Genomic DNA, 56,053 nt, shown 5'->3' with positions numbered 1-56,053 from the left:
AACCCTTGCTCGGGTTTCAGCACGCCAAGCTAGCGTTCGAGACGGCACTGATCGAGTCCGGTCTGATGTTCTCGATCGTCCGGCCGACCGCCTTCTTCAAGTCGCTGTCCGGGCAGGTCGAGCGGGTCAAACGTGGTAAATCGTTTCTCGTCTTCGGGGACGGTGCGCTGACGGCCTGCAAGCCGATTAGCGATGACGATCTGGCCGATTACCTTGCCGACTGCCTGGAGGACGATCGCCGCTGGAATCGTGTGCTGCCGATCGGCGGCCCCGGCGAGGCGATCACGCCGCGCCAGCAGGGCGAGGCCCTATTTGCCTTGCTGGGCCGCAAGCCCCGCTTCCGCCGTGTGCCGTTGGCGTTCCTCGACAGCGTCATCGGCACGCTGAGCGCCGCCGCCCGCTTCGCGCCGGCTCTCTCGGAGAAGGCCGAACTGGCACGCATCGGCCGCTACTACGCCACGGAATCGATGCTGGTGCTGAACCGCGAGACGGGACGCTACGACGCTGCCGCCACGCCCTCGGCCGGGACAGAGACCCTGTTCGAATTCTACAAGAAGCTCGTGGATGGCGACGCAACTGCGGAGCGGGGGGACCATGCCGTGTTCTGACCAGGGCAGCGCCGCACGCCACGCCACACTGTTATCGAGAACGACCCGCAATAATTGATCGTGACTGGCACTTCCTGTGGGTGAAGATGTCCGATCCCGTGTGAGCGGCGAACGCGCCGGCGGCAACAGGGATACGCTCACCACAAAGGCGGCGCTCGCAGGAAAACCGTCACTGTCGAGAATGGCCGCGAGCGGACTGGCTGTTTCCGGGCGCCACGGTCAAACAGCGGACATTGCGCCTAGGTCGTTGAAGGAGGGGTCGCCGCACAATTTGTCCAAAATTGCACGCCAAGCGGAAATGTTAGTCATATCAGTGGTCTGCCTCACGTTCGATTGCGGAACAAATCGTCGAAAACGGCAAAATCAGGCGACTTTCCCTTCAAATCGCTGTTTCAAAATGCATCCAAAAGACAGCGGAATTTCGACTAAGCCATTAACGTGTGATTGTGGACAAATTGTCCGCCGACCCCGACGTCGCCAGAATGCAGCGCGCCCTGCGAGGGGCCAGCCCCTCGCGCTCCTCGGGATATTTGTTCCAAGATGATGATGGTTGGGGTACATTCAGGACACGGTGCAGCCAGGGATGGCGATGACCGTCCAAGGTGATGGGCCTACCGCAGCGATGCGGATGGCCTTTCTTTGACGTAGGCAGGGATGGATGAAGCTTAAAAGTTATCGCGTGCGCGAATTTCGCAGCATATGGGACTCCGGTCCCATCTCTACTGACGACGTTACCTGCCTTGTCGGCAAGAATGAAGCTGGAAAGACTGGCCTTCTAAAGGCGCTCTATCGGCTCAATCCTCTCATTGAAGAAGATTCAAAGTTTGACGTAATAGATGATTATCCACGGAAGGAAGTGGGTGACTACCGTTACGATATCGAAAACAGAAAGCGCCAACCTGCGACCGTGATTGAGGCAACCTTCGAATTGAGCGACAGCGACGTGCAGGCGGTCGAAGTCGTGTTCGGCAAAAAGGCTTTAACCAGCCGGCGACTCCAGTTGACCAAGGATTATGAAAACAAGCGGTGCTACACACTAGATTTTGACGAAGCTGCCGCGCGACTTTTCTTAGCCGAAAACTACAACCTCCTTGATAGCCTCCGAGATGAGCTTCGCGTTCAGGATAGTTGGCCGAAGTTTAATTCCGTCCTTTCAAAGGCTGAGGCATCTAGCGAAGTCAATAAGCTACGAGAGCTTTTAGCGAAATTTGGCGACCATGATGCGTCTTGGCATTCCTATAATGTGATCCTCACAAAATCGCTTCCAAAATTTCTATATTTTGACGAATACTATCAACTTGCCGGACATGAAAACATACCTGCACTGATTCAGCGTAGGGATAGCAACACCCTTCAACCAAGCGATCATCCTTTGCTGGGTTTAATAAATCTGGCTCGATTGAAACTTCCCGATCTATTGAATACTCAACGTACTGTTGAGCTAACAAACACTCTCGAGGGTGCGGGAAATCACCTCTCGCGCCAAATTTTGCGTTATTGGTCGCAGAATAAGCATCTTCAAATGAAGTTTGATGTGCGAGAGGCAAAACCTGAAGACCCCGTTCATATGCGATCCGGTGTGAACATATGGGGCAAGGTATATGACTCAGTGCATTGGGCGACAACAGAACTAGCGTCTCGATCGCGCGGCTTTGTCTGGTTTTTCTCGTTTTTGGCCTGGTATGAAGACGTAAAGCGGCAGGGAAATAATGTCGTTCTGCTTCTCGATGAACCAGCTCTTTCGTTGCACGGAAAAGCACAGGCAGACCTTCTGCGGTATATTGAAGAAGAACTCAAACCACACCATCAGGTGATATACACGACCCATTCGCCATTTATGGTCGATCATAACCATTTCGAACGGGTCCGTATTGTCCAAGATAAAAGCATCGATGCCACCGAGCCGTTATCCAAAGACGATGATGGCACCAAAGTTCTAACCGATGTGTTCGACGCATCGGAAGATAGCCTGTTCCCGCTTCAGGGTGCGTTGGGTTATGAAATCCATCAGACACTCTTTGTTGGCCCGAACTGCCTTGTGGTCGAAGGCCCGGAAGACATGCTTTTTATCCGGACCATGAGCAGCGTCCTAGAACGGGAAGGGGGCGTCGGACTCAGTCCCAAGTGGACGATCACGCCGGTAGGAGGCAGCGGGAAAGTGCCTACCTTCGTCGCTCTGCTAGCACCACAAAAGGGATTGAAGATCGCCACTCTCCTGGATGTTCAGACGAGTGATAAGCAATCGATCGAAGGACTATATAAGAAGAGGCTTTTAAAGAAGGCCAACGTCCTTACTTATGCGGATTTCACCGGCACCGCTGAGGCAGACGTCGCAGACATGTTCGATCGAGATTTCTATCTTGGTCTTGTTAACTCCGAATATGCTGATGTGCTTGAGAAGCCTTTGCAGGTCAGCGATCTCAATGCACACCTCCCCCGGATTTTAAGAGCCATAGAGGCTGTCCTGAAAGAGCATCCACTCAAGCGCGGAAGCTTTGGACATTTCCGACCAGCCCGGTATTTCACGGAGAACATAGACGCGCTTACGCCAGCTCTTTCTCAAAATACGAAGCAGCGTTTCGGGCAGGCTTTCGCACAGCTCAATGCGCTGCTTACCTAAATCACTCTCTACAGACGTGAAATCGTCTACCCACTGACGGCGTAGCTGCGCCCGATCTCAGCGAGCGTTTCCTCGCCGCGATCGCGCCGAGCAAGCGCTTCCTTCTGCTGGTGGGGTGTGAGCTTTGGCTTGCGGCCCAGCTCTACGCCACGCGCCACAGCACGCGCCCTGCCTTCACCCGTGCGCGTGCGGATCAGCTCGCGCTCGAACTCTGCCAAGCCGCCGAGGACAGTGAGCATCAGGCGGCCGCCGCGCGCGGTCGTTGTATCGGCCCATGTGTCATGCAGCGACCTGAAGCCGGCTTTCCTGCCAGCGATCGAAGCGAGAGTGTTGAGCAAGTCGCGGGTCGAGCGCGCTAGCCGATCGAGCCTGGTCACCATCAGCACGTCGCCGGCTTCGAGCTGCTCGAGCACGCAACGCAACTGCGCGCGGTCGGTCTTTGCACCCTAGGCCACTTCGCGGAACACCTTGCCCGCTCCGACGGCCGTCAACTCGGCAACCTGCGCCGTCACGCTCTGACCGTCCGTTGAAACCCGTGCAAGGCCATAAATCATGCAGATATTCTGCAAATACATTATGCGCAAGAAAAGCGTAATCCGAACAGCACACTAGGTTCTGTGCATATATCTTCCATTTCGCACCATGCTCAATGTCCGATTTCGGGCTCGGCCCGGCGGCCCTAGAATGACCATCTTGGGCGCTAAGCAGACATGGATGCGATTGCCCTCAAGGACCGCCCTCCACCCATATCGAAAACTCAAACTGAGGCACACCTGGACGTGCTGTTTGGCTCTTCCCGGCATCCGCGCATGCGCTTGCGGATCACCCCGTTCAGGTGCCGGGAGGAGGAGATGCCCGCTTGCGCGGGCATGACGAATGCGGCGGGCGGGACGTGCGATGCCCGGACGGGTCGATCCCCGGGATAAACCCGGGGATGATGGTGACAGGGTGTCGACGGGCATGATGCGTTGACTGGGAAACTCAGCTTTTCCAGCCGCCGCCGAGCGCCTTGTAGAGGGTCACGAGATTCTGCTGCTCGGACAGCTGTAGGCTGATCAACGTCAGCTTGGCGCTGAACAGGTTCTGCTCCGCCACCAGCACGCTGAGATAGGTATCCACCCCCGCCTTGAACCGCATGCTGGAGAGATCAAAATATTTCTGATCCGCGGCGACAAGCTGCGTCTCCGCGGCGATCTGATCGGTATAGGTTGCCCGCGCAGCCAAAGCGTCCGCCACGTCATGGAACGCCTGCTGGATAGTTTTCTGGTAGTTCGCGATTTCGATCCTTTTCTCGACCTTCGCGCTATCAAGGCTTGCGAAATTCGATCCGGCATCGAAGATCGGCACGCTGATCTGTGGCTCGAACAGCCAGCTCGCCTGGCCCGCACCGAACAGGTGGTTCAAGCTGGCACTGGCCGTGCCGCCATTGGCGGTCAGGCTGATGGAGGGGAAGAAGGCGGCCCGCGCCGCGCCGACGCTGGCATTGGCCGAGAGCAGCGTGTGTTCGGCCGCCCGGATATCGGGACGGCGCGTGATGAGGTCAGACGGCAGTCCGGCCGAGAGGGGCGGGAAGGCGGGCTCCGCCGTGAGGAAGTTCACTGCCTCCATGCGCTGCACGATATCGCCTGGGATCGGCGCGCCGACCAGCAGAACAAGCTCGTCCATGTCCTGGGCGACGGCCCGCTGATACTGGGCCACACTCGCCTGCGCCTGGCGCAGGGTTGTTTCGGCCTCCGCCACCGACAGCGCCGTTGTGGTGCCATTGGTGAGTTCCAGCTGTGTGAGCCGAACCGAATCGGCCTCGCTCCGTGCCGTGTCCTGTGCCACCGCCAGGCTTTGGCGGTCGGCCAGCCAGGTGAGATATTCGGAGACGACTTCGGCCACCAGCGTCAGCTGCGTGCTGGTGCGCGTTTCCGTATCGCTGAAGAAGGTTTCCCGCTGGGCCCGCGCCTTGCTGCGGATCTGCCCGAACAGGTCAAGCTCCCACGACACAGCGCTGGCGCCGAGACTGTATTCGCGCAGAGTCTGCGGTGAGCCCGGCGTGCCATAGACATCACCCGGCGTCACAGACTGCTCGTAACCCGCCGTTGCGTCGATCGTCGGGAACAGGCTTGCGCGATCAATGCCGTATTGCGCCTGGGCACTTTGCACGTTGAGCGCCGCGACCCGAAGATCGAGATTGTTGTCCAGCGCCAGGCGCACAAGGTCCTGGGCCACCGGGTCCTGCAGGAACTGCGACCAGCCGAGGTCGGCGGCCTTGGCCCCCGGCGTGCCCTTGGCCGAGGCGGCGGCGGGGCCGGCCGGCCAGTCCCCCGCCACGGAGGAGGACGGCCGGTGGTAATCCGGGATCAGGCTGCAGGCCGAGACGGACAGGAGCAGAAGGCTGCTCAAGGCTAAGCGACGCATGATCAAACCTCCTTCTGCGCGGGGCTAGGGTCCAGCGATGGCCGTGGCTTGACGCCGCAGATTTTGAGCACGACGACGAAGAAGACGGGCACGAAGAAGACGGCGAGGATCGTTGCCGTCAGCATGCCGCCGACGACCGCCGTGCCGATGGCCTGGCGGCTGGACGCGCCCGCACCCGCGGCGATGGCCAGGGGCACGCTGCCGCAGATGAAGGCGATCGACGTCATCAGGATGGGCCGCAGCCGCTCCCGCGCCGCTTCCAGGGCGGCTTCGCGCAAGGACTTGCCCTCGTCGTAGAAGGCCTTGGCGAATTCCACGATCAGAATGGCGTTCTTCACGGCAAGACCGACCGTGGTGAGCATGCCGACCTGGAAATAGACGTCATTGTCCATGTTGCGCAGGAAGGCCGCGAGGATGGTGCCGATCAGGCCGAGCGGCACGACCAGCATGACCGCGAAGGGCACCGGCCAGCTTTCGTAAAGGGCGGCAAGGCAGAGCAGCACGACCAGGGCCGAGATGGCGTACAGTTCGCCGGTATTCGAGCCTGACGCGGTTTCCTCATAGGACAGGCCGGTCCATTCGTAGCCCACGCCCGGCGGCAGCTTGCCGATGAGCTTGACCATCTCAGCCATCGCCTCACCCGAGCTGACGCCCGGTGCCGGCTGACCTTGAATCTCGAAGGAGGTCAGGCCGTTATAAAGCTCGACCTTCTGCGGGCCGGTGACCCAATGCCCGGTCATGAAGGCGCTGAAGGGCACCATGTCACCGGAACTGGTCCGCACATACCAGCGGCCGAGATCGGAGGGCTGCATGCGGGCGCCAGCCTCACCCTGTACGTAGACGTCCTTCACGCGGCCGTTGCGCATGAACTGGTCGACATAGTCGGACGCGAGCGCGCCCTGGATGGCGGTGTTGATATCGCTGATCGACAGGCCATAGGCGGAGGCCTTCTCCTGATCGATATCCAGCTTGAACTGCGGCGCATCGTTGAGGCCGTTGGGATAGACCGCCATCAGCTTGGGATCGCTCGCGGCCATGCCGAGCAGCATGTTGCGCGCCTGGAGCAATGCGTCATGACCGATATTGGCGGTGTCTTCCAGCTCCAGATCGAAGCCCGTTACATTGCCCAGTTCCATGACGGCGGGCGGCTGCAGAATGAAGACCTGTCCGTTCGGATTGCCCCAGAAATGGCCCATGATGCGGCCGGCAATGGCGGCGGGCGTTTGATCGGGCCGCGTGCGGTCAGACCAGTCCTTGAGAGAGACGGCGATGAAGCCCGCATTCTGCGCCTGGCCGGCGAAGTTGAAGCCGGCGACCGTGAAGACGCCCTTCACATTGGCCGCCTCATTCTTGAGCGTCCAGTCCACGACCTGCCGGTTGAGGTCTTCGGTCTGCTCCGCGGTGGCGCCCGCCGGCAGGGACACCTGGCCCATCAGCAGTGCCTGATCTTCCTGCGGCAGAAACCCGATCGGGAGGTGCAAGTACAGCCAGCCGGCGGCGACCACGATGCCGGCGAAGCCGAGCATGGTGATGAAGGAGCCGCTGATGAGCCCGCCCACGCCACGGCCATAGCCGCGCCGCATTTTCTCGAAGCCACGGTTGAAGATCGCACTCGGGCCGCGGCCCTTCATGGGATCATGTTTGCGCGGCTTGAGCAGCGTGGCGCAGAGCGCCGGCGTCAGGATCAAAGCCACCAGCACGGACAGAGCCATGGCCGAGATGATAGTGACGGAGAATTGCCGGTAGATGACGCCCGTTGACCCGCCGAAAAAGGCCATGGGCAGGAAGACGGCAGACAGAACGGTCGCGATGCCGACCAGCGCGCCGGAAATCTCCTGCATCGAGCGGATGGCCGCCTCTCGCGGCGACAGGCCATAATCCTGCATCAGCCGCTCGACATTCTCGACGACGACGATCGCGTCATCGACGAGCAGGCCGACCGCCAGAACCATGGCCAGCATGGTCAGCGTGTTGATCGAATAGCCGAGCGATCCCAGGATCGCGAAGGTGCCGAGCAGCACGATGGGCACGGCGATTGCCGGGATCAGCGTGGCGCGGATATTCTGCAGGAAGATGAGCATGACGACGACGACAAGGGCGATCGCCTCCGCCAGCGTCTTCACGACTTCTTCGATCGAAAGCGCGATGAAGGGCGCGCCGTCGATCGGATAGACCATTTCAAGACCGGGCGGATATTGCTGGCTCAACCGGCCGAGTTCGGCCTTCACAGCTTTTTCGACGCTGAGCTGATTGGCGCCCGGTGCGAGTTTCAGCGCAATACCGCTGGCCGGCATATTATTGTAGAGCGCGGCCGAGCTGTAGTCCTGCGCACCCAGTTCGACGGTCGCGACATCGCTGAGCAGAATATGGGACCCGTCCTGCTCGACCTTCAGCAGGATATTCTCGAATTGCTTGGGCGTCGTCATGCGGCTGGGGCCGACGATCAGGGCATCCAGACGCTGGCCTTTGACGGCTGGCAGGCCGCCGAGTTCGCCGGAAGAGACCTGCACGTTCTGCGCTTCGATGGCGCTGGTCACGTCGCCGATGGTGAGAGCGTATTTATAGAGCTTTTCGGGATTGACCCAGATACGCATCGCGTATTCGGAGCCGAAGAGCTGATAGTCGCCCACGCCCGGAATGCGGGTCAGCGGGTTCTCGATATTGGAGGCGATATAGTCGGAGACATCCTGTGCCGTCATGCTGCCATTGGTGGACACCAGGCCGACGATCAGCATGTAGTTCTTGGTCGATTTCTGGATCGTGATGCCCTGCTGGGTGACCTCGGACGGCAGGGTCGATTCCGCGAGCGAAACCTTGTTTTGGACCTGAACCTGGGCGATGTCCGGGTTGGTGCCCTGGCTGAAGGTGAGGTCGATTTCCATCGACCCATTGGCCTGGGCCGTCGCGGAAATATATTCGAGACCGTCAAGCCCGCTCATTTCCTGCAGGATCGGCCGCACCACGGTGTCGGCGACGGTCTCGGCCGACGCACCGGGATAGGTCACCGTGACCGAGATCTGGGGTGGGGCGATGGTCGGGAACTGCGAGATCGGCAGCTGCATCACCTCGAGCGCGCCGAGCAGCATGATGACGATGCCGATAACCCACGCGAAGATGGGCCGGTTGATAAAGAAACGGGACACTGTATGGACTCCCGGTCTGTCTTAAGACTTGTTGGCGGCAGGGATGGGCGTGACCGGGCCACCATCCTTGATGTTCAAGAAGCCGTTCGTGGCGATGCGCTCGCCTTGCTTCAGACCGCCGGTCACGACCCAGTTGCTGCCGATCGAGTCGCCCGTCTGGATAACGCGCAGATGCGCCTTGTTGTCGGACCCGATGACATAGACGGTCGGATCGCCATGCGTGTTGTGAGAGACCGCTGCCTGGGGAACCAGAATGCCGTTTTTGTTCACGCCCTCGACGAGTTCGGCGCGCACGAACATGCCGGGCAGCAGAAGGTGATCGGGGTTGGGGAAGATCGCGCGCACCAGCACGGTGCCGGTGGTTTCGCTGACCGTCACTTCCGAAAACTGCAGGCTGCCGGGCAGGGCATAGTCGCTGCCGTCGTCAAGCTTCAGCGTGACGCGCGCGGCGCTGTCGCTGGCGGTCTGCAACTGCCCCGCGGCCATTTCGCGCTTCAGGCGGAGGATGGTCGTCGCCGGCTCGTTGAGCACGACATAGATCGGGTCGAGCTGCGTCACGGTCGCCAGCGCGGTGGTCTGGTCGGCCGTGACCAGCGCGCCGGGCGTGACCGAGGACTGGCCGATATGACCGGAGATCGGAGAGGCGACCTTGGTGTAGTTCAGGTTGATCTGCGCGGATTCCAGATTGGCCTTGGCGATGAGAATATTGGCCTCGGCTTCCTTGGTTGAGGCCACGGCATCGTCGTAATCTTGGCTGCTCACCGCATTGGCGGCGGCCAGGGGCCGGTAGCGTGAGGATTTGGCGCGGGCGCTGACCAGGGCCGCCTGATCATAGGCGAGCGTCGCGCGATCGGAATCGTAGGTCGCCTGATAGGTGGAAGGGTCGATCTGGTAGAGCTGCTGGCCCTCCGTCACTTCGCTGCCTTCCGTAAACAGACGCTTGAGGATAACGCCGCTCACCTGCGGACGGACATCGGCGGTGAGCACCGCTGAGGTGCGCCCGGGCAATTCCGTGGTCGTGGTGACCGGCTGGGGTTCAACCGTGAGGACATTGACCGCCGGCGGCGGTCCGGCCGGCGGCGCACCCGCCGCGCCATGCTTGTCGCAGCTCGCGAGAGCCAGAGCGATCACCGCCAGACTGGCGGCAGACCCGAACCTCCGCGCGCGTGGCGAAGGGGAAGTAACGTAATTTAACATTCATCACCCTTAAGGCAAAATTTTTACCGAACCGTGCGCGCCAGCAGACGCAATTGACGATCGAGCCGATCTTCGATCGCCCCGCGGGTCATGCTGAGAAGCATAATTGGCTCGATCGAGCAGGAGAGACAGTCAAGAAATGTCTCAGCCAGGATATCCGCGTTATCGACTTTAAGCTCGCCCGCTTCGGCGCCTTCGCGGAGCAATAGAGCCAGCTCGTGGCGGAGCGTGCGATGGAGAAATTCACCGACGAATTTGTCCTGGCGCTTAAGGATCTCGAATTCGAGAATGTTTTGAAAGAATTGCGCGCCATGCAGATTGAAATTGGACTCGATGATATCCGTAAAATGACGATTGACCGCGCGGACCACATCTTCGAGCCGGTCCCAGGCGGGTTTGGGCGTTTTGGTCAAAGGTATGAGTTGCCGATGCAGCTCGCCCATGAATCGCTGGCCGACCGCTTCGATAATCGCATTCTTATTAGGAAAGAACTTATAGACATTGGCCGATGACATGCCGAGCCCACGGGCGATGTCGGCCACGGTGGTACGCATCGGGCCGAAGCGCGTGAACAGCTCCTTGGCCTTGTCCAGAATCAGCTCATAGGTTTCAGCGCGAGGAGCCATGGTCATCCTTTAGGTGACGAGTGATGTAATTCATCACCCCTCGGCGGTCAATTGTCCTCTGCGGTGATGACTGTGATGCAGTTTTGGGAAAATCGTCTTGTATAGTAGACGAACGTCTCTTAAAATCATCTGGAGACGATGATTCAGGAGATCCCATGCGCATCCGCACGGCCACCGAGGCCGATCTGCCCGGCATTCTCGCCATCTATAATGAGGTCGTCCGTACCTCGACCGCCGTCTATACGGAAGAGGAGGCGAGCCTCGATCAGCGCCGCGCATGGTTCCGTGACCGCCGCGCGCTCGGCTATCCCGTCCTGGTCGCGGAAGACGAGGCAGGGGACGTGGCCGGCTTTTCGAGCTTTGGCGATTTCCGTCCCTGGCCCGGCTTTCGCCTGACGGTGGAACATTCCGTCTATATCCGCACGGATTGCCGGGGGCGGGGTCTCGGTGCCGCGCTTATCACGCCGCTCTTCAGCGAGGCTACGGCGCTGGGCAAGCATGTCATGATCGGTGGGATCGATGCCGCCAATCCGGCCTCGCTGCGTCTGCATGACAAGCTCGGCTTCACTCGCGTCGGCCGCATGAATGAAGTCGGCACCAAATTCGGCCGCTGGCTCGATCTGGTCTTCATGCAGCGCATCCTGTCCGAGGGCGCGCCCTGATGAGCAGCGCGGAGACCGAGGCGGAAGCGCGGATCGCGCACCGCATCCGCTTCGAGCGTGACGCGCGGGGCTGGTCGCTCGCCGACCTTGCCGAAGCCTCTGGCGTTGCCAAGGCAACAATAAGCAAGATCGAACGTGCCGAGATGAGCCCGACGGCGGTCACGCTGCTGAAGCTTGCCACCGCCTTTGATCTCACCTTGGCCGGGCTACTGCTGCGCGCCGAAGGGGCGGGCGAGCGTGTTTCCCGTGCGGCCGATCAGCCGCTGTGGCAGGACCCTGAAAGCGGCTATCTGCGCCGGCAGATTTTCAGTCAGCCGGATTTTCCGCTGGAACTCGTGCGTGTCGAGATGCCGCCGCACGCGCGCGTCACCCTGCCGGCCGCATCGCACGTTCGGCTGCGGCAATTATTGATGGTGGAAACGGGTGCCCTGGTGCTGACGGAAGTGGGTGTGCAGCGGCACGAACTGGGGCCGGGCGATTGCCTCGCCTTCGGGCCGCCCACGGATGTCACCTTCGCCAATGAGCGCGATGAGGTTTGCGTCTATGTCGTCTTTCTGATGCGGAGCTAAAGCGATGGAGATAGTGACAATCCGGCCGCTTGCAGCATCAACTGATATCGTCGAAAGCCTGGCCGCTTTGCTGGTGGAAACCGTCGCCCATGGCGGGTCCGTCAGTTTCATGCACCCGCTCAGCCTTGAAAAGGCGGCCGCCTTCTGGGATGCCTCCCTCATGTCCGCCGCGCGGGGCGAACGAATCATTTTCGGCGCCTTCGCGCATGAAAGCCTGGTCGGCACCATTACGCTTGTCACGTCCTTGCCCGAAAACCAGCCGCACCGGGCGGAAATCGCCAAAATGATGGTGCGCGTGAGCCATCGCGGCCAGGGCATCGCCTCGGCCCTGCTGCGCGCGGCCGAGGCGGAGGCCCACGCCCTGGGCCGCACGCATCTCATGCTCGACACCGCAAGCGACGGAGGCGCGGCGCGGCTGTATGAGCGCCACGGCTTTGTCTTTGCCGGTGAGATCCCGGATTTCGCCCTGAAACCGCAGGGCGGCCTCACCGGCACGCGCCTGTATTGGAAACGGATCGGCTAGATCCTGTTTCAAACACAGTGCGTTTGTCAGAGAGCCACTTTGCCTATGTCCAGGCGGACGTCTGACCGACCGGACGCTGCGCTTCAGTCTTACGACGGAAACGGCACCATGCGGTGCAGATTTTCGTCCCAAAGTGCGAATGTCGGCGCTTTCAAGGCTTCGGCGATCGTCAAGGTCGTGACGGTCGCCATGCTGGGCTGGCACGCTTCATTGCAGTCGTGCAATCGATAGTTTGGGATGGATGGGCGCAAATGATGGACATGATGCACGCCGATATCCGCACTGAACCAACGCAGTACCCGCGGCAATTTCAGGTAAGAGGTGCCGTGCAACGCGGCGTTGGCCTGGGTCCAATCCTTTTTGGAAAACCATTGCGATTCCTCGAAGCGATGCTGCACCGAGAACAGCCAGATGCCGATGATTGACGCAATCAGCAATGGCGGCAGATGGACCAGAAGCACGGCTTTGACACCGAAAAAATACACCAGGGTGGCAAATATGAGCACCAGGCTAAGATTCAGTGCGTAAACACTGCGGCGCTCAGCCACAAAGGGCGCTGGCGTATCGAACGGCACGCGTTGCAGAAGCATAAAGACCAATGGCGGCTGCAGCAGATGAATCAGAGCTGGATGATGGCTAAACCGGTATAGCCGACGCTTAAACCGGCTCAACTCCTGATATTCGGCCAAGGTCAGGCAATCGGTATAGAAATCTGCCGGACATCCACGGCGATCCAAATTATTGTAAGTCACATGGTGTCGCGCATGTACCCGCCGCCACCAGGCAAAAGGCGTGAGCGTGACCAGGCTGCAGGCGCGACCGAGAATCCGATTGTGCAGGGCGCTGGCAAAAAAAGAGTTATGCCCGCAATCATGCTGAAAAATGAAAATACGCACCATCAGCCCGCTACAGGGAATTGCCAGTAACAGCGTTAGCCATATCGAAATCCTCAGCGACCCATACATGGCCGCAGTCAGCGCCAGATAGAGCCCAAAGGTCGAAAACACCTGCCACGCCGCGCGCGCCTGAAGCGACGACTGAAATGAGCGCAAGCGATCTTGCACAGCGGGATCAATCGGCGGGGCCATTGTCGTGGGACTATGAGACATCGGAAAATCCTTTTCATAGCCACGGATCGGAAGATCCTGCCATCCGCAAAGCGAGCTAATGAAACTCGATTTTGTCAGAGCATTGCGGCTGTCGCTGACCCGTCTGTATTAACAGCCCGCAGCATGTATCAGGCGCCGATAGTCTAGTTCTTTTCTGCGAGGGGGAGAACACACAATTGTCCGATCCTGCCGGTAGCTGCGTTTACTCAGCCTATGCGAGGGTGGTCAGTCCTGACGCTCCCATAAGGCATTCCGGCGCAGAGCCGGTTCCCCGAGCAGATCACGGCCTCAGCTGATGAAGGGACGATTGGGGCCATGGTCCCGGGGTGCCGCAGCCGGTCACCGACAATCCTGGTCTTCAACCGGGGCCGCGGCCGTTGGCCGAGGCCGCAAAAAAGGCCGCAGCGGTTGCCCGCTGCGGCCTTTTTTGTCAGCCGCCGAAATTACGCGGCGCTGGAATCGGAGGACCGGTCAGCGCGCTTGCGCGCATTGGGGTCCAGATGGCGCTTGCGGATACGGACGGCGGAGGGGGTCACCTCAACCAGCTCGTCATCCTCGACATAGGCAATCGCCTGTTCCAAGGACATGCGGCGCGGCGGGATCAGCAGCATCGCGTCATCCTTGCCGGCGGCGCGGATATTGGTCAGCTTCTTTTCCTTGATCACGTTCACGTCGAGATCGTTCTCGCGGCTATGCTCGCCGACGATCATGCCGGTGTAGACCTTGTCGCCCGGATTGACGAAGAGCGTGCCGCGCTCCTGCAGATACCAGAGCGAATACTGCACGGCCTCGCCATCGAGGTTGGAGATCAGGCTGCCATTGCGGCGGCCTTCGATCGGACCGGCCCAGGGGCCGTAACCCGCGAACATCCGGTTCATGATGCCCGATCCGCGCGTGTCGGTCAGGAATTCCGAGTGATAGCCGATCAGGCCACGGCTCGGCATGCGGAAGGTGAGGCGCACCTTGCCGCCACCCGAGGGACGCATGTCCTGCAGCTGGGCCTTGCGGCGGCTCAGCTTCTCAACGACGACGCCGGTATAGGGCTCGTCGACATCGGCCAGCACGTCTTCCATCGGCTCTTCGCGCTCGCCGGTCTCTTCATTGATGCGCGTCAGCACGCGGGGACGGCCGATGGTCAGCTCGAAACCTTCGCGGCGCATCGTCTCGATCAGCACGCCGAGCTGCAATTCGCCACGGCCGGCGACTTCAAACGCGTCGGTCTCATTGCTGATGGTGACCTTCAGCGCGACATTGCCCTGAATTTCATACATCAGACGGTCGCGGATCTGGCGCGAGGTGACCTTCTTGCCCTCGCGGCCGCCGAGCGGACCGTCATTGACGCGGAAGGTCATGGAGAGGGTCGGCGGATCGACCGGAATGGCCTGGATCGGCGTCGTCAGTTCCGGCGCGCCCAGCGTATCGGGAATGGTCGCTTCGGTGAGGCCGGCGATGGCGATGATGTCGCCCGCCTGGGCTTCTTCGACCGGAACGCGGTCAAGCCCGTTGAAGGACATCAGCTTGGTCAGGCGGCCGGTCTCGACCACCGTGCCGTCGGCGCGCAGCACCTTCAGCGGCATGTTGAGACGGGCGCGGCCTTGCTCGACGCGGCCGGTCAGCACGCGGCCGAGGAAGTTGTCGTAGTCGAGGATGGAGGCGAGCATCGCGAAGGGCGCATCGAGATCGACCTTCGGCGGCGGCACATGGCTGACGATGAGGTCGAACATCGGCGCCAGATCCTTGCGCGCGCCTTCAACCTCCAGATCGGCCCAGCCCTGACGGCCGGAGGCGAAGAGGGTGGGGAAGTCGAGCTGCGCGTCATTCGCATCGAGGGCTGCGAAAAGATCGAAAACTTCGTTATGGACTTCGTCCGGGCGGGCATCGCCACGGTCGATCTTATTGACGACGACGATCGGGCGGATGCCACGGGCCAGCGCCTTGCCGAGCACGAACTTGGTCTGCGGCAGCACGCCTTCGGCGGCATCGACCAGCAGAATGGCACCGTCCACCATGCTCAGGATGCGCTCAACCTCGCCGCCGAAATCGGCATGGCCCGGCGTATCGATGATGTTGAGACGGATGTCCTTCCAGATGACGCTCGTGCATTTGGCAAGAATCGTAATGCCGCGCTCGCGTTCGAGGTCGTTGCGGTCCAGCGCACGTTCGGCCACGTGCTGGTGCTCACGGAAGGCGCCGGACTGCTTCAGCAGCGCGTCAACGAGCGTGGTCTTCCCATGATCGACGTGGGCGATGATGGCGATATTACGAATGTCCATGACGTCTTCCGGTTCTGGACCCGGTAAGGAGCCCGATAGTGTCAGTAGTCTGAGGTCCGCCACATGCCTGATACGAAGGCGTGAGAGAGGAAGCGGCGTACGTTAAACGCCCCGCCGGTGACGGTTGACCGCCAGGGGCAGGGCGCTTTTGTTGCGGCGCACAGATAACCGAACTTGTGCGCGGAGGCGAGAATAAAGAGACGAGCCTGCCCGCGTGGGGCAGGCGGGCGCCATGCGGCCAGGGCGGCTCAGACTACCCGGCCTGCTCAAAAACCGAGGTCAGGCTTAGCGGAAGTGAACGTCGTCCGGCTCGGACTGGGCATCCAGCGCCAGGCTGACCAGGCGGTGAATAGCCTCCGAACGGTCGCCGATATCGTGCGCGGCCGACCAGCTGTCGATGGCGCGCGCCTCGTCGGCGGTCACGGTCAGGGACACGGCCTCGCCGTGATCGGCATTGCGGTGGTCGTCGGAATGGCGAGCCATGGGAAATGGTCTCCTACAAAGACATTTGCTCAGAGAGTAATATGTTCGCAGGCCTGTGCGATGCACAAAAAGGCGATGGCTGGTTTGTTGTTGTCTCGGCAACGCGCTCGCCCTGGAAATCCTTCATATTTAAGGACTTTCACGCTGGCGTGATCACAAATCGCAGCAAATGCGCCATGCTTGCGTCACAATCCGGGCGGCATACTGACAGGGCACGCAGCACGCATCCCGTCAGGCCCTGGTCGTCGGGCTAAAGACGCCGGAAGCGCGCGATGAAGAACCCATCCAGGCCGCCCTCGTCAGGCCAAAGTGCGGGATGCGTGCGCACATACCCTTCCCGAGTCACGGCCGCTTCCAGGCCGGGAACCTCGGATCGCCGGATCGGGTCAGCCTTCAGCGGCAGCCAGCTCAGCGCATGCGCGACGCGGTCCGGCCCTTCCTCCGGCTGCATCGAACAGACGGCATAGACCAGCCTGCCACCGGGTTTGAGCAGGGCGGTGGCCGCGGTCAGCAGCCGGTCCTGCGTCGCCGCGAGCGATGCGAGATCGCCGCGCTGCTTCAGATAGGGCACGTCCGGGTGGCGGCGGATGGTGCCGGTCGCGCTGCAGGGCGCATCGAGCAGGATGGCGTCGAGCGGTCCGTCCGGCTGCCAGGTGGCGGCATCGGCGTTGACGATGGCGGCTGAGAGGCCGAGTCGCTCCAGATTGGCCGTGAGCCGCGGCAGGCGGGCGGCACTCACCTCGATCGCGGTGACGCGGGCCCCGGCCGCCACCAGCTGCGCGGTCTTGCCGCCAGGGGCGGCGCAGAGATCAGCGACATGCTCGCCGGGCTGCACGGCAAGAAGCGTCGCGGGCAGGGCGGCGGCGGCATCCTGCACCCAGGCGCGGCCGGCGACGAAGACCGGAATATCGGCGACGCGGGTCCCGGCCGGGTAGCGCACCGAGCCGCTGGGCAGCAGCGTGCCGCCTTCGGGCACCGGCTCGCCGGGCATGAGCGTGATGTCGAGCGGCGCCTCGGTCTGATGGGCGGTGGCGATGGCGCGGGCGTCGCGGCCCCAGGCCGTCCACAGCCAGGGGGGTGTGTCCAGGCGCGGCCCGTCCAGCTCTTCCAGCGCGGCCTGCCCGTTTTCAGAGACGCGGCGCAGCACGGCATTCACCAGGCCCGCGAATTTCTCCATGGCGCGGGCGCGCGTCAGACCGACCGCGGTCGCGACCGCGGCATGGGCGGGCGTATCCAGAAACAGCAGTCCGGCCGCGCCCAGCCGCAGGATATGCATCACCAGCGGCGGCGGCACGCGCTTCAAATAAGGGTCCAGGACCGTGTCGATGGTGCCGCGCCGGCGCAGCGTCGCGGCCGCCAGCCGATGGGCGGCGGCGCGGTCCCGCGCATCCATCGCGGGCAAGGCGTCGAGCGCCTCTTCCAGCGAGCGGTGCCGGTCCAGCACCGCAGACAGGAGGGAGAGAGCGGCCGAGCGCGTCGGGTCGGCGGCGAGGGGGGAGAGTTTGTCGTCGTGCTTCACGCGCCGCCTATACCGCGTTCTGATGATTGCGACCTGCGCGAAGCACGCTATGAAGACCGGCCCTGAGGAGAAGGCTGCGTATGGACCCGATACAAGCGATCGTCATTGCCGTGGTGCAGGGGGCGACGGAACTTTTCCCCGTCAGCAGCCTGGGACACGCGGTGGTGCTGCCCGCGCTGCTCGGCTGGCATCTCAACGAGAACGGCAACACCTTCCTGCCTTTCCTCGTCATGCTGCATGTCGGCACCGCCGTGGCCCTGCTGGGCTTCTTCTGGCGCGACTGGCTGGCCATTCTGCGCGGCCTCATCGGCATCGGCTCCCCTCATGAGGTGGCGGAGGCACGCCGCGTGTTCCTCCTCATCGTGATCGCAACCATCCCGGTCGTCATTCTGGGCGGCGGGCTGGAGCATCTGCTGCGGCGCGTCTTCGCAACCCCGCTGATCGCCGCGATCTTCCTCGTCGTGAACGGGCTGGTGCTGCTGGTGGGCGAGAAGCTGAAAGGCACGCGGCCCGGCACATTGCCGCTGGCGAAGCTTGGGCCGAAAGACGCGTTCATCATCGGCTGCTGGCAGTGCCTGGCCTTGATTCCTGGCCTTTCGCGCTCGGGTGCCTCGATTCTGGGCGGTGTGCTGCGGGGCCTGGATCATGAGGATTCGGCCCATTTCTCCTTCCTGATCGCCCTGCCGGTGATCGTGGCCGCGGCCGTCCTGGAAATCCCCAAGCTGATGCACGACCAGGCGGCCCAGGGCGCCATGAGCCTGGCCGTGATCGCGGCCGTGGTCGCGGGCGTGACGGCGCTGGCCAGCACCGCCTTCCTGATGCGCTGGTTCCGCGGCCATCAGAGCTGGGCGATGACACCCTTCGCCATTTATTGCATTGTGGCGGGCGTGCTCTCCGCAGGTTACCTCGTCATCACAGGTTAAAGACGCGTTTCATGAAACGGTGGATTCTGGCAGCGAGCGTGGTTCTGCCGCTGGCCATCACGACGCCGGTGACGGCCGCCGAGGACCCGATCAACCTGGCCGCCGCGCCGATCGGCCGCACCGACCTGCCCTGGTGGCGGGAGCGGTTCGACCGCAGCCTGGATCGCGTCCACCAGGGCCATGTCAATCTGATCTGGCTGGGCGACTCGATCACCCAGAACTGGGAACTGGCCGGGCCGGAACCGTTTGCGAATTACCGACCGGTCTGGAACCGCTTCTATGGCGACCGCGCGGCCGTCAATATGGGTTTCCGCGGCGATACCACGGCCAATGTCATCTGGCGGCTGGACCATGGCGAGGTCGCGGGCCTGAACCCGCGGGCGCTGGTGCTGCTGATCGGCGCCAATAATTTCGGCCATGTCCATTGGAATGCCGCCAAAAGCCTGGCCGGCATCAATGCCGTCGTCCATATTCTGCGCCATAAACTGCCCAATACGCAGATCCTGCTGCTGGCCGTGCTGCCGAGCGAACGGTCACCCTGGATTAGCGAGAATACGGACGCGCTGAATGCCATGCTGGCGGCGTCCTATCGGGACCGCCCCTATGTCACCTTCATGAATGTCGGCGGCCTGTTCTACCGCGACGGCCATCTCAACCGGGCGCTTTATCTCGACCCGCATCAGGCAGTGGTCGCAAGCCACGAGCCGGGCGTGACCACGGCCAGCGTCAATAGCGTGGCGCTTCACCCCGATGCCCAGGGCATGGCGCTGATCGCGGAAGCGATCGAGCCGGTGCTGCACAGGCTTATGGACGACCGCGATCATCGGCGCCTGCCAGCGGGCTGAGCGGAGCGGCGGCGGACGGCTGTCGCAGGAAGCGGTGCTGCCGCTGCGGCGCCGCCCATTTCGCCCCGAGCCACCACTGCCAGTCATCCAGCAGAAGCGTGCAGGCCGCACCCAGCCGGTGGCGAAACGCGCGATAGGGCGGGTCCGCCTCTAGCTGGATGATCCGCGGCAAAGCGCGGCCTTGCGCGGCACAGGCGGCGCGCATCGCGGCATAGTCCTGCTCGAAGCGGGCTTTCGCCCAGGCGATGAGCTGGTGATCATAGGCCAGATGGCGGTCGAGTGCGGCGTCCAGGACAGGGTCGGCCGAGACCCGGCCTTTGGATTCCGAGACATTCAGCCGATGGTAGGACAGCTCGCGCCAGCCGAGCCGATAGGCCAGGAGCTGCAGCGAGTCTTCAAACCGCTCGGTGCAGCCCGCCAGTTCCATGGCGGCGAAATTGGCCTTCGCCTCCTCCAGGTCGCCATCGTCCAGGGGACCGGTGAAGCGGTTGGCGGCGAAGCGGGTCTGCGGATTGTCGGCGTCGCTGCCGTCGAACAGGCGGTGATTGTCGAGAAACAGCCGCAACGCCTCGGGTGAGGTCATCTCGATGCCGCGCTGCCCGAGTTCCTCAAAAAACTGCCGGCTGGCCTGGCTGTCGCGGCGGTGACGCAGGGCATGGGCGAAGCGGGAGAGGAGCACGGATCTGGGTGCGCGGAAGAAGGTGATGAAGCGCGTGCGCGCATTCACGGCGCCGGCATCGCGGTAATGGCCGTAGGGCGCATGGCCGGACACGAGGGCGAAGCCGCGATGCTGCAAATGGGTCAGGTCCGGCCGCCGCCGCCGCATGAGATAGCTGCGGCGGTAGCCAAGCCGGTCGCTGAGCGCCCGGAACAGGCTGGTGCCGGCGGTTTTCGGGCAATGGCAGAAGACGAGGGTGAAGGGCCGGATCAGCGATGGTGGCGGGCGCGTGGCTTTGATGACGGAAGCGCGGCCGGTGGGGATCAGCGCGCGGGCTGCCACCAGTCCGGCGGCGAGGATGCCGATCTGATCCAGATAACCGATATAGGGCAGGCGGTTGGGAATGAGGTCGACCGGTCCGAACCAGTAGCCCGCACCAAGCAGGATGGCGAGTTTTGAGAGCGGGCAGACACGCGAGAACACCGCCGCACGGCAGAGGAGTGCGGATTCGAGCCGGATGCGGTGGGCCAGGACTCGCAGCGCCTTCCACCAAACGAAGAGCCAGCAGGAAATCATGTTCTGGAAACAGCACAGGTTTGGTGGAATATTCTCCTTCCAGAATGCTGCCGGTCAATGACTAGTTTTGGGCGGACACCAGCAAAGGCCGGTTGCTGAAACAAGGATTGTGACACCGTGATACAAAGTGCAGCCAGGGGCAGGAACTATCCGGTTTCAGGCTCATGCCGGCAGTTCCTCGACTCGGACTACAGCCAGCCGCGCATCTTGAACCAGATCAGCGGCAGCACGGCCGACAGCACGATCATGGTGATGCCGTAAGGATAGCCCCAGGCCCAGTTCAGCTCAGGGATATCCTTGAAGTTCATGCCGTAGATGCTGGCGATGAGGGTCGGCGGCACACCGACGACCGACACCACGGTCAGCACCTTGATGATGTTGTTCTGCGCATTGTTGATCAGGCCCAGCGTCGCATCCAGCAGGAACTGCAGCTTGTTGTTGAGATGCGCATCGTAGTCGCTCAGCGAACTGATATCCTGTCGCAACGATTTCAAGCGATCCCGGTTTTCCCGGTCGATCCAGGGTGCGGCGATCTGCCCGACATAGGGCAGGATGCGGCCGACGCCGAGCAGGCTGTCGCGGATGCTCGACATCAGATCCGCCGCCCGGCCCAGGCGCTTGAGGACGTTCTGCAATTCGTTGTCCAGCCGCCGGCCGTGTTTGGGGCCGGGGCCGGCTTCGCTGAAGATCTGTTTCGAGACGGCGTCCAGCTCGTCCCGCATATTCTCGAGAAGATCCGACATCCGGTCGCTGATGGCCTCGAGCAGAGAGAGAAAGATATCGACCGGCTCGCCGGATTCCATCGGCTTGCGATGCTGGGCCTCCAAGAAATTATGGAAGGCCCGGCTGCGGTTGAAGCGGATGGTGATCAGCTTCTCGCGGTTGAGGATGAAGCCGATCGGCCGGACGTCGGCGGGCTCGTTATCCATCTTGGCCACCAGCGGCATGCTGAGATAGATCGCCTTGCCGTCATAATAGAGCCGGCTGGAGGTCTCGATCTCGCCCAGTTCCTCTTCGGTCGAGATATCGAGGCCGGTTGCCGCCTGGACGCGCGCCTTTTCTTCCTCGGTCGGATTGAGCAGATCGATCCACTGCGCCTGCGACAGATCGCCCTCTTGGGGGAAGTCACACAGGGGAATCCCTTCGCGTGCGGCATAGGCACCGAGCATAGATCTATCCTTCAGTCATTAGATCAAGGAAAACAGGTGGATAGCCGAGCTTGACGGGTCAGGTGATGACAAAATGGCGTCAGCCGGCAGAAAATCGACTAGGGGTTGCTATGATCGTTATTTCCGACCTTCGCGAGAGACCGGAATTTCTGGAGCGTGTCGCGGCCCGCCTATGGCATGCCTGGTGGCAGGATAGCGAGATGGATCTGCCTGCCTTCGGGTCCTTCGTGGCCCGCGGCCTGGGTGATGCGCCCGTTCCCTCGGTCTTCGTCGCGCATGAGGGCGATACGTTCCTCGGCACGGCCAGCATCATCGAGGACGACCTTGACGTGCGTCCCCAATATCAGCCCTGGGTCGCGGGAGTCTGGGTGGAGGAGGCGGCGCGCGGCCGGGGTATGGGCGCCGCTCTGGTCCGGCAGGCTGCTGGCGCGATCTTTCGCGCGGGCTACCGCCGCGCCTATCTCTACGCGGGCGCGCACCGCGTCTCCTTCTACACCGGTCTCGGCTGGCAGACGATCGAGACCGAGGTCGGGCCAGAGCGCGTGACGGTGTTCGCGCTCGATGCGCCGGGCGTCTGACCGCTCAGGCGTAGGGCGGCTTCGTATGGCCGGCCGGTGACAGGGTGAAAATCTCGCAGCCAGTCTCGGTGATGCCGATCATATGCTCGAACTGGGCGGAGAGGCTGCGGTCCTTGGTGACCGCGGTCCAGCCGTCGTCCAGGATTTTCACCTCCGGCCGGCCGGCATTGATCATCGGCTCGATGGTAAACACCATGCCGGCGCGGAGTTTCGTGCCCGAGCCGGGGCGGCCATAATGCAGCACGTTCGGCGGCTCGTGAAAGCGGCGCCCGATGCCATGGCCGCAGAAATCGCGCACGATGGTCAGGCGCTGCGGCTCGACGAAGCTTTGGATGGCATGGCCGATATCGCCCAGCGTATTGCCAGGGCGGGCGACCGCGATGCCGCGCATCAGCGATTCGTAGGTGATGTCCATCAGCCGCTTGGCCTTGATGCTGGGCGTGCCCGCCGCATACATCCGGCTGCTGTCGCCATACCAGCCATCCAGGATCACGGTGATGTCGATATTCAGGATATCGGCCTCCTCCAGATGGCGGGGACCCGGAATGCCGTGGCAGACGACATGGTTGATCGAGGTGCAGGTCGATTTCGGGAAGCCGCGATAGTTCAGCGGCGCCGGCACGGCCTGATGGTCGAGGATGAAATCGTGGCAGAGCTGGTCAAGCCGCTCGGTCGTGACACCCGGCACCACATAGGGCGCGATCATGTCCAGGGTTTCTGCCGCCAGCCGCCCGGCCGCATGCAGCGCGGGGAAATCCGCCTGAGCGTAAAGGCTGATCTGCCGCACTTCCGTCTCGCCATCCATAACCTGATCTCCAGCGCCTTTCATCGGCCTGCAAGCTGGGGAGAATGCGCTGTGCCTTCGGCTGCGTGCAAGGGCGATGCGGACAGGGCAGGGTTTTCGCTGCGATCGACCGGGGCCCGATGACCGGGCGATGAATGCAGCCGCAGGTGACAATCCCGTCAGTTGCTCCGGCGCGCCGCCTCTGGCAGAGAGCGCCTATGCGCCGACGCACCCTGATCAGATCGATTCCCGCGGCCTCCGCTGCCCTGCTGATGGGCGGTACGGAGGCGGCCATGGCCGCCGGAAGTTTCCAGAGCTTCCTTATGGATGTTGACCGCCAGGCAGCCGCAGCGGGCGTCAGCTTTGCTACGCGGCGCGCCGCGCTGAATGGCTTGCAGCCCAATTCCGACGTCATCCGGCTGGATAATTACCAGCCGGAATTCACCCAGACCTGGGCGCAGTATTCGGCCAAGCGCCTGTCCGCCGCCCGCATCGCGGCCGGACAGCAGAAATACGCCGCCAGCCAGCAGGTGCTGGCCGCCATCCGCACCGAATATGGCGTCGATCCCGGCGTCATCCTCGGCATCTGGGGGCTGGAGACCAATTACGGCAGCTATACCGGCGGCTTTTCGGTTGTGCAGGCGCTGGCGACCCTTGGCTGGAGCAGCCATCGCCCGACCTATTTCCGCTCCGAGCTGATCGCGGCCCTGCGCATTATCGACAGCGGCGCGGTCACGCCCCAGGCCATGACCGGCTCCTATGCCGGGGCCATGGGCCAGCCCCAGTTCATGCCCAGCGTCTATCTCAAACTGGCCGTCAGTTTTTCGGGCCAGACGCGTCCGAATATCTGGACCAATGTGCCGGACAGTCTTGCCTCCATCGGCAATTACCTGCGTGTCTCCGGCTGGAAGCAGGGTCTGCCCTGGGGTGAACAGGTGATGCTCGGGCCGTCGGCGGACGCGCCGGCGATCGACCCGGATCAGGCCCAGCCGCTGTCCCAGTGGCTGGCGATGGGCGTGCGGCGCTTGCCCGGTCATCCCTATGTTCCCAGCACCTTGGCCGGCCGGGTGATCCAGCCTGATGGCGCCGGTGGCGCGGCCTATCTGGTCTATCCGAATTACAAGGCGATCCGCCGCTACAACCCGTCCGACTATTACGCCCTCTCGGTCGGCCTGCTCGGCAATCTTGTAACCGCATGAAGCCGCTCGCCCTTGCCACGATCGGGGCCGTGATGGCCGTCACCGGCTGCATGCGGGGCGGACCTCCCATCGTCTCGCACCCGCATTACCTGATCGGCGACGGCTACCAGGCCGGCGGCGCCTGGCACTACCCGCGCGAAGACTATGGCTATGACCGCACCGGCCTGGCCTCGGTCTATGGCGACGATGCGCCGCAGGTGACGACCGATGGCGAGGCCTATGACGCGACCGCGCTGACGGGCGCCAGCCAGATTCTGCAACTGCCCTGTATCGTGCAGGTGACCAATCTGCAGACCGGGCGGCAAGTGCTGCTGCGGGTGAATGATCGCGGCCCGGCCAATCCCGGCCGTATTCTGGCGGTGACGCCGCGCGCCGCGCGCCTTCTGGGCATTCCCGCCGATGGCGCGGCCGAGGTGCGGGTCACCATCCAGAAGGATGCGAGCCAGGCGCTCGCCGATTCGCTCGGTGGCGGCATCAAGATCGCGGCCGCGCCCGTCGGCACCTTCCAGGCCGAAAGCCTGGCGCCGCCCACGGGCGTCGCCGCCTCCGGCGCCGTCGTGACGCAGACCGACCGCGCCAATACCGGTTCGATTGCTGAGACGGTGCCGCCGCTGAGGCTGCCCGAGCGCGTGACGCAACTGCCGCCCAGCCCCGGCGCGCTCTATATCCAGTCCGGCAGCTTCGGCAATCGCTACGACGCGTTCCGCCAGTCTGCGCGCCTCTCGGGATTACCAAATACTCATGTGATCGCGATCACAGGGGGAGGGCGGATGCTCTACGGCGTCCAGAGCGGCCCCTATTATACAGTGCCGCAGGCCGATGCGGCGCTTTCGTCCAGCCTCGCCGCTGGCGCCGTGGACGCCACCATCATCGTGCAGTAAGCCGGGCACGCCACTCAGGCCCGCTCGCGCTACGGATCGGAACCGCCTCATGAATACTCGCCGCTATTTGCTTCTTTCGGGCGCTGCTGTCTCCAGCCTAGCCGCCATGCCGGCCTGGGCCAAGCGCAAGAAGGCAGCTGCCAAGGCACCCGGCACCAGCAGTGATGAGGGCGGCCCGGGCACGGCGACGGCCGCGGTGTCCAGCCCCGCCGATACCCCTGTCGGTCCGCTCGATACCGTCGCGACCCATGCCATCGTGATCGACTACAATACCGGCGCCGTCCTGCTGACGAAGGATGCCGATTCGCCGAGCCCGCCGTCCTCGCTCACCAAGCTGATGACGATCTACATCACCTTCCAGCAGTTGAAGGAAGGCAAGCTCACGCTCGGCCAGACGTTCACGATCAGCGAGCATGCCTGGCACATGGGCGGCAGCCGCATGTTCGTGCAGGTCGGCACCGCCGTCACGATCGAGGATCTGATCCGCGGCATCTTCGTCGATTCCGGCAATGACGCGGCGGTTGCCCTGGCCGAAGGCATCGCGGGTTCGGAAGACGCCTTCGTCGCCATGATGAATGCGGAAGCGAAGAAGCTTGGGATGAACAATTCCCACTTCATGGATGCGTCCGGCTGGCCGGCGGATGGACATGTCATGTCGGTGCGCGACATCGCGACCCTGTCCGACCACATCATTCGCGACTTCCCTGACTATTATCATTATGCGGGCGAGCAGACCTTCACCTATAACAAGATCACCCAGCCGAACCGCAACCCGCTGGTCGCGGCTGGGCTCGGCGATGGTCTTAAGACCGGCCACACGGAAGAGGGCGGCTATTCCGAAGCCGGCACCACCGAGCGCAATGGACGGCGCATCATCGTCGTGCTGAACGGTCTGCCGAGCTGGGATTCGCGCGTCACCGAATCGAAGCGCCTGATGGATTGGGCCTTCAACACCTTCCAGGATGTGCCGGTCTTTGCGGCCGGGCAGAGCGTCGCCCAGGCGCCCGTATGGCTGGGCGAGGCGCCCAGCGTTGGCCTGACCGTGAAGGACGGCCTGACGGTGACCCTGCCGAACAACTGGCGGGACACTGTCAAAATCGCGGTGGATTACCCGGCCCCGCTGCCCGCCCCGATTCTGCACGGCCAGAAGGTCGGCCAGATCAGCCTCGGCGGCACCGGCATTCCGCCCGGCCAGACCCTGACCGCCGATCTCGTTGCCGGCACCGACGTGCCCCGTCTTGGCCTGCCGGGCCGGGCCATGGCGCGCCTGAAGCACTTCATCACGGGTGCCTGACATGGGGCTGCGCTCCGGCCGCTTTATCGTCTTCGAGGGCGGCGACGGGGCGGGCAAAGGCTCCGTTCTGGCCGCGGCAGCCGAAGCCCTGCGGGCCGATGGGCTGGACGTGCTGACGACCCGCGAGCCCGGCGGCACGCCGGAAGGCATGGCCTTGCGGAGCCTGCTTCTGTCCGAAGCCGGCGATGTCTGGGACCAGGGTTCGGAGCTGCTGCTGATGACGGCCGCGCGCGTGCAGCATGTGAAGCGCGTCATCCGTCCGGCGGTCGCTTCCGGCCAGATCGTGCTGTGTGACCGCTATGTCGGCTCGACCCTCGCCTATCAGGGCGGCGGACGTGGCCTGTCGCTGGGCTTGATCCGCCAGCTGCATCATGATTTCGTCGGCGACTGCTGGCCTGACCTGACGGTTCTTCTCGATATTTCGCCGGCCGAGGGGCTGCGCCGCAGTCGCCGCCGCTTGGCCGATACCGCAACCGATGAGGGCCGGTTTGAAGGTCTCGCCCTTGATTTTCATGAACGTGCCCGGGCTGGCTTCCTGGCCCAGGCTTTAGAAACACCGGACCGCTTCATGGTCGTGGATGCCGCCCCGCCGCTACCCCTGGTGCAGGCGGATGTCGTGGCCGGGCTCCGGGCCTGGCTGCAAACCGCCCTCACCACAGGATAGACCGCTCATGCGCCGTTTTCTGCTCCCCGTCGCCGGACTCATGATGATGGCTGCGACCGCCGCCGCGTCCGCCGCGCCTGCCGGGTATTCCGCGCTCCCGGATGGCGTGCTGGTGCATGACGATGTCGTCGGCACCGGTCCCACGGCGCAGCCGGGCCAGACGGTCGTCGTCAATTATACCGGCTGGCTTTATGAGAACGGCGAGAAGGGCCAGAAATTCGACAGTTCCTATGACCGCAACCAGCCCTTCAGCTTCGTCCTCGGCAATGGCCAGGTCATCGCCGGCTGGGATGCCGGGGTCGCCGGCATGAAGGTGGGCGGCGAGCGCACGCTCATCATTCCGCCGGACCAGGGTTACGGCGATCAGGGCGCGGGCGGCGTCATCCCGCCGGGTGCGACCTTGATGTTCGACGTCAAGCTGCAGGGTGTGAACTGACGCACCCGGCCCCTCGCGACAATCCCGACCTGCTCGGCCATGATGCGGCCGAGCAGCTGTGGCATGGCGCGCGCCTCAGCGGCCGGCTGCATCACGCCTGGCTGATCACCGGCACGCATGGCATCGGCAAGGCGACACTGGCCTATCGCCTGGCGCGCGCCCTGCTCGCGGGGCGTGAGCCTGATGCCGGGCTGCAGATGGACCCGGCCGACCCGGTCTTCCGCCGCATCGCCGCCGGCACCCATGCCGGGCTGATGGTGCTGGAGCGCGGCGCGGACGAAAAGACCAAGCGCATGCGCCGCGAGATTGTGGTCGATGAGGTCCGCGCGGTGACGCAGTTCCTGCGCCGTACGGCGGGCGAGGGCGGGTGGCGCGTTGTCATCGTCGATGGTGCCGAGGATATGAATGCCAATGCCGCCAATGCGCTGCTGAAACTGCTGGAAGAGCCGCCGCCGGGCGCTTTGCTGCTGCTGGTCTGTCACGCGCCCGGCCTGCTGCCCATGACCATTCGCAGCCGCTGCCGCCGCTTGCGCCTGTCGCCGCTGTCTGAGACCGATGTCGAGACGCTGCTGGGCCGCTACCTGCCGGATCTGGACGTCGAGGCGCGGGCCGAGATGGCGCGCCTGGGGGACGGTTCCATCGGCCGCGCTTTGACGCTGGCCGGCGGCGATGGTCCTGCCATGGCGGCCGAGGTGCATCGGGTGCTGGGCCATCTGCCCACGGGGCTGGCCGCGCTGCATGTGGCTGACACTGTGGCGCGGGACGAGGAGAGTTTCAGCCTCTTCATGGACCTGCTGCGGCAGGCCGTATCGGATGTCGTGCGCCAAGGCGCGCGCGGCCTGCCTAGCAGCCATCAGACGGGCCTGCTTGCCCGCCGTTCCATTGATGGCTGGGGTAAGGTATGGCAGGCGCTGACTCAATTACAGGATGAGACGGAACGCTTCGCCTTGGACCGCCGCCAGGCGGTGCTCGCGGGGCTCGGTCTGATGGCGGGAACATGACCAGAAGCTTCTACGTGACGACGCCGATCTATTACGTGAACGGGGCGCCGCATATCGGCCACGCCTATACCTCGATCGCGGCCGATGTGCTGGCGCGGTGGAAGCGGCTGGACGGGTATGACGTCTTCTTTCTGACCGGCACGGATGAGCATGGCCAGAAGGTCGAGAAGGCGGCGCTCGATGCGGGCGTCGATCCGCAGACTTTTACGGATGAGGTCGCCGAGCAGTTCAAGGCGCTAGCGGTGACGCTCGGCCTCTCCAATGACGATTTTATCCGCACGACGGAAGAACGGCACAAGCGTGCCTGCGCGGCGCTGTGGACCAGACTGGTCGAGGCCGGCGAAATCTATCTCGGCCATTACGAGGGCTGGTATGCCGTCCGCGACGAAGCCTTCTATGGCGAGGATGAGCTGACGACGAATGTCCACGGCATTCGCGTCGCCCCCTCGGGCGCGCCGGTGGAATGGGTGCGGGAGCCGAGCTACTTCTTCCGTCTCTCCGCCTGGCAGGACCGTCTGCTGGCGCATTATGAGGCCAACCCGGATTTCATCGGCCCCAATGCGCGCCGGAATGAGGTCACAAGCTTCGTGCGCGGGGGCCTGACCGATCTTTCCGTCAGCCGCACCAGCTTCACCTGGGGTGTGCCGGTGCCCAATGACCCTGACCACGTCATGTATGTCTGGCTGGATGCGCTGACCAATTACCTGACCGCCACCGGCTACCCGGACCCGGATGCGCCGCGCGCCCATTTCTGGCCCGCGGATGTGCATATGGTCGGCAAGGACATCATCCGCTTCCATGCCGTCTATTGGCCGGCCTTCCTGATGGCGGCCGGACTGCCGGTCCCGAAGCGCGTTGCCGCCAATGGCTGGTGGACCGCGGAGGGCGAGAAGATGAGCAAGTCGGTCGGCAATGTCGTCGATCCCCATGCGCTGATCGGCGAATTCGGCCGTGACGCGGTGCGCTTCTTCCTTTTGCGTGAAATGCCGTTCGGCAATGACGGCGATTTCAGCCGCCGCGCGCTGATTTCGCGCCTCAATGTCGAACTTGCCAATGACCTCGGCAATCTCTGCCAGCGCAGCCTGTCGATGATCGCTAAAAACTGCGAGGGGCGCCTGCCGCCGCTGCCCGAGCCGCTGACCGAGGCCGATGCGGCGCTGCTGGGCCAGGCGCAGGCGCTGCCGGCGCTGCTGGGGGCGGCGATCGAGACACAGGCGTTCCATGTCGCGCTCGAAGAGGCCTGGAAGGTGATCCGCGCCGGCAATGCCTATATCGACCATCAGGCGCCCTGGGCGCTGAAGAAGACCGATATCGTCCGCATGGGGTCGGTCCTGCGCGTGCTGGCCGATGTCATCCGCCATATAGCTGTCGTGCTGCAGCCCTTCATGCCCGACAGCATGGAGCGCATGCTCGATCAACTGGCCGTGCCCGCCGCGGGGCGCACGCTAGCGGGGCTCGCGACGCCGTTGGTGGACGGCACAACACTGCCAGCGCCGCAGGGCGTCTTCCCGCGCTTCGTGGACGAGGTGGTCTGAGCGTGCTCATCGATAGCCATTGCCATCTCGATTACTTCAAGGACGAGGAGCTGGACGCGGTGATCGGCCGCGCCCGCGCGGCCGGGGTGGGGGAGATGGTCTCCATCGGCACCAGCCTGGAACAGTCCCGCCGTATCATCGCGACCGTCGAGGATCGGCCCGGCATCTGGTGCTCCATCGGCATCCATCCGCAGCATGCGCATGAGGAGCCGGTGCCGGCGGTCGAGACGCTGGTTGCGATGACGCAGCATCCCAAGGTGATCGGCATCGGAGAGAGCGGGCTCGACTATTTCTATGACACCGCGCCGCCGGAGGTGCAGAAGGCGGGTTTCCGCGCCCATATCCGCGCGGCCCGGGCGGCCGGTGTGCCTCTCGCCATCCATGCCCGCGACGCCGATGCCGATATCGCATCCATCCTGCGCGAAGAGCGGGAGGCGGGCGGTCCCTTCGACTTCCTGCTCCATTGCTTCTCCTCCGGCCGCGGCCTGGCAGAGGCTGCGATCGACATGGGCGGCTATCTCAGCTTCTCCGGTATCCTGACCTTTCCCAAATCGGACGCGCTGCGTGCGATCGCGGCCGATGTGCCGGCGGACCGGCTGCTGGTGGAAACAGACAGTCCGTATCTCGCGCCGGTGCCCTTCCGGGGCAAGCGCAACGAGCCCGCGCATGTCGCCCATACGGCCGCCAGGCTCGCGGAAGTGCGGGAAATTACGACAGAAGAGCTGACCCAGTTGACAGAGGTCAACTTTCGCCGGCTCTATCCGAAGACGGTCCTGCAGATGGGCGCGGCATGAAGGCCATCGTTCTGGGCTGCGGCGGTTCGGCGGGCGTGCCGATGATCGGCGGGGCGGATGGACGCGGTGACTGGGGCGTGTGCGATCCGGCCGAGAAGCGCAACCGGCGCACCCGCTCATCGATCGTCCTGCAGGGCAATGACAGCCGCCGCATCCTGGTCGATACCTCGCCCGATATGCGCCGGCAGCTGATCGACCACGGCATCCCGTCGATCGACGCCGTGCTCTACACGCATTCCCATGCCGACCATATTCTCGGCCTGGATGACGTGCGCATCCTCAACCGCATCATCGACCGGCCGATGCCGGTGCGGGCGGATGCGCATACCCTGTCCGAGCTGGAGCGCCGGTTCGACTATGCCTTTCTGCCCTGGCGCCCGCCCGGCTTCATCCGCCCGGTGCTGGAGGCCGAGCCCGTGCGCCCCGGCGAGCGCATCACCCTGGCGGGCATGGATCTGTCGATCTTCGAGCAGGATCATGGTTTCGGCGCCACCCTGGGCGTGCGTCTGGGCCGCTTCGCCTATTGCACCGATGTCGTCGATCTGGATGACGCGGCCTGGGAAACGCTGGCCGGGGTCGAGACCTGGCTGGTCGATTGTTTCCAGCGGGAACCGCACCGCACCCATGCCTGGCTCGCGCTGGTGGTCGAATGGGCGGCAAAGCTTGGCGCCCGCCGCACGATCCTGACCCATATGGGCAATGACATGGATTGGGGCTGGATGATGCGCAACCTGCCGCGCGGCTTCGAGCCCGCCTATGACGGGATGGAGATTACCATTCCTGAGTGAGGCTGCGGCCTCTTGCCGGATATGTTGAAGATGCCCGGAGGCTGGCCCATAATGCCGGTCTTCGGAGGGGAACACCGTGTCCGACGCCGCAGCTGAACACAATCTTGATCTCAGGGCGCAGATCGGTCGGATCGATCGGGCTTTGGCTGAGAGTGAAAAATTTCAGGCCGAGCAGCGCAAGCTGATCGCGGAAGCGGCGAAGTTTGAGCGCGAGCGCAGCCTGGCGCCGGTCGTGATCGCGGCGTCGCTGGGGGCGGGCATCATCGCCGGCCTGATCAGCCTGCTCGGCCGTTTCATCCACTGACCTCGGGCGCGGCCAGATGCGGGGGATGAAACCATGGCCATCCTCCCGACGTAGAGTGATGAACAGGAATGTGGAGGTCATGGCCCGATGCTGATCAAACGGCGGCAAGGATGGGAAGCACCCGGACGGGAGATCACGCCGGAGGATGTCTTCTTCGGGCGGCGCAAGGCCATGAAATCCGTGGCCCTGATCGGCGGTGCGGTCGCGGCCGGTGGCCTTGGCCTGTCTTCGGCCCGTGCCGATGATGCGGCCGCTCTTCCCGCTGCCGCCATGCGCTTCAAGCCCGGCCGCGCCCTGACGGCCGAAAAGGTCGCCGAGACCTATAATAATTTCTACGAATTCTCGACCGACAAAGACCTGTGGGAGATGGCGAAGGCATTCCCGCAGCGCCCCTGGTCCATTGCCTTCGACGGCATGGTGGAGAAGCCCTTCACCATTGCCATCGACGACCTGCTGAAGCAGGTCACGATCGAGGAGCGGGTCTATCGCCATCGCTGCGTCGAGGCCTGGGCCATGACCGTGCCCTGGAGCGGCTTTCCGCTGTCCAAGCTGATCGCATTGGCCAAGCCGACGGCGAGCGCCACCTACGTGACCTTTACCAGTGACGCCGATCCCAAGGTCATGCCCGGTCTGGGTGGCTTCATGCCCTGGCCCTATCTGGAGGGGCTGACCATCGCAGAGGCGAATAACGACCTCGCCTTCATCGGCACCGGCCTGTATGGCAAGCCGATGCCGCCGCAGAACGGCGGCCCGATCCGGCTGGTCACGCCCTGGAAATACGGTTTCAAATCCGGCAAGTCGATCGTCAAGATCACGTTCACGGACAAGCAGCCGAATACGTTCTGGGCGCAGCTGGCGCCGGACGAATATGGCTTCTGGGCGAATGTGAATCCGGCCTTTCCGCATCCGCGCTGGAGCCAGTCGCAGGAGCGGCTGATCGGCACCGACCAGGTGGTCGATACGCAAATCTACAATGGCTACGGTGAGTGGGTCGCTTCTCTCTATGCTGGGATGCCGCAGACGCGTAAGCTGTTTATGTGATCCTCGCGCGCATCCTGTCTGTCCTTGCTGCCACCTTCCTGGTGATGGCCTTTGCCATCGCCAGCATCTGGCCGCCCGATACCCTTCTGAAGACCCTGATCGACATGGCCGATGCCGGCTTCGTGCCGGCGCTGCAGAAATTTGCCGCCGCCCAGCTGCCGTCCTGGGCCTGGACGGATGTCGCCTGGCCCCTGCTGCAGCGTCCGGCCTGGCTGCTGCCGACGGCCGTGGGGCTGGTGTTTTTCGGCGGCGCGATCAGCCTGTCCGGCCCTAAGGGCAGCCGTACGCGCCCGCGCCGCTGGCGCAGCTAAACCCCCGCGCCGCTGGCGCAGCTAAACCCCCGCGCCGCTGGCGCAGCTAAACCATAGAGCTGCACCAAGCAGCCAGAGAGCAGGAGGCTCGCATGCCGGACTCCATCCAGAACACGATCGAGAGGGTGACCGCGACGCCCGAGGCACTCCAGCTCATCGCCGAGCTGACGTCGGAGAACGGCGATCTTCTGTTCCACCAATCGGGTGGCTGCTGCGACGGGTCTTCCCCCATGTGCTACCCGAGGGGCGACTTCATGACCGGAGATAGCGACGTCCAGCTGGGTGAAATCGGCGGCGCGCCGTTTTACATGAGCCGGTCTCAGTTCGACTATTGGAAGCATACCCAGATCATTATTGACGTCGTGCCCGGCAAGGGCGGCATGTTCTCGCTCGAAAACGGTCGCGGCGTGCGGTTTTTGACGCGGTCACGGGTTTTCACGGATGATGAGGTGACGGCGCTTTCGCCGGTCTGACCGGAGGCCCCCCTTGCCGCTCTATACGCCGCGCCATTTCCGCGAAGACCGCACCGATGTCCTGCATGGCGCGATCCGCGACTTTCCCATGGCGCAGCTGGTCACCTTCGGCGAGACGGGTCTGGAAGCCACCCCGCTGCCGCTGCTGCTGGACCTCGCCGATGGCGAGCAGGGCGCTCTGCTCGGCCATGTGGCGCGGGCCAATCCGCAATGGAAAACCGCTGACCGGTCGGTGGAGGCGCTGGCCATCTTCTCCGGGCCGGACGCCTATATCTCCCCCGGCTGGTATGAGACGAAGCGCCAGACCGGCAAGGTTGTCCCGACCTGGAACTATGTCACCATCCAGGTGCGCGGCCGGATTTCCTTTGTGGAAGAGCCGCAAGAGTTGTTGGAGATCGTCCGGCGGCTGACGGAACTGCATGAGAACGGGCGCGATGCGCCCTGGGCGGTGGCTGACGCGCCCGCCGACTTCATCGCCAGTCAGCTGCGCGCCATCGTCGGCCTGCGGCTGGAGATCACCGAGATCACCGGCAAGTGGAAGATGAGCCAGAACCGCAGCGAGGCCGACCGCGCTGGTGTGATCGAGGGGCTGCGGGCTGAAGGCGCCCCGGCCGCCGACGCAGTCGCCGAGCTTGTCGCGGCGGCAATGACGGAGGACTAAGTTAAGGAGTCAGCCATTCTGTATTTTATCGGTGGGGCGAGCCGCAGCGGGAAGTCGACTCTTGCATCTCGACTTGCGGCACACGCCGGAATTTCCTGGTTTTCACTCGACGTGTTGCGAATGGGGCTTGCGCGCGGCGCTCCCGAGCTTGGAGTGAATCCAAATGCCGATGATCTGGACGAGGCCGTCCGGCTTTGGCCGATCGTGCGGGCGATGATCGCCAACCTGCTGGACGACGGGCGCCCCTATACCTTGGAGGGTGTCTGCCTCTCGCCGACCCAGGTGGCTGAATTCAAAGATGCCGTGGATGTTCAAATTTGCTTTCTCGGCTATCCGTCGCTAACCGCTGACGAGAAGGCCACGCAGATCATCCAGCATGCTGGAGGGCCAAATGACTGGCTGAGTTCGAAGCCAGTTGAAATGATCAGAAAGCATGCGCGTGAAGGTGTGCAGGTCAGCCAAAGGCTCAAGGATCAGTGCGCCTGCTATGATCTGCCTTTTTTTGATACGGGGTTAGAATTCCAGGGAAGTCTGAAATCCGCAGAAGAGTTTCTGATGAGCCCGCGGAACCACATTCGTTCTTTTGCCCAGATGCTAATGACAGCGCCGCTGGAGCAGGACGACATCGCAGAGCGGGTGCCAGTAAAGCCTCGGGAGACGGGCTTGTAGCCCGGCACCCTCGTCTTTTCGATCGACTCCTTTGTCAGGCTGCCAAGCTCTCCAGCGTCGTGATGATGCCGCGGAGTTCGGCGAGGCCCTTGAGCCGGCCGATATAGGAATAGCCGGGGTTGCTGCGCCGCTCACCGTCGAAGCCGAGCAGATGGCCGTGATCGGGGCGCATGGGGATCTGCACCCCACGCCGTTTCTCTTCGCTCAGAATGATGCCGATCAGTTTCACCATATCGACATCGCCTGTGAGGTGATCCGATTCCGTAAAGGACCCGTCAACGTCTTTGGCAACGTTGCGGAGATGGACGAAATTGATCCGGCTCGCAAAACGCTCGGCCATTGCCAGGACATCATTGTCAGGCCGGGACCCGTAGGAGCCCGCGCAGAAGGTCAGTCCATTGGCGGGCCTGTCCACGGCGCTCAGGATCGCGGCCGCGTCGTCTTGGGTTGAGATGATGCGCGGCAGGCCGAACAGCGAAAAGGGCGGGTCATCGGGATGGATGCCGAGCGAGACCCCGAATTCCTCGGCGACGGGCACGACCTCTTTCAGGAATTCCGTCAGATGGGCGCGCATATCGGCCGGCGTCAGCCCATCGAATTCGGCGATGCGGCGGGCGATCGTCTCCCGCGTGTAGCTGTCCTCGCCGCCCGGCAGGCCCGCGATGATGGTGGTTTCCAGCGTCGCGATCTCAGCCTCGGTCTTGCGGGCGATGACGCCGCGGGCGCGATCGAGCAAAGCGGGCGTATAGTCGCCCTCGGCGCCCGCGCGTTTCAGCACGAAGACGTCATAGGCAATGAATTCCAGAATATCGAAGCGTAGCGCGAGCCCGGTGGAAGGCATGGGGTGGAGCAGGTCCGTGCGCGTCCAATCCACCACAGGCATGAAATTGTAGCAGACGACGGGCACGCCGGCCCTACCGAGGGCCGCGAGACTGTCCTTCCAGGCATCGATATACTGGCGCCAGGGGCCTTGCCTCGTCTTGATGGATGTATGGACGGGGATGGATTCGCAGACGCTCCAGCGCAAGCCCGCGGCCTCAATGGCCGCCTTACGCTCGGCGATGTCCTCCGCCGTCCAGGCCCGCCCGTCATAGATGTGATGGAGCGCGGTAACGACGCCGGTGGCGCCAGCCTGCCGCACATGGGGCAGCGGCACGGGGTCCTTCGGCCCGAACCAACGCCATGTCTGTTCCATATAGCCTCCCAGCGGTATTTGGAGCGGAAGCTCCGCCCTTCGCCCGCCTCCGTCAACCATTGCCCCGCGCGGGGGGCTCGGCGAGAAGAGCATGAGATCCGGGGGAGGATAGAGAGATGAACGAGGCACCGGCACGGGTGGCATTGGTAACGGGCACGACGGGCATCGGCCGCGCCGCCGCGCTGACGCTGGCGCGCGCCGGTTATGCGGTGGCGGCGCTCGGCATCGACCGGGACGGCAATGAGGGGCTGAGCATGCTGGCGGTCGAGGAAGGCCTGACCGTCTTGGTGCAACACGCGGATGTTTCTGACCCCGGCGCCGTCGAAGCTGCCATTGCCGAAACGGTCGCGACCTTTGGCGGGCTGGACGTCATCGTCAATGCGGCGGCGATACATCCCTATGGCGACGCGGTAGAGACGGACCACGAAACCTTCATGCGCTGCATGGCGGTCAATGTCGGGTCCATTCACCTGACGGCCAAATTTGGCGTGCCGGAGATACGGAAGCGCGGCGGCGGGGTGATCGTGAACCTGTCCAGCGTGCAGGGCTTCGCCTGTCAGGCAGGCGTCATGGCCTATGTCGCCTCCAAGGGCGCGATCCATGCGATGACGCGGGCGATGGCGCTGGATTTTGCTGCCGATCAGATCCGCGTCGTCTCGATCAGCCCAGGCTCAATCCGCACGCCCATTCTCACCCTCGCCGCCCAGACTTTCGACGGGCCGGATGCCGATATCGAAGGCGCTTTCGCCCGTTTCGGCGCAGCCCATCCGCTGGGCCGCATCGGCGAGCCGGCGGAGGTCGCCGATCTCATCGCCTTCCTGGTCTCGGACAAGGCAGGCTTCGTGACCGGGGCCGATTTCAAGATCGACGGTGGGCTGACTGCCGGTATCGGAGTCCGCTGAGCGCCGTAGCCATGATCCAATCGGCGCAAGACAAAGGCGGAGGCCCTTTCGGACCTCCGCCTTTGTCAGCTTGAACAGCGCGTGGCGGCGATTAGCCGGCCTGACCCGGCTGCAGCAGCTGGAAGGAGCCAGCCTGTTCGTGATGCGCCGGGGTGGCGGCCAGATCCTGCGTGCCGGCGGTGTTCACCGTCTCACCGGGCTTGAGGAAGACGACGCCGACATGCGCCTGGGGCGCGACAGGCGCGGGGTCTGCGACCGGAGCTGCGGCCTGACCGGGGGTCAAGGTCACGGCGTTGGGGGCCGCATACTGCTGCGCAAAAACGGCGCTGCTGCCGAGAAGCATGAGGCTGGCGGTCGCGGAGAGAAAAAGACCGGATTTCATGAGAGTAAACTCCATAGCTTAAAATTTAGACGTCTTGCTTTACAAATGTGCAATGGCGCTTGACCCCGATATGGTGCAGTGCGGCGGAAGGAAAAATGGAACGCGCGGCATATCATTCATGACTCTGCCGGAAGAAGAATGCCCGGTGTCGCGCCTTCCGGTGGCCCGCCAGACCGGGCGAACAGCTCGAATCTCTCCTGAATCGCCTGGCTTATGCGCGCGGCCTCACATAGCCGCCGACGGATATCGGCCGGATGCATCGTCCGCCGCTGGCCGTCCGACAGGGCTGCCATGACGGTCAGCCGCAGTTCTGTCGCCTCGACCGGTTCTTGAAATGCCATCTCGCTCTCCGCTGCCCAGGAGTTAAGAACAAAACAAGAACTGCGCGGAAACGCAAGAGGGCGACACGGGTGACAGGCAAGTGCCGGTTTGCCGCTGGAGCCACGCATCACGCAGCGATGATTTGCACATTTCGGCGAAGGGGCTGGACCGGCGGGACGTGGAGCCCAGGTGAGACGACGGACATGCGGAGTGTGCGACGTGAACCGAACCTGGTCTTTTGCGACCCTTGCCCTCGGCCTGCCCCTTGGCCTCGCCGGCTGCGACATGATGGGCGCGGCCCCATCCCCCCAGCAGCCTGCCGGCCAGGCTGCGACCGGGAGCGCCAGCCCGATGGCCGGTTCTCTGCAGAGCGGCGCCGGCACGCAGAGCGGGCCGAGCGCGGGACCGGAAGGCGGCGCGACCCAGGCGGGTCTCGGCGCGGGCAATGCGGTGGGTAGCGGCGCCGGGCCGGCGCCCATGCCGGCACCCTGAGCCGCCAGCAGACGGTCGGCCGTTGCCATTCACGATTGCGGGGAAATCTCAGACCAGGCCTCAACAAGATTGCAGTGGCGGTCTGTTTGTGGGCTATAATTGCTCTGCCGATTGGTAGCCAATTGGAAAGGTGGGCCCATGCCATTTGATGGCACGAATTTCCATGAGCGGCCCCCTCAGCCGGGCCCCGAAATGCCGAGCGACAAGGTGCTCAGCCGCTTTGTGCTGTTCATCGCGATCGCCTTGTTCGTGACGCCCTTCTCGATGTTCGGGCTGGTCGATCTCGTCCATTTCATCACGGGCAAATAGCGCGACCGTTATTTGTGCAGGAGGGCGGCGCGGCCCATCAGCCGCTGCGCCAGCAGCACCGGCACGATCGTCAGCAGAATAACGACGCAGACCACGACATTGACCTCCGGCAGATGCTGGCCGAGGCGGATGGCGCCAAAAATCCACAGCGGCAGCGTCGTCTGTGCGCCCGCCGTGAAGGTGGTGACGATGACCTCATCGAAAGACAGCGCGAAAGCGAGCAAAGCCCCCGCGCCCAGCGCACTGGACAGCATGGGCAGGGTGATGAGGCGGAAGGTGCGCCAGGCGCCGGCACCGAGATCGGCCGAGGCCTCGGCCCAGGAGGGCGGCAAGCGGCGCAGACGCGCGATGACATTGTTATAGACGATCACCGTGCAGAAGGTCGCATGGCCGATGACGATGGTGGTGAAGGAGAGTGGAATCCCCCACAGCACGAAGTAGGAGTTCAGCGCCATGCCGGTGAGAATGCCGGGCAGGGCGATGGGCAGCACGACCGCGAAGGCGATGGCCTCGCTCGCGGCCCCGCGCAGCCGGTAGACGGCGAGTGCCGCCAGCAGGCCCATAAGCATGGCGAGGGAAGTTGCCACCACCGCGACTTCGATGGACAGCCATAGCGCCGCCCTGACCTCGGTATCGGCAAAGGTGCGGGCAAACCATTGCAGGCTGTAGCTTTGGATCGGCCAGCCCTGAATGTTCGACGCCGAGAAGGCATAGACCATGATGATGGCGACGGGCACGAACAGAAACAGCAGGATGACGACGACCGAGGCCCAGAGCAGGGTCTTTGCGAGATCAAAGCGCATCGAAGGCCCCGAGCTTGCGGGCGATCATCAGATAACCCGCCATAACCAGCAGCGGCAGCACCGCGAAGGCGGCCGCGAAGGGGATGTTGTTGGAGACGCCGACATTGGAATAGACGACATTGCCGATGAAATCCGACCCTGGGCCGCCCACCAGCAGCGGCGTGATGTAATCACCCAGCGTGAGTGAAAAGGTGAAGATCGAGCCCGCGACCAGGCCCGGCATGGCCAGCGGCACGATGACACGCCGAAACGTCCGCCAGCCCGCGGCCCCCAGATCGGACGAGGCTTCCAGCAGCGACTGCGGAATCCGCTCCAGCGCCGCGAACAGCGGCAGGATCATGAAAGGCAGCCAGAGATAGGTGAAGACGATCCACATCGCCCAGTTGGAATAGCCGATGGCGGCTGGCGGCAGGCCTAAGCCATGCAGCAGCCAGTTGAGCGCGCCGTCATGTGCCAGGATCAGCCGCCAAGCATAGACGCGGGCCAGATAGCTGGACCAGAGCGGCAGCATGACAAGGGCCATCAGCGCCGGCCGCAGCCGGGGGCCGGCATAGCGCGCCATGACATAGGCGAAGGGCCAGGCGAGCAGACCGTCTGTCACCGTGACGGCTGCGGCGATGCCGATGGTGCGGAGCGCGATGCGGCCATAGGTCCAGTCGCCGATCAGCTGGCGGAAATTATCCAGCGTCCAGCCGGGCTGAATCTCCCCCGACAGCTCATCGACGGTATGGAAGGAGGAGATGAACATCGCCGCCAGCGCTGCCAGATAGAACAGCAGAAACCACACCGCCGGCAGCGAGATCAGCGCCGCGAAGCGCAGGCCCGGGCGCCGCCACAGCAGCCCGGACAGGTGGGCAGACGTTGCCATATCAGCCTTTGATTTCCTGCCAGGCACGCTGCCAGGCGCCGTAATCCAGGCAATTGCTTTGGCCATTGCCGCAGGCCTTCAGCGGCGTCTTCCAGAACTTGATCTGGTCGAAATAGCTGGCCGGCGCATCGGCATGGTACTGCTTGCAGGACCCGGCCTGCTGCTTGTCCATCTCAGGACAGGCGAGGGTATTGGCCGGGGTCTCTCCGAAATAGATCGCCTGCTGCGCCTGCACATAAGGCGTGGTTACGTAGTTGATCCATTCATAGGCGCAGTTGGGGTGCGGGGACTTGGCGGAGATCATCCAGGTATCGGCCCAGCCGGTGACGCCTTCTGTCGGCAGCGTATCGGCGACCGGCACTTTCGCGGCCTGCAGCGTATTGGTCTGATAGGGCCAGGCGGCGCCGAGCGTGACATCGCCATTGCGGAAGAGGTCGATTTCATCGGACGCGAGTGCCCAGTATTTGCGGATCAGCGGACGCTGTTTCTTGAGCAAACTGACCACCGCATCCATCTGCGGCTGGGTCAGTTCGTACGGGTCGGTGATGCCGAGGCTGGGATCGGTCTTGGAGAGGTAAAGTGCTGCATCCGCGATTTGAATCGGATTGTCCGGCACGGTGATCTTGCCCTTGTTCGCCGCGTCATAGATGACGGACCAGGAGGTCGGCGCCGGCGTCACCTTCTGCGTGTTGTAGAGCAGCGTATTCGGCCCCCATTCGTAGGAGACGCCGTAATGCACGCCCTTCACGGTATTGAAGGACGGGCCCTGCAGTGCTGGGATGAAATTCTGCCAGGCGGGGATGAGTGCGACATTGATGGGCTGCACATTATGGCCGTAGATCAGCCGGAGCGTGGCATCGCCCGAGGCGGAGACGAGGTCATACTGCCCGCCGCCGCCCGAGCGCATCAACGCCACCATCTCATCCGACGAGCCCGCGTATTTCCGGTTGACCTTGCAACCCGTCTTGGCCTCGAACGGCTTGACCCAGTCATCCTGCGCATAGCCTTCCCAGGCGACGATATTGAGCGCGCCTTCGCCCTTTCCGATGGCCGATAGCGGCTCGGCGGCGGCGGCCGCCTGGGCGAAGGGCAAAGCGAGGCTCACGATCATCGCGGCCGTTCTGGTCAGGCACGTCATCGAGACTTTCATGATCCGGCTCCTATGATAGGTGAAGGTCAGGCAGCTAAAGGCCAGGGCGCTTCGGCAGACCAGACGGCCAGCACCGGCGCCCCCTGCGCCAGGCGCGGCGCCTGGGCGCCATGGGCGATATTTTGTTCCACCGCCGTGAGACGGGTGCCATCCGCGCAATCGAGCAGGAAGCGGGTGGACATGCCAAGATAGCTGACGGCGGCGATGTGTCCCGCAATCGTTTCAAGCCCGTCAGACGCGGCACCCGGTTCCAGCAGACGGATCTTTTCCGGCCGCAAGGCGAAGCGCGCCCCCTGCCGGGTGATGACATTGGTGATGCCGACGAACCCCGCGACGAATTCCGTGCGTGGCTGCTCATAGAGGAGCCAGGGGGTCGCCACCTGCTCGACCCGGCCATGGTTGAAGACGGCGATGCGGTCGCTCATGGTCAGCGCCTCATCCTGGTCATGCGTCACATAGATGAAGGTGATGCCCGTCTGCTGCTGCAGGGCTTTCAACTCCACCTGCATCTGGTGGCGGAGTTTGAGGTCCAGCGCGCCGAGCGGTTCGTCCAGCAGCAGGACGCGCGGGCGGTTGACGATGGCGCGCGCCAGCGCCACGCGCTGGCGCTGCCCGCCCGACAGCTGGCCGGGGCGGCGGGCGCCGAAATCCGCGAGCTGAACGGCGGCGAGCGCCTGTTCGGCGCGCTTCAGCGCCTCCGCCGGCGGCACCTTCTTGGCACGCAGGCCGTAGGCGACGTTTTCGAGCAGGGTGAGATGCGGGAAGAGCGCGTAATCCTGAAAGACCGTGTTCACGTCCCGCTTATGCGGCGGCAGGCGCGACAGGTCCTGCCCGTCCAATTCGATGTGGCCCGCGTCAGGCAGCTCGAACCCCGCGATGATGCGGAGCGTGGTGGTTTTGCCGGAGCCGGAAGGGCCGAGAAAGGTAAAGAACTCGCCCGGCCGGATCGCGAGGTCGAGGGAGTCGATGGCGGCCGTGCCGCCGAACATCTTGCGCACGCCGCTGAGGCGGATGATGGGCACCTCGCCTATAGTCGCCACCTGTCCCCCAGCCTGGTTGTTTCTCCGGCCCATCCTGGCGGGGGCGGGGGGATTTTGTCCAGGGGGAGGATACGCACTCTGTCGACCTCACGCGCCACACTGCCTGACCCAAGACATTGCGGTTCACGAGCGATTCTGTCATAGATATGGTAATGGACTTTTGCGTTGAGCGCTTGGGCTATCGGGGCAACCTGGGAGCATGGGGCACAATGCAGCGGCGAGGCGAAAGTCTCGATTGAGCGGAACAGGCCTCACGGCACCTTCGCTGAGGACAGACCTGATGCGTCCGAGCCTAAGCTAGTCGTAACCTTAACCTATCAAGGCGTCTGTTGGACGACTGGCAGACTTTATTTATCGGGCGGGGAGGGGCCGGTGTCGCGGCGCTTACCCAAGGGCCTACAACATAGGCCGAGAGGGAAGGGTAAGTGACGCACGCCACATGCAAAAACGTGCCAACCCGGCGCAACTTGGGCCGGGCGGGGCGGGTTCGCAAAGCTTGCCTAAGAGCCTAAAAACACTAGGCTTGGACGGGGAGATCAAGTGATGCGCACCACATGCAAAAACGTGCCACGTTGGCACGATATTATCTGGCGATCCGCAAGGGCTGCTTGATGATACTGTCTTTTGCGTTGAGCGCTTGGGCTATCGGGGCAACCGGGGAGCATGGGGCACAATGCAGCGGCGAGGCGAAAGTCTCGATTGAGCGGAACAGGCCTCACGGCACCTTCGCTGAGGACAGGTAGCTGTCGGGCGGGCAGGCTAACCAACAGGCCCCAAAGGCAGCTCTATGGAAGCAAAATTAGCCCTCGAAGTTCGGCGCCACCGTGTGCTCCATAGGGCATGGTTGGCTATCCAGCGCAACGCCCGAACCTCCAAGTCTCAAGATACCAGAAAAGAGATCGCCAATTTTGCTTTGAACCTTGAGACAAATTTGGGTCGGATCAAGCGGCAGTTACAAAGGAAAAGCTTCGTCTTTCTGCCAGCCAAGGGCGTTAAAATACCTAAGGATAAAAAAGATAAATCGAAGTTCCGCCCGCTCGTCGTAGCAAAGGTCGAGTCTCGGGTGGTGCAACGGGCCATCCATGACGTTTTGGTGTCGGTCCCAGCGATCCAGACCTACGTGAAAACGCCTCATAGTTTCGGTGGCATAAAGAAGGCGGATGAGGATGATATGGCTGCCGTTCCGGCTGCCATCCAAGCGGTGCTTAATGCCATCGGGGATGGCGGAAAATTCATTATCCGATCCGACATCACCAGCTTCTTCACTACGATCAAGAAATCCGCAGTGACTGCGATTATCGCCAAAGCCATAGACGATGCCGAGTTCATGGCTCTGTTCACTAAAGCGATTACGGTAGAATTGGAGAATATGGCGGAGTTGCGAAGCCACAAAGATGCATTCCCCATCGAAGATATTGGCGTTGCTCAGGGCAATTCTCTTTCTCCTCTGTTGGGAAATATTATCCTATATTCTTTTGATCGTGAGTTGAACGCGAAGCGGGATGTCCGCTGCATTCGCTATATTGATGACTTCATCATCATAGCGCCTAGTAAATCCGTCGCAGAAAATACATTTGGAAAAGCACAACATCTATTATCGAATCTTGGAATGTCTGTATCACCTTCAAAAACTCAAAGGGCCTCGGTTAAGGATGGTTTTGATTTTCTTGGGATTGAGCTTGCCAATGGATTTATTAGACCAGGCAAAAAATCTCGCGACCGAATGATCGCTTCCGTTAAGCAAACCCTGACGGAAAGCACTCGGGCAATGCGCGAGCTAAAGAAGACTGGGGACTTGGATCGCGCTATGTCTCTACCTGCAGCTTTGCATAGAACCAGTGGCGTCATGCAGGGATGGGCAAAACACTATAGATTTTGCAATGATGGCGAATGCTTGCGGCATATTGACGTGCAGATTTCACAAATGATCAAAGTCTACCTGTCCTCCTATAGAGATGTATTGGAGAGAGCTGACGAATTTGCGCGTTGGAAACTTTTAGGAATTGAAGCGGTGTCTCAAATTGAGCGGCAGTCCTTCGCATGGCCAAAGCAAACCGCGTCACTATTGTCTTCGTCCTATTTAGAACTGTCGGAAGTGACAAGCTCTGATCCAGATGCAGAGCCATGGACCTGTACGTGAAGTCGGCCTCTCTAACTATGAAGCAACGATCCTAGCGCGATAGGACCAAGTCTGTCGGAGATGCGGCCCTGAAGTCATACAAGCGCCTAAATGTCGGCATGGGGCGAGTCATGCAAATGTGCCGCTTTTTCGCGCAGGGATGCCCAAACGTGAGAAAGTCGATATCAGCCAGTCTAAAGGCAGTCAGAATCTCATCTGTTACTCTGTGCTTCGCATTGCTTTCAATGTCTGTACAAGCCGCAGATATCGTCGAATTTGGTCATTGTTCATCCCAGAAATATACGTCCACAGTTCATCTTTTTAAAGCAATCGACGGGAAGCCTTACATAGACGTCCGGTCTCAAATCCTGGCGCGAGGGTGGAAGCCCGCGCCGTCGTCGGAGACCTCCGGGTGGCGCATCGAGGGAGATAACACAACCCTTGTGCCGTTCAACGGGCAAGAACAGCCTTTCGCCGATAGGAATTTTTCTGAATTGAATGCCTGCGCGGAGGATCGCGATGCTCCCTGCCTGTTTCTTTTCCAAGATAAGCATAACGACCGGCTTCAGATTGCGACCTCGGGCGAAGAGAGCCCATGGTCACATGCGGTCATTGTCCCAAAAGCGTCCCTGGCTTGCCCGCCTGGGAAAATACCACCGTGATTTGACGATTGAGCGTTCGGGTTCGAGCGGAGTCGCGTCCCCCATTACGTCACCCGCGGGCTTGTCCCGCGGGTCTACCCGTGCGGGCACCCGGACGGTGTTGCGTCGCCACGCTGGGTCGGTTCGCGGAACAAGTCCGCGAATGACGACAGTGGTCGGTATCTGCGATCCTCACTGCATCCTCCTGCGTCATACCGGCCTGTGCCCGGGCGTAGATCACCGCCAATGTGGTGGGCTGAAGCCCACCCTACGGCCATCGCAACGGCATCGCTGCGCCCTGGCGCGGATCACCGCGCAATGGGGTGGGCTGAAGCCCACCCTACGGCATCGCAACGGCATCGCTGTGCCCGGGTGCGGATCACCGCGCAATGGGGTGGGCTGAAGCCCACCCTACGCCATCGCTACGGCATCGCCGTGCCCTGGCGCGGATCACCACGCGTAGGGTGGGCTTCAGCCCACCCCATCTTGAGGCGAACGCTCTCCCGCTTCGGGCAAGCTGATATCCGCGACTGCCCAATTGTCTGGGTAGGCGCCACGCGCCACGCACCAATGAAAACTTGAAAATGGCCAAGCGGCGGGATGCGGGGCAAGACCGTGCTTCACGGGATTGAAATGAATGTAATCCATGTGGGCCGCGAAGTCGCGATCGTCGCGGATCGTATGTTCCCAATACCGGCGCTGCCAGATGCCGGCTTCCCGCTTGCGGACGAGAGAGGCACGACGATTGTGCGGATGTGCGACCCGATGTGAAAACCGGGCCTTGATCATCCGCCAGCGGGTGGGGAAATCGGCATCGTCGGCCGGCAGCGTCCACAGGCAATGCAGATGGTCAGGCAGCACCACCCAGGCGTCGATATGGAACGGTCGCACCCGCCGCGTTTCTCGAACGGCTTGCCGAAGCGCGTCGATCTCCGCGACCAGAAGGTCGGAACGCCTGTCGAGCAGATTGACCGTGAAGAAGTATGAACCCCCGGCCACGCGATGACGGCGATAGTCTGGCATGGCGTGTGACGCGCACTGTGGTGGGCTGAAGCCCACCCTACGGCATCACGCTGGTAACTGTCAGGAAAAATAGGACTCCGCTACCAAGCTCGATCGGGACGCACCCCCAACCACGTCACCCGCGGGCTTGTCCGCTGGATCTACCAGTCCCGACGCCCGGGCGGCGTTGCGGCGCCGCAGCGGGTAGGTTCGCGGCACAAGTCCGCGAATGACGATGGTGGACGCTATGCGCCTTCCTCTGGCGGCAAGCAGGACCCGCTCAATCGTCTCACGAAACGGCCTACCCGGCTGACCCTGGCTCTTTCGTCTCAGGCTCGAACAGGATGCGCAGACGGGTGTGCGTTGCCTTGGCAAAGCGCGCCAGCGTGCGGGTGGAGGGCATGCTGCGCCCGCTTTCCAGCTTCGCCACGAAGGTCTGCGTTGTGCCCATGGCCTGGGCCACGTCCTCCTGCGTCATCGCGGCCTGGGCCCTGGCGCGGATCAGCGCATCGGCCAGCGCGAATTCTTCTTCCTGCGCCGCATACGCCGCCTGGAAGTCAGGGTCTTTCTGCCACGCGGTGATGCTCTCCTGCACCGGGATCATTCTGCGGCTCATAGAATCTCCTTCGCCCGGCGAAGCGCCGTTTCGATCTCCCGGCGCGGCGTTTTCTGCGTCTTCTTCACGAAGACATGGACCACCACGACGCGCTGCCCCGTCACCGTGACATAAGCGGCACGCGCAATCCCATCCTTGCCCTTCATCCGCATCTCCCAAATCGGTCCTTCGAGATGCTTGACGTAAGGTTCGTGCAACCGAGGGAGACCGTGAGTCTCTATCAGTTGCGCGATATGGGCGAAGCGCGCCCGGATGTCGGCCGGCAGAGCGTCCAGATCGGCCTGCACCCGATCATCCAGCAATATGACGCGCCATTGCACGATGGAATATACCTTTTTAGGTATAATTTGCAAGCGATATTAGTTTGGCAGCCTAAGCACCCGACGGCGTTGCGGCGCCACACGGGGTAGGTTCGCGGAACAAGTCCGCGAATGACGATGGTGGGCGCTATCTGCGATCCTCGCCACGTCCGCCTGTGCCAGAGCGGCCTTTGCCTGGGCGCAGATCACCGCGGTAGGGTGGGCTGAAGCCCACCCTACCGCTGACACACCCAAAGGGCCGCGCACTGTGGTGGGCTGAAGCCCACCCTACCGCATCACGCCGCCTTTTTCCCCACGAACTTGCCGCGGATATTGCCCCATTGCTGATCGACCGTGACGCCGATCAGGATGACGCCGCCCATGACCGCGAAGTTGAGGGAGGAGGGGATGCCCAGCAGGTTGACGAGGTTCTGCAGCTCCTGCAGCAGCACCACGCCGAGGATGACGCCGACCAGCGAGCCTTCGCCGCCGCGCAGCGAAAACCCGCCGAGCACGGCCGCCGCAATCGCATAAAGTTCGTAGAAATTGCCTTGGCTGGCCGGGCTGATGGAGCCGGTATACATGGCGAAATACATGGCCGCGATCGCCGTCAGAATCTGGCAGATGATATAGGCCCAGATGATGACGCGGCCGGTGCGGATGCCGGAATAGCGGGCGGCCTCTTCATTCTTGCCGACCGCATAGAGGTAGCGTCCGAAGACCGAACGATGCAGCACCACCCACATGATGACGCCGACGATGAGCATGGCGACGAAGGAATGCGGCACGCCGTAGCTGCGCCCGACCGTCAGCCAGTTGAGGATGGGAAAATTCTGCCCGAAGCCGAAACCGGCGGTGCCGTCCTGGGTATAGAAGCGCGCAATGCCGCGATAGATGAGCAGGCCACAGAGCGTCACGATAAAGGGCTGCAGCTTCAGCTTGGTGATGAGCAGGCCATGTACGATGCCGATGACGACGCCCAGCACGATCATCAGCAGCACGGCCACCGGCCAGGGCACGCCTTGATTGGCGACAAGATCGACGAACAGCACGCCGACCAGGGCAATGACGGACCCCACCGAAAGCTCGATACCGCCGGTGATGATGACGAAAGCCTGGCCGATCGCCGAGAGGCCGAACAGACCCACCAGATTGGCCGTATTGGAAATATTGATCGGCAGCAGAAAGCGGGGATTGAGGGTCGCGACGACGACGCCGACGACAATGATGAGCGTGAGCAGCCCTAAGTCTTTTTTGTTCATGCCGCGACGGTGTCCTGAAGAGTCTTGCCGACGGCGAGGAGAAGCACATTCTCCTCGCTGAATGCGGCCGGTGAGAGATAGCCCGAAATCGCCCCTTCATGCATGACGGCGATCCGGTCGGAGGCGCCGATGACCTCCTCCATATCGCTTGAAATCATCAGGATGGCGACGCCCGAGTCAGCCAGTTCGCGCATCAGGCGGTAGATCTCCGCCTTGGCGCCGATATCGATGCCGCGTGTCGGCTCGTCGAAAATCATCACGCGCGGTTTCATGGCCAGCCACTTGGCCAGCACGACCTTCTGCTGGTTGCCGCCCGACAGCGAGCGCGCCGGGTTCGAGAGCGTTTCCGTTTTGATGGCAAGGTTGCTGCGCTGGGTCTCTGCCGTCCGCCTTTCCAGCATGCGGGAGACAAGGCCGCGCCGCGCATGCGCCGGCAGATTGGGCAGGGATATGTTCTGCGCGATCGGCAGGTCGAGGATGACGCCGCAAAGCTTCCGGTCTTCGGGCACCAGAAAGATCCCCGCACGCACAGCGTCGGTCGTGCTGTGCAGTTTCAGTAGCTGGCCGCCCAGCGTCAGCGTGCCGCGCAGGGGCTTGTCGATGCCGAACAGCACGCGGGCGAGTTCGGTGCGCCCGGCGCCGACCAGGCCGGCGAAGCCCAGAATCTCTCCGGCATGGAGATCGAGATCGACGGTTTTCGTCGGATAGGTGGGCGTGGTGATGCCGCGCGCCGCCAGCACGACGTCACCCCGCGGTCGGTCACTATGGGTGGCATTGCGCTTGAGGTCGCGGCCGATCATCAGCTTGACCATGGCGTCATGCGTAATCTCGGCCCGCGGCAGCGCGCCCGCCAGACGCCCGTCGCGCAGCGCGATGACACGGTCCGCCGCCCGCTCGATTTCATGCAGGCGGTGGGTGATGAAGATCACGGCAATGCCCGCGCGCTTCAGATCCGCGATGACGTCCAGCAGTTTCTCGGTTTCGGCCAGAGGCAGGCTTGACGTTGGCTCATCCAGAATGACGAGCCGGGCATCCATCGACAGGGCCTTGGCGATCTCGACCATCTGGGACTGGGCAAGGGACAGGTTGGCCACCGGCGTATCGGCGCTGAAGGTGGCGCCCACGCGTTTCAGCAAAGGGGTGACGGCGTCCCGTTGCGCGCGTCGGTCAAGAAGCGAGAGGACGCCGCCCCGCCGCCGCTCACGTCCGATCAGGACATTGGCGGCAACATCCAGATTGTCGAAAAGGTTCAGTTCCTGATGCACGAAGGCGATGCCCGCGCCCATGCTGTCGGCGACGCTGAAACCGGCATGCTCGACGCCGTCGACCGTAATGGTGCCGCTGTCGGGTGCGACGACACCACCCAGGATTTTCATCAGCGTCGATTTGCCGGCGCCGTTTTCACCGACGATGCCGATGACCTCGCCCGGAGCGACGGTCATGGAGAAATCCATCAGCGCCCGCACGGGTCCGTAGGATTTGCTGAGATGGTTGAGAACGAGCCAGGGAGAAGTCGTCTCAGCCTCGCCCGCGCGGTCCGTGGTCGCCATAAGTCCTCCCGCTATCAGGGGCGCAAGACGCGCATCGGCCGTGGGCCGATGCGCGACCGTCCGTCTTTACTGGGCCAGGTTTACTGGGCCAGTGCCTTCTGTTCGGCGACATAGGCGTCGACATTATCCTGCGACACGATCTTGGTCTGGATGATGTCGAGCCCATTGGCCGGGATCGAGGACTTGTCACCCTTCAGATAGGCCGCGATCATCTTCATGCCCTGATAGGCCCAGACGAAAGGCTGCTGCACAACGGTGCCGGCGATGGTGCCTTCCTTGACGCCGCCGAGCGTGACCGGATCGCCGTCGAAGCCGACGACGGTGATCTTGCCGAGTTCGCCGCCTTCTTTCAGCGCGGCGTAGATCTGCGGCGTGTTGTAGGAATAGAAGCCGACAAGGCAAGTAATGGACGGGTTCGCGACCAGAATATCCGATACGTTCGACTTGGCGCGCGTCATGTCCATGTCATCGCCGCGCACGTCAACCAGGGTGATGCCGGTGCCCTGCAGGCCCTGCTTGAAACCCTGAATGCGCTCGCGCGCATTGTCGGCGCCGAGGAGGCCCACGAAGCCCATGCATTTGCCGCCCTTGGGCAGCGCCTTTTTGGCGATGTCGGCAGCCTGTTCGCCGGCCAGAATATTGGACGAGCCGACATAGGCGATGCGCTTGGTCTGCGGCGCGTCGCTGTCGGTCGTGAACAGCGCCGTCTCGCCCGCCAGCTTGTCGAATTCGTTGGTGGAGTTCTTGGGGTCAACGGCCGAGACAATGATGCCCTTGGCGCCGGCGCTGACCAGATTGTCCATCAGCTGGTTCTGGGAGGCGACGGTCGCCTGATCCGGGTATTGCAGCTCCAGCTTATAGTCCGGCAGTTCTGCCTGCGCCTTCTTCACCCCGGCGGCGGCGGCTTTCCAGAAGTCGGACGCGCCATTGGTAACGAAGACGATGGTGGGCTTGCTTTGCGCATGGGCGCTGATCAGGGCTGAACTGCCCAGCAGCATTCCGGCAGCAGCAAGGGATGCGAGGGTGCGCGTGAATGTCATGGCCGATGGTCCTCCTGCCGCTTCATGCGAGCGGCTTCTGTCGTTGGTGTGACGCAATCAAAGCCAGGGCACCGGCGGATCGTCCACTTGGGTGCCATAGAGCCGTGAATCATCAGACCATTACTTTGTAGAGAGGTTCAAATCGCCCTGTCAACGGAGAGGTTATTTTCGTTATCGCTATCTTTTGGTCGTTAATCTGAGCAAATGAGCAGGCCTTGCGCATGTGCGAGCGGCGCTGCGGCGGCCAGTCCGGCGGTGCTGGCCTGACCGGCACCCCGGCTGGCGCGCCCTGCGGGCTTGGCCTAGACCCGGAGCGGAGCAGGGGTGGCAGGCGGGGCATCGGGCGTGAGCGGACAGGATCTATGGGGCCGTATCGAGCGGCGGGGTATTCGCTTCATTCCCGAGGCCGAGCGGCATTCCGGCCCGCGCAGCATGGGTTTCGTCTTCTTCGGCACGCAGATGACCTATGGGTCGGTGGCCATCGGCGCGTTGCCGGTGGCGTTCGGCCTCGGCTGGCTGTCCGCCTTCCTGGCCATTCTGATCGGCACGCTGGTGGGCTCGGTCATCGTCGGCCTGATGGCCCTGATGGGCCCGAAGTCCGGCACCAACGGCACGGTGACCAGCAGCGCCTTCTTCGGCCTGCGCGGGCGCTATATCGGCTCCTTCATCACGCAGGTCATCGATCTCGGCTATTTCGCCATGATCCTTTGGGTGAGCGCGCCGCCGCTGGTGCAGGCCGGGCAGGCTTTGTTCGGCTGGGGGACAGGCACGGCGGCGCTGACCGCGGCCCTGCTGCTGATTGCGGTTTTGGTCCTGGTACTTGGCATTTTCGGCCATGCGACCCTGGTCTGGTCGGAGACCGTCGTCTCCTATGCCAGTCTGGCCGGGCTGCTGATCCTGGCGGGGTTTTGCCTGCCCCATGCGGCGGCCGGGCCTGATCCGAAAGCCAATCCGCTTGTCCTGGGGCAGTATTGGCCCAGCCTGATGCTGGCGGTGACGGTGACCATTGCGAACGCCATTTCCTATGCCCCCTTTGCCGGTGACTATGCCCGCTATCTGCCCGGCCGGACGCGGCCGGCGCCTTTATTCTGGTGGCCTTTCGGCGGCATGGTTCTGGGGTGCCTGACCGCCTGTCTGTGCGGCGAGATCATCGGCCTGGCGGTGCATGACCCCTTCAATCCGAATGCGCAGATGCTCGCCTTCCTGCCGCATGCACTGATTTTTCCGGTGATCGTGATCGGCCTGGCGGGCAATGCCGCCAATGGCGCCATGGTCGTCTATAATGGCATGCTGGACCTGCAGGCCATTCTGTGGCGGCTGAGCCGGCCCGGCGTCGGCCTGCTGTTCGGCGGCATCGGCCTGGTCCTCGCCTATCTCGGCCTCATCGTCTTCAGCGCCGCCAATGCGATCGTCGCCCTTTGCGCCATCGTCACCGTGCTGGTGACGCCCTGGAGCATCATCAATATCCTTGGCTATCTGCGCGGGCGCGGCCGCTTTCAAGCGGCCGCCTTGCAGGCCTTCGGGGCAGACGGCCCGGCCAGCCGCTACTGGTACCGAGCAGGTTTCAACCCTGCCGCCGTCATCGCCTGGACGGTCGCGAGCGTCACCGGCCTGCTCTTCTCCGATACGGCGCTCTTCGTGGGACCACTCTCCCGGGCGGCCCATGGCGTCGATCTGTCCTTTCTGACCGCGGCGGTACTGGCCGCCGTTCTCTACCCGCTGCTCAGTCGCGCTTTTCCTGATCGGGGCTGAGCGGCGGCGGCTGCCAAAGTCGGCGTCCCCGCCTATATTGGTGTCAGAGCATTACCGCCGGGCGGCAATCGTGCCGCAAGCAGGATAGGAGGCCGCATGGCCCTGGATCTTAGTTTTCGTCACGTCGCGCGCCCTGTCTTCGCCGGCGCGTGCCTGCTGTCGGTTGCGCTCTGTGGTCAGGCCCATGCAAGCGCCGCGTCGGCCCAGGCCTGTGCGGACAAGCTCAACCCCGAGGCGCGCGCGATTTATGACCGCGCGGCGCCCAGCGTGACGCCCTCGACCGACCTGGCGCCGCTGCTGAAATCTATCGTGCCGGGCATGGTCTTCTCAGGCGACGTGAAGGCCGCGACGGCGCGGGACTCGGCGATCGCGGCCGTGCCGTGCCTGAAGGACCTCAAATCGGACTGACCCTGTGTCAGGCGAGCAGGTGCAGCGCGCGCGCGAAGAAATCCTCGGTCCCGAAATTGCCGGATTTCAGCGCCAGCCGCAGGCCGGGATGGTTGCGGCCGATGACGCCGAGCGTCGGCACGCCGGGCGCGATCTCGGTGCCGATGCGAAAGGCCTGAAGCCCCAGCCGGTTGACCACGGCGCCTGAGGTTTCGCCCCCCGCGACGATGAGCTTGCCGACGCCGCGCGCGACCAGCCCCGCGGCCAAGGCCGCGAGAGCCGCCTCGATGCGCGGTCCGAGGGCGGTACCGCCATGCGCCGCCTGCAGCGTCTGCACGGCCTCGGGCGTCGCGCTGCTGGCGATCAGCACCGGGCCTGCGGCGAGCCGCGCCTCAGCCCAGGTGAGCGCCTCGGCGACGGCGCTGTCACCCTCCAGCAGGCGGGCGACGTCCAGGCGCAAGACCGGCATCAGTTTTTCGGCCGCCGCGATCTGCTGCAGGGTCGCCTGTGAGCAGCTGCCAGCGAGGATCGCGGCATGATCGCCGACCGGCAGCGACGGCCAGGCTGCGGCGGTTGCCGCCTGTGGCGCGTCGCTGTCGCGGAGCGCGCGGGCGAGGCCGATGCCAAGGCCGGACGCCCCGGTCGACACAGGATGATCAAGCGCCACCTCGCCGAGGATCTCGAAATGCGCGTCGTCGATGCCATCGACGATGGCAGCGCCCTTGCCGTTTTCGGCGAGCTGCGTGATCGCACGGCGCACGGCCGCCGGTCCCTGTTCTACGGTCTGCAGGGGCACGAGGCCGACGGGCGCCGCGCTCTGCCGCGCCAGCACGCGGACCAGATTGGAGTCCCGCATGGGGTTGAGCGGATGGTCCTTGAGCGGACTCTCGCTCAGCAACTGGTCATGAACAAAAAGATGCCCCTGGAAGACGCGGCGCCCGGTGCCGGGGAAGCCAGGATTGACCAGGGTGATGGAGGCGCCGGAGGCAGCCCGCAGCGCGTCGCTGACCGGCCCGATATTGCCGTCATCGGTCGAATCGAAGGTCGAGCAGATCTTGAACAGCACATGCGCCGCGCCCTGCGCGCGCAGCCAGCTGTCCGCGGCGAGCGACTGGGCGACGGCTTCGGCCGCCGGAATGGACCGGCTTTTCAGCGCCACCACCACGGCATCGACCTCGGGCAGGGTGAGCGTTTCCTCAGGCAGGCCGATCGTCTGCACGACGCGCAAGCCGTTGCTGGCAAGCGCATTGGCGAGGTCCGAGGCGCCGGTATAGTCGTCCGCGATGCAGCCAAGGCGCAGGGTCACTGGTTGTCTCCCGGCAGGGTCAGCCCGGCCATCTGGGCGTAAAGGCGCGTGACCGAGGAATCATCGTCGGCCGCCATGCCGGCCGCGGCCGTCATGAGAAACATCTGCAAGGCGCTGCCCGCCAGGGGCACCGGAAAATTCGCCGCCCGCGCCATGTCGAGGACGATGCCGAGATCCTTGGTGAAGATGCTGACCGAGCTTTTGGGGCTGTAATCGCCGCTGAGAACATGGGCCATGCGATTTTCAAACATCCAGGAATTGCCGGCAGACCGGGTGATGACGTCATACACTTGCTGGAGGTCGAGATTTTGCCGCGCCGCGAAGGCCATCGCTTCCGAGGCGGCGGCGATATGCACGCCCGCCAGCAACTGGTTCACCATTTTGAAGGCGGCGCCCTGGCCGGGCTGCTCGCCCAATTCATACAAGGTGCCGGTCATGGCGGCGAGGGCAGGGCGCGCCCGCGCAAAGGCGGCGGCCGATCCCGAGGCCAGCATGGTGAGCGTGCCTTCCGCCGCGCGGGTGGCGCCGCCGCTCATCGGTGCGTCCAGATAGTGCGGACCCATCGCCTCCAGCCGGGCCGCGAGACCGCGGACGACTTCGGGCGCCATCGTTGCGCAGGCAACAAAAACGGTGCCGGGCCGCATGCTGGCGGCACAGCCGGTGTCACCGAACAGGGTGGCTTCGGTCTGCGCCGCATTGACGACGACGGAAATCACGATATCGGCGTCCTGGGCCGCTTCAGCGGGGGTTGCCGCGGCCAGACCGCCCGCGGCCGCGAAGCGACCCAGCGCATCGGCAGAGACATCGGACCCGGCGACCGTGAAACCGGCCCGCAGCAGGGACGAGGCCATCCCGAAACCCATGGAACCGAGGCCGATGACGGCGCACCGGGGCGTTGATGTCGGACCCTGAGCATTCATGACCTGAGACTCCAAGAAGGATAGACGCCGGCGGGGACAGCGGGACCTGAGGGCACTGCGCGCCCTGCATGGCCGGATCGGGGGTTGGGATCGCGTTCGCGGCCAATGACGCCTTGCCGCTGGGATGCATCGCGCCGGTGCCAGGGCATCGGCCCGGCCATTCTGGGCCGGCCACACCTGATCCAGCCGCGGCTGAGCGGCTGCATTCGCTGTTGGACCACGCTGCCTCCATGACGGTTTCGATTGAGTATTGGCGCCCGTCCTTGCCTAGCGGTCTAGCGCACCGGTCATGGTAGCGCAATCATTATTCGCTGCGGCGGCGGCCGAAGGCGCAAAAGGGGGCAGAGATCGGCCCCGGCTGTGGCATTCCGGCCG

General features: G+C 63.3%; 56 protein-coding genes (1 of these 56 cut by a window edge). 29 read left to right on the top strand and 27 right to left on the bottom strand.

Annotation, left to right across the window (positions count from 1 at the left end):
• Together AC3G7M_RS15130 and AC3G7M_RS15125 are read left to right on the top strand one after the other, a co-directional pair.
• On the top strand, positions 1–608 hold the 3' portion of the coding sequence (locus tag AC3G7M_RS15130) for an NAD(P)H-binding protein (protein ID WP_489212963.1). The gene continues 391 nt to the left of window position 1, outside the view; only the last 608 of its 999 coding nucleotides appear in the window; its start codon lies off the left edge, out of view; the stop codon is at positions 606–608.
• Positions 609–1,266: 658 nt separating this feature from the next.
• On the top strand, positions 1,267–3,228 hold the full coding sequence (locus AC3G7M_RS15125) for an AAA family ATPase (protein ID WP_489212962.1): 1,962 nt from the start codon (positions 1,267–1,269) through the stop codon (positions 3,226–3,228).
• Between the two features lie 26 nt (positions 3,229–3,254).
• Here AC3G7M_RS15125 and AC3G7M_RS15120 read toward each other — a convergent pair whose 3' ends face one another.
• The 5 genes from AC3G7M_RS15120 to AC3G7M_RS15100 form a co-directional block, all read right to left on the bottom strand.
• Entirely contained in the window at positions 3,255–3,641 is a 387-nt protein-coding gene (locus tag AC3G7M_RS15120) for a recombinase family protein (RefSeq protein WP_489212961.1), read from the bottom strand.
• 568 nt (positions 3,642–4,209) lie between these two features.
• Positions 4,210–5,634, bottom strand: coding sequence for an efflux transporter outer membrane subunit (locus tag AC3G7M_RS15115; protein WP_489212960.1), 1,425 nt, complete (start codon positions 5,632–5,634; stop codon positions 4,210–4,212).
• Between the two features lie 2 nt (positions 5,635–5,636).
• On the bottom strand, positions 5,637–8,720 hold the full coding sequence (locus AC3G7M_RS15110; RefSeq protein WP_489216063.1) for an efflux RND transporter permease subunit: 3,084 nt from the start codon (positions 8,718–8,720) through the stop codon (positions 5,637–5,639).
• Positions 8,721–8,798: 78 nt separating this feature from the next.
• Complete coding sequence (locus AC3G7M_RS15105) at positions 8,799–9,908, bottom strand: efflux RND transporter periplasmic adaptor subunit (protein ID WP_489212959.1); 1,110 nt, start codon at positions 9,906–9,908, stop codon at positions 8,799–8,801.
• 89 nt (positions 9,909–9,997) lie between these two features.
• Positions 9,998–10,600 carry a TetR/AcrR family transcriptional regulator gene (locus AC3G7M_RS15100; protein WP_489212958.1) on the bottom strand — a complete coding sequence of 201 codons (603 nt, stop codon included), beginning with the start codon at positions 10,598–10,600 and terminating at the stop codon, positions 9,998–10,000.
• A 155-nt stretch (positions 10,601–10,755) separates the two neighbouring features.
• Here AC3G7M_RS15100 and AC3G7M_RS15095 point away from each other — a divergent pair, with 155 nt between their 5' ends.
• Genes AC3G7M_RS15095 through AC3G7M_RS15085 form a run of 3 tightly spaced genes read left to right on the top strand, consistent with a single transcriptional unit; the run spans position 10,756 to position 12,354 of the window.
• Complete coding sequence (locus AC3G7M_RS15095; RefSeq protein ID WP_489212957.1) at positions 10,756–11,262, top strand: GNAT family N-acetyltransferase; 507 nt, start codon at positions 10,756–10,758, stop codon at positions 11,260–11,262.
• Entirely contained in the window at positions 11,262–11,831 is a 570-nt protein-coding gene (locus tag AC3G7M_RS15090) for a helix-turn-helix domain-containing protein (RefSeq protein ID WP_489212956.1), read from the top strand. Before AC3G7M_RS15095 ends, AC3G7M_RS15090 begins: the two co-directional genes overlap by 1 nt.
• Positions 11,832–11,835: 4 nt before the next feature.
• Entirely contained in the window at positions 11,836–12,354 is a 519-nt protein-coding gene (locus tag AC3G7M_RS15085; protein ID WP_489212955.1) for a GNAT family N-acetyltransferase, read from the top strand.
• A gap of 89 nt (positions 12,355–12,443) precedes the next feature.
• Here the strand turns inward: AC3G7M_RS15085 and AC3G7M_RS15080 are convergent, their stop codons facing one another.
• The 4 genes from AC3G7M_RS15080 to AC3G7M_RS15065 all read right to left on the bottom strand — a co-directional run bounded on the left by AC3G7M_RS15080 (position 12,444) and on the right by AC3G7M_RS15065 (position 17,738).
• A complete protein-coding gene (locus AC3G7M_RS15080; RefSeq protein ID WP_489212954.1) occupies positions 12,444–13,463 on the bottom strand; it encodes a fatty acid desaturase in 1,020 nt (339 codons plus the stop codon).
• A gap of 443 nt (positions 13,464–13,906) precedes the next feature.
• Positions 13,907–15,736, bottom strand: a complete 1,830-nt coding sequence (typA, locus tag AC3G7M_RS15075; protein ID WP_489212953.1) for a translational GTPase TypA — start codon at positions 15,734–15,736, stop codon at positions 13,907–13,909.
• Between the two features lie 285 nt (positions 15,737–16,021).
• A complete protein-coding gene (locus tag AC3G7M_RS15070; RefSeq protein ID WP_489212952.1) occupies positions 16,022–16,219 on the bottom strand; it encodes a hypothetical protein in 198 nt (65 codons plus the stop codon).
• 250 nt (positions 16,220–16,469) lie between these two features.
• On the bottom strand, positions 16,470–17,738 hold the full coding sequence (locus tag AC3G7M_RS15065) for an RsmB/NOP family class I SAM-dependent RNA methyltransferase (protein ID WP_489212951.1): 1,269 nt from the start codon (positions 17,736–17,738) through the stop codon (positions 16,470–16,472).
• 80 nt (positions 17,739–17,818) lie between these two features.
• On the opposite strand from AC3G7M_RS15065, the gene AC3G7M_RS15060 reads away from it, so the two are divergent.
• Positions 17,819–18,661, top strand: a complete 843-nt coding sequence (locus tag AC3G7M_RS15060) for an undecaprenyl-diphosphate phosphatase (protein WP_489212950.1) — start codon at positions 17,819–17,821, stop codon at positions 18,659–18,661.
• 11 nt (positions 18,662–18,672) lie between these two features.
• Positions 18,673–19,506 (top strand): GDSL-type esterase/lipase family protein, encoded by an 834-nt coding sequence (locus AC3G7M_RS15055; protein ID WP_489212949.1) that lies wholly within the window; start codon positions 18,673–18,675, stop codon positions 19,504–19,506.
• Here AC3G7M_RS15055 and AC3G7M_RS15050 read toward each other — a convergent pair.
• Together AC3G7M_RS15050 and AC3G7M_RS15045 are read right to left on the bottom strand one after the other, a co-directional pair.
• Positions 19,466–20,740, bottom strand: coding sequence for a YkvA family protein (locus tag AC3G7M_RS15050; protein WP_489212948.1), 1,275 nt, complete (start codon positions 20,738–20,740; stop codon positions 19,466–19,468). The genes AC3G7M_RS15055 and AC3G7M_RS15050 overlap by 41 nt on opposite strands.
• Positions 20,741–20,928: 188 nt before the next feature.
• Positions 20,929–21,909 carry a magnesium transporter CorA family protein gene (locus AC3G7M_RS15045; RefSeq protein ID WP_489212947.1) on the bottom strand — a complete coding sequence of 327 codons (981 nt, stop codon included), beginning with the start codon at positions 21,907–21,909 and terminating at the stop codon, positions 20,929–20,931.
• A gap of 110 nt (positions 21,910–22,019) precedes the next feature.
• Between AC3G7M_RS15045 and AC3G7M_RS15040 the strand changes: the two genes are divergently transcribed.
• Complete coding sequence (locus AC3G7M_RS15040; RefSeq protein ID WP_489212946.1) at positions 22,020–22,487, top strand: GNAT family N-acetyltransferase; 468 nt, start codon at positions 22,020–22,022, stop codon at positions 22,485–22,487.
• A 4-nt stretch (positions 22,488–22,491) separates the two neighbouring features.
• On the opposite strand, the gene map is transcribed toward AC3G7M_RS15040, so the two are convergent.
• Positions 22,492–23,292: a type I methionyl aminopeptidase gene (map, locus tag AC3G7M_RS15035; RefSeq protein WP_489212945.1), complete on the bottom strand. Its 801-nt coding sequence runs from the start codon at positions 23,290–23,292 to the stop codon at positions 22,492–22,494.
• A gap of 197 nt (positions 23,293–23,489) precedes the next feature.
• On the opposite strand from map, the gene AC3G7M_RS15030 reads away from it, so the two are divergent.
• The 15 genes from AC3G7M_RS15030 to AC3G7M_RS14960 all read left to right on the top strand — a co-directional run bounded on the left by AC3G7M_RS15030 (position 23,490) and on the right by AC3G7M_RS14960 (position 35,322).
• On the top strand, positions 23,490–24,470 hold the full coding sequence (locus AC3G7M_RS15030; protein WP_489212944.1) for a lytic murein transglycosylase: 981 nt from the start codon (positions 23,490–23,492) through the stop codon (positions 24,468–24,470).
• Entirely contained in the window at positions 24,467–25,351 is an 885-nt protein-coding gene (locus tag AC3G7M_RS15025; protein ID WP_489212943.1) for an RlpA-like double-psi beta-barrel domain-containing protein, read from the top strand. Before AC3G7M_RS15030 ends, AC3G7M_RS15025 begins: the two co-directional genes overlap by 4 nt.
• A gap of 49 nt (positions 25,352–25,400) precedes the next feature.
• The gene (locus AC3G7M_RS15020; RefSeq protein ID WP_489212942.1) at positions 25,401–26,645 is read left to right on the top strand and encodes a D-alanyl-D-alanine carboxypeptidase family protein; all 1,245 of its coding nucleotides are present in this window, start codon (positions 25,401–25,403) and stop codon (positions 26,643–26,645) included.
• A 1-nt stretch (position 26,646) separates the two neighbouring features.
• Entirely contained in the window at positions 26,647–27,309 is a 663-nt protein-coding gene (gene tmk / locus AC3G7M_RS15015) for a dTMP kinase (RefSeq protein ID WP_489212941.1), read from the top strand.
• Between the two features lie 7 nt (positions 27,310–27,316).
• A complete protein-coding gene (locus AC3G7M_RS15010; RefSeq protein ID WP_489212940.1) occupies positions 27,317–27,745 on the top strand; it encodes an FKBP-type peptidyl-prolyl cis-trans isomerase in 429 nt (142 codons plus the stop codon).
• Positions 27,742–28,746 carry a DNA polymerase III subunit delta' gene (locus AC3G7M_RS15005; RefSeq protein WP_489216061.1) on the top strand — a complete coding sequence of 335 codons (1,005 nt, stop codon included), beginning with the start codon at positions 27,742–27,744 and terminating at the stop codon, positions 28,744–28,746. Before AC3G7M_RS15010 ends, AC3G7M_RS15005 begins: the two co-directional genes overlap by 4 nt.
• Positions 28,743–30,281, top strand: coding sequence for a methionine--tRNA ligase (gene metG / locus AC3G7M_RS15000; protein WP_489212939.1), 1,539 nt, complete (start codon positions 28,743–28,745; stop codon positions 30,279–30,281). Before AC3G7M_RS15005 ends, metG begins: the two co-directional genes overlap by 4 nt.
• A gap of 2 nt (positions 30,282–30,283) precedes the next feature.
• Positions 30,284–31,075, top strand: a complete 792-nt coding sequence (locus AC3G7M_RS14995) for a TatD family hydrolase (protein ID WP_489212938.1) — start codon at positions 30,284–30,286, stop codon at positions 31,073–31,075.
• A complete protein-coding gene (locus AC3G7M_RS14990; protein ID WP_489212937.1) occupies positions 31,072–31,863 on the top strand; it encodes an MBL fold metallo-hydrolase in 792 nt (263 codons plus the stop codon). The genes AC3G7M_RS14995 and AC3G7M_RS14990 overlap by 4 nt, the downstream gene beginning before the upstream one ends.
• A 76-nt stretch (positions 31,864–31,939) precedes the next feature.
• Positions 31,940–32,167 carry a hypothetical protein gene (locus AC3G7M_RS14985; RefSeq protein WP_489212936.1) on the top strand — a complete coding sequence of 76 codons (228 nt, stop codon included), beginning with the start codon at positions 31,940–31,942 and terminating at the stop codon, positions 32,165–32,167.
• 87 nt (positions 32,168–32,254) lie between these two features.
• Positions 32,255–33,208 (top strand): protein-methionine-sulfoxide reductase catalytic subunit MsrP, encoded by a 954-nt coding sequence (msrP, locus tag AC3G7M_RS14980; protein ID WP_489212935.1) that lies wholly within the window; start codon positions 32,255–32,257, stop codon positions 33,206–33,208.
• Positions 33,205–33,519, top strand: coding sequence for a hypothetical protein (locus tag AC3G7M_RS14975; protein WP_489212934.1), 315 nt, complete (start codon positions 33,205–33,207; stop codon positions 33,517–33,519). The genes msrP and AC3G7M_RS14975 overlap by 4 nt, the downstream gene beginning before the upstream one ends.
• Positions 33,520–33,611: 92 nt before the next feature.
• Positions 33,612–33,992, top strand: a complete 381-nt coding sequence (locus AC3G7M_RS14970; RefSeq protein ID WP_489212933.1) for a DUF779 domain-containing protein — start codon at positions 33,612–33,614, stop codon at positions 33,990–33,992.
• 13 nt (positions 33,993–34,005) lie between these two features.
• Positions 34,006–34,653 carry an FMN-binding negative transcriptional regulator gene (locus AC3G7M_RS14965; protein ID WP_489212932.1) on the top strand — a complete coding sequence of 216 codons (648 nt, stop codon included), beginning with the start codon at positions 34,006–34,008 and terminating at the stop codon, positions 34,651–34,653.
• 120 nt (positions 34,654–34,773) lie between these two features.
• Positions 34,774–35,322 (top strand): hypothetical protein, encoded by a 549-nt coding sequence (locus AC3G7M_RS14960; protein ID WP_489212931.1) that lies wholly within the window; start codon positions 34,774–34,776, stop codon positions 35,320–35,322.
• A 34-nt stretch (positions 35,323–35,356) separates the two neighbouring features.
• On the opposite strand, the gene uxuA is transcribed toward AC3G7M_RS14960, so the two are convergent.
• On the bottom strand, positions 35,357–36,517 hold the full coding sequence (gene uxuA / locus AC3G7M_RS14955; protein WP_489212930.1) for a mannonate dehydratase: 1,161 nt from the start codon (positions 36,515–36,517) through the stop codon (positions 35,357–35,359).
• A 116-nt stretch (positions 36,518–36,633) separates the two neighbouring features.
• On the opposite strand from uxuA, the gene AC3G7M_RS14950 reads away from it, so the two are divergent.
• The gene (locus AC3G7M_RS14950; protein WP_489212929.1) at positions 36,634–37,419 is read left to right on the top strand and encodes an SDR family NAD(P)-dependent oxidoreductase; all 786 of its coding nucleotides are present in this window, start codon (positions 36,634–36,636) and stop codon (positions 37,417–37,419) included.
• Positions 37,420–37,510: 91 nt separating this feature from the next.
• On the opposite strand, the gene AC3G7M_RS14945 is transcribed toward AC3G7M_RS14950, so the two are convergent.
• Complete coding sequence (locus AC3G7M_RS14945; protein WP_489212928.1) at positions 37,511–37,801, bottom strand: hypothetical protein; 291 nt, start codon at positions 37,799–37,801, stop codon at positions 37,511–37,513.
• Between the two features lie 116 nt (positions 37,802–37,917).
• Positions 37,918–38,142 (bottom strand): hypothetical protein, encoded by a 225-nt coding sequence (locus AC3G7M_RS14940; RefSeq protein WP_489212927.1) that lies wholly within the window; start codon positions 38,140–38,142, stop codon positions 37,918–37,920.
• A 199-nt stretch (positions 38,143–38,341) separates the two neighbouring features.
• Between AC3G7M_RS14940 and AC3G7M_RS14935 the strand changes: the two genes are divergently transcribed.
• Both AC3G7M_RS14935 and AC3G7M_RS14930 read left to right on the top strand, forming a co-directional pair.
• A complete protein-coding gene (locus tag AC3G7M_RS14935) occupies positions 38,342–38,614 on the top strand; it encodes a hypothetical protein (protein WP_489212926.1) in 273 nt (90 codons plus the stop codon).
• A 138-nt stretch (positions 38,615–38,752) separates the two neighbouring features.
• On the top strand, positions 38,753–38,923 hold the full coding sequence (locus AC3G7M_RS14930) for a hypothetical protein (protein ID WP_489212925.1): 171 nt from the start codon (positions 38,753–38,755) through the stop codon (positions 38,921–38,923).
• A gap of 8 nt (positions 38,924–38,931) precedes the next feature.
• Here AC3G7M_RS14930 and AC3G7M_RS14925 read toward each other — a convergent pair whose 3' ends face one another.
• The 4 genes from AC3G7M_RS14925 to AC3G7M_RS14910 are packed head-to-tail and all read right to left on the bottom strand — an operon-like array spanning position 38,932 to position 42,733.
• Positions 38,932–39,726, bottom strand: coding sequence for an ABC transporter permease (locus AC3G7M_RS14925; protein WP_489212924.1), 795 nt, complete (start codon positions 39,724–39,726; stop codon positions 38,932–38,934).
• A complete protein-coding gene (locus AC3G7M_RS14920) occupies positions 39,716–40,594 on the bottom strand; it encodes an ABC transporter permease (protein WP_489212923.1) in 879 nt (292 codons plus the stop codon). Before AC3G7M_RS14920 ends, AC3G7M_RS14925 begins: the two co-directional genes overlap by 11 nt.
• A gap of 1 nt (position 40,595) precedes the next feature.
• A complete protein-coding gene (locus AC3G7M_RS14915) occupies positions 40,596–41,744 on the bottom strand; it encodes an ABC transporter substrate-binding protein (RefSeq protein ID WP_489212922.1) in 1,149 nt (382 codons plus the stop codon).
• Between the two features lie 26 nt (positions 41,745–41,770).
• Positions 41,771–42,733, bottom strand: a complete 963-nt coding sequence (locus AC3G7M_RS14910) for an ABC transporter ATP-binding protein (protein WP_489216060.1) — start codon at positions 42,731–42,733, stop codon at positions 41,771–41,773.
• Between the two features lie 838 nt (positions 42,734–43,571).
• Between AC3G7M_RS14910 and AC3G7M_RS14905 the strand changes: the two genes are divergently transcribed.
• Positions 43,572–44,924: a reverse transcriptase domain-containing protein gene (locus AC3G7M_RS14905; RefSeq protein ID WP_489212921.1), complete on the top strand. Its 1,353-nt coding sequence runs from the start codon at positions 43,572–43,574 to the stop codon at positions 44,922–44,924.
• A gap of 1,091 nt (positions 44,925–46,015) precedes the next feature.
• On the opposite strand, the gene AC3G7M_RS14900 is transcribed toward AC3G7M_RS14905, so the two are convergent.
• From AC3G7M_RS14900 to AC3G7M_RS14875, 6 genes are all read right to left on the bottom strand, one after another.
• Positions 46,016–46,567 (bottom strand): REP-associated tyrosine transposase, encoded by a 552-nt coding sequence (locus AC3G7M_RS14900; protein ID WP_489212920.1) that lies wholly within the window; start codon positions 46,565–46,567, stop codon positions 46,016–46,018.
• A gap of 280 nt (positions 46,568–46,847) precedes the next feature.
• Positions 46,848–47,162 carry a helix-turn-helix transcriptional regulator gene (locus AC3G7M_RS14895; RefSeq protein WP_489212919.1) on the bottom strand — a complete coding sequence of 105 codons (315 nt, stop codon included), beginning with the start codon at positions 47,160–47,162 and terminating at the stop codon, positions 46,848–46,850.
• Positions 47,159–47,482: a type II toxin-antitoxin system RelE/ParE family toxin gene (locus tag AC3G7M_RS14890; protein WP_489212918.1), complete on the bottom strand. Its 324-nt coding sequence runs from the start codon at positions 47,480–47,482 to the stop codon at positions 47,159–47,161. The genes AC3G7M_RS14895 and AC3G7M_RS14890 overlap by 4 nt, the downstream gene beginning before the upstream one ends.
• 275 nt (positions 47,483–47,757) lie before the next feature.
• On the bottom strand, positions 47,758–48,723 hold the full coding sequence (locus AC3G7M_RS14885) for an ABC transporter permease (protein ID WP_489212917.1): 966 nt from the start codon (positions 48,721–48,723) through the stop codon (positions 47,758–47,760).
• Positions 48,720–50,273 carry a sugar ABC transporter ATP-binding protein gene (locus AC3G7M_RS14880; protein ID WP_489212916.1) on the bottom strand — a complete coding sequence of 518 codons (1,554 nt, stop codon included), beginning with the start codon at positions 50,271–50,273 and terminating at the stop codon, positions 48,720–48,722. The genes AC3G7M_RS14885 and AC3G7M_RS14880 overlap by 4 nt, the downstream gene beginning before the upstream one ends.
• An 80-nt stretch (positions 50,274–50,353) precedes the next feature.
• Positions 50,354–51,313, bottom strand: coding sequence for a sugar-binding protein (locus AC3G7M_RS14875; protein ID WP_489212914.1), 960 nt, complete (start codon positions 51,311–51,313; stop codon positions 50,354–50,356).
• A gap of 345 nt (positions 51,314–51,658) precedes the next feature.
• On the opposite strand from AC3G7M_RS14875, the gene AC3G7M_RS14870 reads away from it, so the two are divergent.
• Positions 51,659–53,065 carry a purine-cytosine permease family protein gene (locus AC3G7M_RS14870; RefSeq protein WP_489212912.1) on the top strand — a complete coding sequence of 469 codons (1,407 nt, stop codon included), beginning with the start codon at positions 51,659–51,661 and terminating at the stop codon, positions 53,063–53,065.
• Positions 53,066–53,161: 96 nt separating this feature from the next.
• On the top strand, positions 53,162–53,473 hold the full coding sequence (locus tag AC3G7M_RS14865; protein WP_489212911.1) for a hypothetical protein: 312 nt from the start codon (positions 53,162–53,164) through the stop codon (positions 53,471–53,473).
• A gap of 7 nt (positions 53,474–53,480) precedes the next feature.
• On the opposite strand, the gene otnK is transcribed toward AC3G7M_RS14865, so the two are convergent.
• Positions 53,481–54,758, bottom strand: coding sequence for a 3-oxo-tetronate kinase (gene otnK / locus AC3G7M_RS14860; protein ID WP_489212910.1), 1,278 nt, complete (start codon positions 54,756–54,758; stop codon positions 53,481–53,483).
• A complete protein-coding gene (ltnD, locus tag AC3G7M_RS14855) occupies positions 54,755–55,609 on the bottom strand; it encodes an L-threonate dehydrogenase (RefSeq protein WP_489212909.1) in 855 nt (284 codons plus the stop codon). The genes otnK and ltnD overlap by 4 nt, the downstream gene beginning before the upstream one ends.
• Positions 55,610–56,053 lie beyond the last annotated feature (444 nt).

The sequence above is a fragment of the Acidisoma sibiricum genome (assembly GCF_057837225.1).
This window is presented reverse-complemented; position numbering and strand designations above follow the sequence as displayed.

Bases quoted from the DNA above. Each gene is read 5' to 3' on its own strand.
- ltnD (WP_489212909.1), bottom strand. From the start codon at position 55,609: ATGGCCTCGTCCCTGCTGCGGGCCGGTTTCACGGTCGCCGGGTCCGAT.
- AC3G7M_RS14970 (WP_489212933.1), top strand. From the start codon at position 33,612: ATGCCGGACTCCATCCAGAACACGATCGAGAGGGTGACCGCGACGCCC.
- AC3G7M_RS15125 (WP_489212962.1), top strand. From the start codon at position 1,267: ATGAAGCTTAAAAGTTATCGCGTGCGCGAATTTCGCAGCATATGGGAC.
- AC3G7M_RS15080 (WP_489212954.1), bottom strand. From the start codon at position 13,463: ATGTCTCATAGTCCCACGACAATGGCCCCGCCGATTGATCCCGCTGTG.
- AC3G7M_RS14930 (WP_489212925.1), top strand. From the start codon at position 38,753: ATGCCATTTGATGGCACGAATTTCCATGAGCGGCCCCCTCAGCCGGGC.
- typA (WP_489212953.1), bottom strand. From the start codon at position 15,736: ATGGACATTCGTAATATCGCCATCATCGCCCACGTCGATCATGGGAAG.
- AC3G7M_RS14990 (WP_489212937.1), top strand. From the start codon at position 31,072: ATGAAGGCCATCGTTCTGGGCTGCGGCGGTTCGGCGGGCGTGCCGATG.
- AC3G7M_RS14900 (WP_489212920.1), bottom strand. From the start codon at position 46,567: ATGCCAGACTATCGCCGTCATCGCGTGGCCGGGGGTTCATACTTCTTC.
- AC3G7M_RS14915 (WP_489212922.1), bottom strand. From the start codon at position 41,744: ATGAAAGTCTCGATGACGTGCCTGACCAGAACGGCCGCGATGATCGTG.
- AC3G7M_RS15010 (WP_489212940.1), top strand. From the start codon at position 27,317: ATGCGCCGTTTTCTGCTCCCCGTCGCCGGACTCATGATGATGGCTGCG.
- AC3G7M_RS15045 (WP_489212947.1), bottom strand. From the start codon at position 21,909: ATGCTCGGTGCCTATGCCGCACGCGAAGGGATTCCCCTGTGTGACTTC.
- msrP (WP_489212935.1), top strand. From the start codon at position 32,255: ATGCTGATCAAACGGCGGCAAGGATGGGAAGCACCCGGACGGGAGATC.
- AC3G7M_RS15030 (WP_489212944.1), top strand. From the start codon at position 23,490: ATGCGCCGACGCACCCTGATCAGATCGATTCCCGCGGCCTCCGCTGCC.
- AC3G7M_RS14950 (WP_489212929.1), top strand. From the start codon at position 36,634: ATGAACGAGGCACCGGCACGGGTGGCATTGGTAACGGGCACGACGGGC.
- AC3G7M_RS14925 (WP_489212924.1), bottom strand. From the start codon at position 39,726: ATGCGCTTTGATCTCGCAAAGACCCTGCTCTGGGCCTCGGTCGTCGTC.
- map (WP_489212945.1), bottom strand. From the start codon at position 23,292: ATGGATGGCGAGACGGAAGTGCGGCAGATCAGCCTTTACGCTCAGGCG.
- AC3G7M_RS15050 (WP_489212948.1), bottom strand. From the start codon at position 20,740: ATGATTTCCTGCTGGCTCTTCGTTTGGTGGAAGGCGCTGCGAGTCCTG.
- AC3G7M_RS14940 (WP_489212927.1), bottom strand. From the start codon at position 38,142: ATGGCATTTCAAGAACCGGTCGAGGCGACAGAACTGCGGCTGACCGTC.
- AC3G7M_RS15020 (WP_489212942.1), top strand. From the start codon at position 25,401: ATGAATACTCGCCGCTATTTGCTTCTTTCGGGCGCTGCTGTCTCCAGC.
- AC3G7M_RS15055 (WP_489212949.1), top strand. From the start codon at position 18,673: ATGAAACGGTGGATTCTGGCAGCGAGCGTGGTTCTGCCGCTGGCCATC.
- AC3G7M_RS14905 (WP_489212921.1), top strand. From the start codon at position 43,572: ATGGAAGCAAAATTAGCCCTCGAAGTTCGGCGCCACCGTGTGCTCCAT.
- AC3G7M_RS15090 (WP_489212956.1), top strand. From the start codon at position 11,262: ATGAGCAGCGCGGAGACCGAGGCGGAAGCGCGGATCGCGCACCGCATC.
- metG (WP_489212939.1), top strand. From the start codon at position 28,743: ATGACCAGAAGCTTCTACGTGACGACGCCGATCTATTACGTGAACGGG.
- AC3G7M_RS15070 (WP_489212952.1), bottom strand. From the start codon at position 16,219: ATGGCTCGCCATTCCGACGACCACCGCAATGCCGATCACGGCGAGGCC.
- AC3G7M_RS15095 (WP_489212957.1), top strand. From the start codon at position 10,756: ATGCGCATCCGCACGGCCACCGAGGCCGATCTGCCCGGCATTCTCGCC.
- AC3G7M_RS14920 (WP_489212923.1), bottom strand. From the start codon at position 40,594: ATGGCAACGTCTGCCCACCTGTCCGGGCTGCTGTGGCGGCGCCCGGGC.
- tmk (WP_489212941.1), top strand. From the start codon at position 26,647: ATGGGGCTGCGCTCCGGCCGCTTTATCGTCTTCGAGGGCGGCGACGGG.
- AC3G7M_RS14875 (WP_489212914.1), bottom strand. From the start codon at position 51,313: ATGACATTCACGCGCACCCTCGCATCCCTTGCTGCTGCCGGAATGCTG.
- AC3G7M_RS14960 (WP_489212931.1), top strand. From the start codon at position 34,774: ATGGGGCTTGCGCGCGGCGCTCCCGAGCTTGGAGTGAATCCAAATGCC.
- AC3G7M_RS15100 (WP_489212958.1), bottom strand. From the start codon at position 10,600: ATGGCTCCTCGCGCTGAAACCTATGAGCTGATTCTGGACAAGGCCAAG.
- AC3G7M_RS15040 (WP_489212946.1), top strand. From the start codon at position 22,020: ATGATCGTTATTTCCGACCTTCGCGAGAGACCGGAATTTCTGGAGCGT.
- AC3G7M_RS14945 (WP_489212928.1), bottom strand. From the start codon at position 37,801: ATGAAATCCGGTCTTTTTCTCTCCGCGACCGCCAGCCTCATGCTTCTC.
- AC3G7M_RS14895 (WP_489212919.1), bottom strand. From the start codon at position 47,162: ATGAGCCGCAGAATGATCCCGGTGCAGGAGAGCATCACCGCGTGGCAG.
- AC3G7M_RS15025 (WP_489212943.1), top strand. From the start codon at position 24,467: ATGAAGCCGCTCGCCCTTGCCACGATCGGGGCCGTGATGGCCGTCACC.
- AC3G7M_RS14885 (WP_489212917.1), bottom strand. From the start codon at position 48,723: ATGAACAAAAAAGACTTAGGGCTGCTCACGCTCATCATTGTCGTCGGC.
- AC3G7M_RS15085 (WP_489212955.1), top strand. From the start codon at position 11,836: ATGGAGATAGTGACAATCCGGCCGCTTGCAGCATCAACTGATATCGTC.
- uxuA (WP_489212930.1), bottom strand. From the start codon at position 36,517: ATGGAACAGACATGGCGTTGGTTCGGGCCGAAGGACCCCGTGCCGCTG.
- AC3G7M_RS15115 (WP_489212960.1), bottom strand. From the start codon at position 5,634: ATGCGTCGCTTAGCCTTGAGCAGCCTTCTGCTCCTGTCCGTCTCGGCC.
- AC3G7M_RS15110 (WP_489216063.1), bottom strand. From the start codon at position 8,720: ATGCTGCTCGGCGCGCTCGAGGTGATGCAGCTGCCGATCTCGCAGTTC.
- AC3G7M_RS15060 (WP_489212950.1), top strand. From the start codon at position 17,819: ATGGACCCGATACAAGCGATCGTCATTGCCGTGGTGCAGGGGGCGACG.
- AC3G7M_RS14865 (WP_489212911.1), top strand. From the start codon at position 53,162: ATGGCCCTGGATCTTAGTTTTCGTCACGTCGCGCGCCCTGTCTTCGCC.
- AC3G7M_RS14880 (WP_489212916.1), bottom strand. From the start codon at position 50,273: ATGGCGACCACGGACCGCGCGGGCGAGGCTGAGACGACTTCTCCCTGG.
- AC3G7M_RS14910 (WP_489216060.1), bottom strand. From the start codon at position 42,733: ATGTTCGGCGGCACGGCCGCCATCGACTCCCTCGACCTCGCGATCCGG.